At 73.3% G+C, this 55,729-nt stretch carries 51 protein-coding genes and 4 pseudogenes (1 of these 55 cut by a window edge); 33 read left to right on the top strand and 22 right to left on the bottom strand.

Annotation, left to right across the window (positions count from 1 at the left end):
* Positions 1–256: 256 nt before the first annotated feature.
* From ftsE to CR938_RS01095, 7 genes and pseudogenes are all read left to right on the top strand, one after another.
* Entirely contained in the window at positions 257–943 is a 687-nt protein-coding gene (gene ftsE, locus CR938_RS01065) for a cell division ATP-binding protein FtsE (protein ID WP_162123235.1), read from the top strand.
* Positions 940–1,884 carry a permease-like cell division protein FtsX gene (ftsX, locus tag CR938_RS01070; protein WP_162123236.1) on the top strand — a complete coding sequence of 315 codons (945 nt, stop codon included), beginning with the start codon at positions 940–942 and terminating at the stop codon, positions 1,882–1,884. Before ftsE ends, ftsX begins: the two co-directional genes overlap by 4 nt.
* Positions 1,884–2,723: a response regulator gene (locus tag CR938_RS01075; RefSeq protein ID WP_162123237.1), complete on the top strand. Its 840-nt coding sequence runs from the start codon at positions 1,884–1,886 to the stop codon at positions 2,721–2,723. Before ftsX ends, CR938_RS01075 begins: the two co-directional genes overlap by 1 nt.
* A gap of 9 nt (positions 2,724–2,732) precedes the next feature.
* Positions 2,733–3,458 carry a uracil-DNA glycosylase gene (gene ung / locus CR938_RS01080; RefSeq protein WP_162123238.1) on the top strand — a complete coding sequence of 242 codons (726 nt, stop codon included), beginning with the start codon at positions 2,733–2,735 and terminating at the stop codon, positions 3,456–3,458.
* Positions 3,459–3,641: 183 nt separating this feature from the next.
* Positions 3,642–4,517: an RNA polymerase sigma factor RpoH gene (rpoH, locus tag CR938_RS01085; protein ID WP_162123239.1), complete on the top strand. Its 876-nt coding sequence runs from the start codon at positions 3,642–3,644 to the stop codon at positions 4,515–4,517.
* A gap of 89 nt (positions 4,518–4,606) precedes the next feature.
* Positions 4,607–5,266 carry a trimeric intracellular cation channel family protein gene (locus CR938_RS01090; protein ID WP_425502393.1) on the top strand — a complete coding sequence of 220 codons (660 nt, stop codon included), beginning with the start codon at positions 4,607–4,609 and terminating at the stop codon, positions 5,264–5,266.
* A gap of 57 nt (positions 5,267–5,323) precedes the next feature.
* A pseudogene (locus CR938_RS01095) lies at positions 5,324–6,099 on the top strand (NYN domain-containing protein); the annotation flags it as partial.
* On the opposite strand, the gene CR938_RS01100 reads toward CR938_RS01095, so the two are convergent.
* Positions 6,098–8,305, bottom strand: coding sequence for a primosomal protein N' (locus CR938_RS01100; protein ID WP_162123242.1), 2,208 nt, complete (start codon positions 8,303–8,305; stop codon positions 6,098–6,100). The pseudogene CR938_RS01095 and the gene CR938_RS01100 overlap by 2 nt on opposite strands.
* 470 nt (positions 8,306–8,775) lie before the next feature.
* Here CR938_RS01100 and CR938_RS14510 point away from each other — a divergent pair, with 470 nt between their 5' ends.
* Positions 8,776–10,092 carry a hypothetical protein gene (locus tag CR938_RS14510; RefSeq protein WP_246190930.1) on the top strand — a complete coding sequence of 439 codons (1,317 nt, stop codon included), beginning with the start codon at positions 8,776–8,778 and terminating at the stop codon, positions 10,090–10,092.
* 7 nt (positions 10,093–10,099) lie between these two features.
* On the opposite strand, the pseudogene CR938_RS14900 reads toward CR938_RS14510, so the two are convergent.
* Positions 10,100–11,176: pseudogene (locus CR938_RS14900) on the bottom strand (DUF3667 domain-containing protein).
* A gap of 97 nt (positions 11,177–11,273) precedes the next feature.
* Between CR938_RS14900 and CR938_RS01115 the strand changes: the two are divergent.
* On the top strand, positions 11,274–12,641 hold the full coding sequence (locus CR938_RS01115) for an MATE family efflux transporter (protein WP_162123243.1): 1,368 nt from the start codon (positions 11,274–11,276) through the stop codon (positions 12,639–12,641).
* A gap of 78 nt (positions 12,642–12,719) precedes the next feature.
* Complete coding sequence (gene sppA / locus CR938_RS01120) at positions 12,720–14,624, top strand: signal peptide peptidase SppA (protein WP_162123244.1); 1,905 nt, start codon at positions 12,720–12,722, stop codon at positions 14,622–14,624.
* A 19-nt stretch (positions 14,625–14,643) separates the two neighbouring features.
* Here the strand turns inward: sppA and CR938_RS01125 are convergent, their stop codons facing one another.
* Positions 14,644–14,868: a hypothetical protein gene (locus CR938_RS01125; protein ID WP_162123245.1), complete on the bottom strand. Its 225-nt coding sequence runs from the start codon at positions 14,866–14,868 to the stop codon at positions 14,644–14,646.
* A 45-nt stretch (positions 14,869–14,913) separates the two neighbouring features.
* Here CR938_RS01125 and CR938_RS01130 point away from each other — a divergent pair, with 45 nt between their 5' ends.
* A complete protein-coding gene (locus tag CR938_RS01130; protein ID WP_162123246.1) occupies positions 14,914–15,690 on the top strand; it encodes an SDR family oxidoreductase in 777 nt (258 codons plus the stop codon).
* A gap of 29 nt (positions 15,691–15,719) precedes the next feature.
* On the opposite strand, the gene CR938_RS01135 is transcribed toward CR938_RS01130, so the two are convergent.
* The 4 genes from CR938_RS01135 to CR938_RS01150 form a co-directional block, all read right to left on the bottom strand.
* Positions 15,720–16,460 (bottom strand): endonuclease/exonuclease/phosphatase family protein, encoded by a 741-nt coding sequence (locus CR938_RS01135; protein WP_246190933.1) that lies wholly within the window; start codon positions 16,458–16,460, stop codon positions 15,720–15,722.
* A 98-nt stretch (positions 16,461–16,558) separates the two neighbouring features.
* Positions 16,559–17,374 (bottom strand): thiol:disulfide interchange protein DsbA/DsbL, encoded by an 816-nt coding sequence (locus CR938_RS01140; RefSeq protein WP_162123248.1) that lies wholly within the window; start codon positions 17,372–17,374, stop codon positions 16,559–16,561.
* A gap of 41 nt (positions 17,375–17,415) precedes the next feature.
* A complete protein-coding gene (locus CR938_RS01145) occupies positions 17,416–18,072 on the bottom strand; it encodes a thiol:disulfide interchange protein DsbA/DsbL (RefSeq protein ID WP_162123249.1) in 657 nt (218 codons plus the stop codon).
* Between the two features lie 125 nt (positions 18,073–18,197).
* Positions 18,198–18,983 carry a c-type cytochrome gene (locus tag CR938_RS01150; RefSeq protein ID WP_162123250.1) on the bottom strand — a complete coding sequence of 262 codons (786 nt, stop codon included), beginning with the start codon at positions 18,981–18,983 and terminating at the stop codon, positions 18,198–18,200.
* A 141-nt stretch (positions 18,984–19,124) separates the two neighbouring features.
* On the opposite strand from CR938_RS01150, the gene yihA reads away from it, so the two are divergent.
* Entirely contained in the window at positions 19,125–19,727 is a 603-nt protein-coding gene (yihA, locus tag CR938_RS01155) for a ribosome biogenesis GTP-binding protein YihA/YsxC (protein WP_162123251.1), read from the top strand.
* A gap of 21 nt (positions 19,728–19,748) precedes the next feature.
* Here yihA and CR938_RS01160 read toward each other — a convergent pair whose 3' ends face one another.
* Positions 19,749–20,462, bottom strand: coding sequence for a VIT1/CCC1 transporter family protein (locus CR938_RS01160; RefSeq protein ID WP_162123252.1), 714 nt, complete (start codon positions 20,460–20,462; stop codon positions 19,749–19,751).
* A gap of 87 nt (positions 20,463–20,549) precedes the next feature.
* On the opposite strand from CR938_RS01160, the gene CR938_RS01165 reads away from it, so the two are divergent.
* The 5 genes from CR938_RS01165 (at position 20,550) to CR938_RS01185 (ending at position 25,407) form a co-directional block, all read left to right on the top strand.
* Positions 20,550–21,998, top strand: coding sequence for a glutamate--cysteine ligase (locus tag CR938_RS01165; RefSeq protein WP_425502394.1), 1,449 nt, complete (start codon positions 20,550–20,552; stop codon positions 21,996–21,998).
* A 500-nt stretch (positions 21,999–22,498) separates the two neighbouring features.
* Complete coding sequence (locus CR938_RS01170) at positions 22,499–22,774, top strand: metal/formaldehyde-sensitive transcriptional repressor (protein WP_162123254.1); 276 nt, start codon at positions 22,499–22,501, stop codon at positions 22,772–22,774.
* 31 nt (positions 22,775–22,805) lie between these two features.
* Entirely contained in the window at positions 22,806–23,915 is a 1,110-nt protein-coding gene (locus CR938_RS01175) for an S-(hydroxymethyl)glutathione dehydrogenase/class III alcohol dehydrogenase (RefSeq protein WP_162123255.1), read from the top strand.
* 8 nt (positions 23,916–23,923) lie between these two features.
* Positions 23,924–24,760: an S-formylglutathione hydrolase gene (fghA, locus tag CR938_RS01180; protein ID WP_162123256.1), complete on the top strand. Its 837-nt coding sequence runs from the start codon at positions 23,924–23,926 to the stop codon at positions 24,758–24,760.
* An 80-nt stretch (positions 24,761–24,840) separates the two neighbouring features.
* Positions 24,841–25,407, top strand: a complete 567-nt coding sequence (locus CR938_RS01185; RefSeq protein WP_162123257.1) for a hypothetical protein — start codon at positions 24,841–24,843, stop codon at positions 25,405–25,407.
* A gap of 181 nt (positions 25,408–25,588) precedes the next feature.
* On the opposite strand, the gene CR938_RS01190 is transcribed toward CR938_RS01185, so the two are convergent.
* The 5 genes from CR938_RS01190 to CR938_RS01210 form a co-directional block, all read right to left on the bottom strand.
* The gene (locus CR938_RS01190; RefSeq protein ID WP_162123258.1) at positions 25,589–26,290 is read right to left on the bottom strand and encodes a Dph6-related ATP pyrophosphatase; all 702 of its coding nucleotides are present in this window, start codon (positions 26,288–26,290) and stop codon (positions 25,589–25,591) included.
* Complete coding sequence (locus tag CR938_RS01195; protein WP_162123307.1) at positions 26,290–26,631, bottom strand: hypothetical protein; 342 nt, start codon at positions 26,629–26,631, stop codon at positions 26,290–26,292. The genes CR938_RS01190 and CR938_RS01195 overlap by 1 nt, the downstream gene beginning before the upstream one ends.
* Before the next feature lie 56 nt (positions 26,632–26,687).
* Positions 26,688–27,629 (bottom strand): DegV family protein, encoded by a 942-nt coding sequence (locus CR938_RS01200; RefSeq protein WP_162123259.1) that lies wholly within the window; start codon positions 27,627–27,629, stop codon positions 26,688–26,690.
* Positions 27,630–27,741: 112 nt separating this feature from the next.
* Positions 27,742–29,028, bottom strand: a complete 1,287-nt coding sequence (locus CR938_RS01205; RefSeq protein ID WP_162123260.1) for an amidohydrolase family protein — start codon at positions 29,026–29,028, stop codon at positions 27,742–27,744.
* Positions 29,028–30,443, bottom strand: coding sequence for an amidohydrolase (locus CR938_RS01210; RefSeq protein WP_162123261.1), 1,416 nt, complete (start codon positions 30,441–30,443; stop codon positions 29,028–29,030). Before CR938_RS01210 ends, CR938_RS01205 begins: the two co-directional genes overlap by 1 nt.
* Before the next feature lie 157 nt (positions 30,444–30,600).
* On the opposite strand from CR938_RS01210, the gene CR938_RS01215 reads away from it, so the two are divergent.
* A complete protein-coding gene (locus tag CR938_RS01215) occupies positions 30,601–31,143 on the top strand; it encodes a DUF924 family protein (protein ID WP_162123262.1) in 543 nt (180 codons plus the stop codon).
* Between the two features lie 211 nt (positions 31,144–31,354).
* Here the strand turns inward: CR938_RS01215 and grxD are convergent, their stop codons facing one another.
* On the bottom strand, positions 31,355–32,284 hold the full coding sequence (gene grxD, locus CR938_RS01220; protein WP_162123263.1) for a Grx4 family monothiol glutaredoxin: 930 nt from the start codon (positions 32,282–32,284) through the stop codon (positions 31,355–31,357).
* Between the two features lie 62 nt (positions 32,285–32,346).
* On the opposite strand from grxD, the gene CR938_RS01225 reads away from it, so the two are divergent.
* On the top strand, positions 32,347–33,123 hold the full coding sequence (locus CR938_RS01225; RefSeq protein ID WP_162123264.1) for a polysaccharide deacetylase family protein: 777 nt from the start codon (positions 32,347–32,349) through the stop codon (positions 33,121–33,123).
* A 12-nt stretch (positions 33,124–33,135) separates the two neighbouring features.
* On the opposite strand, the gene CR938_RS01230 is transcribed toward CR938_RS01225, so the two are convergent.
* The 4 genes from CR938_RS01230 to CR938_RS01245 all read right to left on the bottom strand — a co-directional run bounded on the left by CR938_RS01230 (position 33,136) and on the right by CR938_RS01245 (position 36,087).
* A complete protein-coding gene (locus tag CR938_RS01230) occupies positions 33,136–33,366 on the bottom strand; it encodes a hypothetical protein (RefSeq protein WP_162123265.1) in 231 nt (76 codons plus the stop codon).
* Between the two features lie 84 nt (positions 33,367–33,450).
* Complete coding sequence (locus tag CR938_RS01235) at positions 33,451–34,140, bottom strand: methyltransferase domain-containing protein (protein WP_162123266.1); 690 nt, start codon at positions 34,138–34,140, stop codon at positions 33,451–33,453.
* A gap of 11 nt (positions 34,141–34,151) precedes the next feature.
* Positions 34,152–34,778, bottom strand: coding sequence for an SGNH/GDSL hydrolase family protein (locus CR938_RS01240; protein ID WP_211365148.1), 627 nt, complete (start codon positions 34,776–34,778; stop codon positions 34,152–34,154).
* Between the two features lie 34 nt (positions 34,779–34,812).
* Positions 34,813–36,087, bottom strand: a complete 1,275-nt coding sequence (locus CR938_RS01245; RefSeq protein WP_162123268.1) for a pyridoxal phosphate-dependent aminotransferase — start codon at positions 36,085–36,087, stop codon at positions 34,813–34,815.
* Positions 36,088–36,228: 141 nt separating this feature from the next.
* Between CR938_RS01245 and rsgA the strand changes: the two are divergent.
* Positions 36,229–37,344: pseudogene (gene rsgA, locus CR938_RS01250) on the top strand (ribosome small subunit-dependent GTPase A); the annotation flags it as partial.
* 67 nt (positions 37,345–37,411) lie between these two features.
* Here the strand turns inward: rsgA and CR938_RS01255 are convergent.
* Positions 37,412–38,647, bottom strand: coding sequence for an FAD-dependent oxidoreductase (locus tag CR938_RS01255; protein ID WP_162123269.1), 1,236 nt, complete (start codon positions 38,645–38,647; stop codon positions 37,412–37,414).
* A 24-nt stretch (positions 38,648–38,671) separates the two neighbouring features.
* A complete protein-coding gene (gene gltS / locus CR938_RS01260; RefSeq protein WP_162123270.1) occupies positions 38,672–39,883 on the bottom strand; it encodes a sodium/glutamate symporter in 1,212 nt (403 codons plus the stop codon).
* 360 nt (positions 39,884–40,243) lie between these two features.
* Here gltS and CR938_RS01265 point away from each other — a divergent pair, with 360 nt between their 5' ends.
* The 7 genes from CR938_RS01265 (at position 40,244) to CR938_RS14905 (ending at position 49,492) form a co-directional block, all read left to right on the top strand.
* Complete coding sequence (locus CR938_RS01265) at positions 40,244–42,541, top strand: NADP-dependent malic enzyme (protein ID WP_162123271.1); 2,298 nt, start codon at positions 40,244–40,246, stop codon at positions 42,539–42,541.
* Between the two features lie 1,119 nt (positions 42,542–43,660).
* Complete coding sequence (gene aceE, locus CR938_RS01270) at positions 43,661–46,351, top strand: pyruvate dehydrogenase (acetyl-transferring), homodimeric type (RefSeq protein WP_162123272.1); 2,691 nt, start codon at positions 43,661–43,663, stop codon at positions 46,349–46,351.
* 341 nt (positions 46,352–46,692) lie between these two features.
* The gene (gene map / locus CR938_RS01275; RefSeq protein WP_162123273.1) at positions 46,693–47,439 is read left to right on the top strand and encodes a type I methionyl aminopeptidase; all 747 of its coding nucleotides are present in this window, start codon (positions 46,693–46,695) and stop codon (positions 47,437–47,439) included.
* 141 nt (positions 47,440–47,580) lie between these two features.
* Entirely contained in the window at positions 47,581–48,057 is a 477-nt protein-coding gene (locus CR938_RS01280; RefSeq protein WP_162123274.1) for a DUF3592 domain-containing protein, read from the top strand.
* Positions 48,054–48,551: a DUF3592 domain-containing protein gene (locus CR938_RS01285; protein WP_162123275.1), complete on the top strand. Its 498-nt coding sequence runs from the start codon at positions 48,054–48,056 to the stop codon at positions 48,549–48,551. Before CR938_RS01280 ends, CR938_RS01285 begins: the two co-directional genes overlap by 4 nt.
* A gap of 75 nt (positions 48,552–48,626) precedes the next feature.
* The gene (locus CR938_RS01290) at positions 48,627–48,848 is read left to right on the top strand and encodes a DUF4287 domain-containing protein (RefSeq protein ID WP_019399062.1); all 222 of its coding nucleotides are present in this window, start codon (positions 48,627–48,629) and stop codon (positions 48,846–48,848) included.
* Between the two features lie 311 nt (positions 48,849–49,159).
* Positions 49,160–49,492, top strand: a complete 333-nt coding sequence (locus CR938_RS14905; RefSeq protein WP_425502397.1) for a glutathione S-transferase family protein — start codon at positions 49,160–49,162, stop codon at positions 49,490–49,492.
* Positions 49,493–49,605: 113 nt separating this feature from the next.
* Here CR938_RS14905 and CR938_RS01300 read toward each other — a convergent pair whose 3' ends face one another.
* A complete protein-coding gene (locus CR938_RS01300) occupies positions 49,606–50,016 on the bottom strand; it encodes a hemerythrin domain-containing protein (protein ID WP_019399064.1) in 411 nt (136 codons plus the stop codon).
* Between the two features lie 338 nt (positions 50,017–50,354).
* Here CR938_RS01300 and CR938_RS14910 point away from each other — a divergent pair.
* From CR938_RS14910 to chaB, 4 genes and pseudogenes are all read left to right on the top strand, one after another.
* Positions 50,355–50,492, top strand: a pseudogene (locus CR938_RS14910) (YHYH domain-containing protein); the annotation flags it as partial.
* 131 nt (positions 50,493–50,623) lie between these two features.
* On the top strand, positions 50,624–50,692 hold the full coding sequence (locus CR938_RS14915) for an excalibur calcium-binding domain-containing protein (RefSeq protein WP_425502398.1): 69 nt from the start codon (positions 50,624–50,626) through the stop codon (positions 50,690–50,692).
* Between the two features lie 84 nt (positions 50,693–50,776).
* The gene (locus tag CR938_RS01310) at positions 50,777–51,448 is read left to right on the top strand and encodes an SDR family oxidoreductase (RefSeq protein ID WP_162123277.1); all 672 of its coding nucleotides are present in this window, start codon (positions 50,777–50,779) and stop codon (positions 51,446–51,448) included.
* 327 nt (positions 51,449–51,775) lie between these two features.
* The gene (gene chaB / locus CR938_RS01315) at positions 51,776–52,006 is read left to right on the top strand and encodes a putative cation transport regulator ChaB (RefSeq protein WP_162123278.1); all 231 of its coding nucleotides are present in this window, start codon (positions 51,776–51,778) and stop codon (positions 52,004–52,006) included.
* Between the two features lie 167 nt (positions 52,007–52,173).
* On the opposite strand, the gene CR938_RS01320 is transcribed toward chaB, so the two are convergent.
* On the bottom strand, positions 52,174–53,070 hold the full coding sequence (locus CR938_RS01320; RefSeq protein WP_211365150.1) for a class I SAM-dependent methyltransferase: 897 nt from the start codon (positions 53,068–53,070) through the stop codon (positions 52,174–52,176).
* An 85-nt stretch (positions 53,071–53,155) separates the two neighbouring features.
* Here CR938_RS01320 and CR938_RS01325 point away from each other — a divergent pair, with 85 nt between their 5' ends.
* Positions 53,156–54,088 (top strand): oxygenase MpaB family protein, encoded by a 933-nt coding sequence (locus CR938_RS01325; RefSeq protein WP_162123280.1) that lies wholly within the window; start codon positions 53,156–53,158, stop codon positions 54,086–54,088.
* A gap of 160 nt (positions 54,089–54,248) precedes the next feature.
* Positions 54,249–55,729, top strand: partial view of a bifunctional diguanylate cyclase/phosphodiesterase gene (locus tag CR938_RS01330; protein WP_162123281.1) — the 5' portion only. 1,165 nt of this gene lie beyond the right edge of the window; the window shows 1,481 of its 2,646 coding nt (coding positions 1–1,481); the start codon lies at positions 54,249–54,251; its stop codon lies off the right edge, out of view.

Genomic DNA, 55,729 nt, shown 5'->3' on the forward strand with positions numbered 1-55,729 from the left:
CCCCGCCGCGGCCGCCGTGCCAGGCCGCGTCACCCCGCCGCACAGGCGGCCTGACCCGGCCACCCCACCCCCCAGCCCGGCGCCCCGGCGCGCGAGCGCCAGGCCGCGCCGGCGCCGAAGCCGGAGCAGGGTCGCGGCGATTCGTTCCTGACCCGCCTGGGCCGCAAGCTGCGCGCGCTGGTCACCGGCGGCTGAGCGCCGTCCCGGCCGCCCGCGCCGCGGGCACGGGCGGCCGGAGTCCGACATAATCGCGGGCATGAGCGTCCTGCGGTTCGAGAACGTCAGCAAGCAGTACCCCGGCGGCCACAGGGCGCTGGTGGACGTCAGCTTCGAGGTCGCCGAGGGCGAGATGCTGTTCGTCACCGGCCACTCCGGCGCGGGCAAGAGCACGCTGCTGAAGCTGATCCACCTGGCCGAGCGCCCGACCTCGGGCGCGGTGCTGTTCGGCGAGCGCAACCTGCAGCGGGTGCGCGGCCGCCAGGTGCCGCTGCACCGCCGCGAGGTGGGCGTCGTCTTCCAGGACCACCGCCTGCTGACCGACCGCACCGTGGGCGAGAACGTGGCCCTGCCGCTGATCCTGCGCGGCACCCCGCGCGCGGAGATCGGCAAGCGCGTGCGCTCGGTGCTCGAGCGCATGGGGCTGGGCCACCGCGAGAAGGCCCTGCCGACCCAGCTGTCGGCCGGCGAGCAGCAGCGTGTGGGCATCGCCCGCGCGATCGTCGCCGAGCCGCGCCTGCTGGTGGCCGACGAGCCGACCGGCAACCTCGACCCGACCCTGTCGGCCGAGATCATGGCCCTGTTCGCCTCCCTTCCCGAGCGCGGCACCAGCGTGCTGGTGGTCAGCCACGACCTGCCGCTGCTCAAGCGCATGCGCAAGCGCGTGCTGGTGCTCGACCACGGGCGCCTGGTCGACGACATTTCGCCGCAGGACCTGGCCGAATGAGCAGCAAGCCCTCCGTCCCCCGCCCGCGCTCGCGGTTGCGGGTCTGGTTCGAGCAGCACCTGCACGGCCTGGCCTTCAGCCTGGGCCGGGCGGTGCGCAAGCCCTGGGCCACCGCGCTGACCGTGGCGGTGATGGGCGTGGCCCTGGCCCTGCCGCTGGGCCTGTCCATCGTCATGGACAACCTGCGCCACTTCGCCGGCAGCGTGCAGCAGTCGCGCGAGATCAACCTGTTCCTCAAGCTGCAGGTGGATACGGCCGCGGCCGAACGCCTGGCCGCGACCCTGCGCGGGCGCGGCGACGTGGCCGGCGTGGAGGTGCGCACGCCGGCGCAGGCCCTGGAGCAGTTCCGCCAGGACAGCGGCCTGGGCGAGGCGCTGGACGCGCTCGGCGAGAACCCGCTGCCGACCCTGCTGATCGTCACCCCGGCCGGCGACGACGACGCGCGCCTGGTGGCCGCGCTGCGGGCGCTGCCGGAGGCCGACCTGGTCCAGCACGACGCGCTGTGGCGGCAGCGCCTGGACAACTGGCTGCGCTTCGGCCAGCGCGTGGTGCAGGTGCTGGCGGTGCTGCTGGGCCTGGGCGCGCTGCTGGTGGTGGGCAACACCGTGCGCCTGGACATCCAGTCGCGGCGCGAGGAGATCGGCGTGCTGCAGCTGTTGGGCGCCAGCGACGGCTTCATCCGCCGGCCGTTCCTGTACCTGGGCATCTGGTACGGGCTGGGCGCCGGGCTGGTGGCCCTGGGCCTGCTCGGCGCGGCCGGCCTGGCCCTGGCCGGGCCGCTGGCCGAGCTCAGCGCCAGCTACGGCAGCCGGTTCGCGCTCAAGGGGCTGGATGCGCTGCACTCGGGGATGGTATTGGTGGGCACCGTGCTCCTGGGGTGGCTGGGGGCGTGGCTGGTGACAGGACACTTCCTGCGCCAGACCCGGCCGACGGAAACCTGATGTCGCAGCAAGAACTCAAGCACCTGATCAGCGACGCGCCGCGGGTGATGGTCACCGACGGCTCGAAGCTGGTGCGCAAGCTCATCGCCGACGTGCTGGTGCGCGAGCTGCCTGCCGTGCAGGTGGTCGGCTGCGCCGGCATCGAGGAGGCGCGCCAGGCCCTGGAGCAGGGGCCGGTGGACCTGGTGACCACCGCCCTGGCACTGCCCGACGGCGACGGCCTGGAGCTGGCGCGGCACGTGCGCGCGGCCAACGGCCAGGCCTACGTGCCGGTGATCGTGGTCTCCGGCGACGCCCAGCAGCACCTGGTCGAGCGCCGCTTCAACGAATACGTCACCGACTACTTCGACAAGTCGCTGGGCCACGAGGCGCTGGCCGAGTTCATCCGCGGCTACGTGCAGCCGCAGCCGATCCCCGGCGCCACCGTGCTTTACATCGAGGACAGCCGGGTGGTGGCCGAGGCGACCAAGCGCATGCTCGAGCGGCACGAGCTGAACGTGCTGCACGTGCTCACCGCCGAGGAGGCCTTCGCCCTGCTCACCGCCGAGTCGCTGGGCCGCACCCCGCACAGCATCGACCTGGTGCTGACCGACGTGACCCTCAAGGGCGAGCTGAGCGGGCGCGACGTGGTCCAGCGCATCCGCGTGGACTTCGGCTACGGCAAGCGGCGCCTGCCGGTGCTGGTGATGACCGGCGACACCAACCGCCACAACCAGTCCGAGCTGCTGCGCGCCGGCGCCAACGACCTGGTGCAGAAGCCGATCGAGGAGCGCCTGCTGGTGACCAAGGTGCTGTTCCAGCTGCGCCTGGCGCGGCTGGGCGGCCGGGACGGCGGCTGAGCGGGAACGATGGCCGGGGACGCGGACCGCATCCGCCTGGAACCCTCGTGGAAGGCGCGCATCGGCGACTGGCTGCTGCGCCCGGAGATGCGCGAGCTGGCCGCGTTCCTGCGCCAGCGCAAGGCCGCCGGGGTGCCGGTGTACCCGCCCGGGCCGCGCATCTTCGCCGCCTTCGACGCCACCCCCTTCGACCAGGTCAAGGTGGTGATCCTCGGCCAGGACCCGTACCACGGTCCCGGCCAGGCCCACGGCCTCTGCTTCTCGGTGCTGCCCGGCGTGGCCGTGCCGCCCTCGCTGGAGAACATCTTCAAGGAGATCGAGGACGAGCTGGGCATCCCGCGCCCGGACCACGGCTGCCTGCTGCCGTGGGCGCGGCGCGGCGTGCTGCTGCTCAACGCGGTGCTGACCGTGGAGCAGGGCCGGGCCGGTTCCCATCAGGGGCGCGGCTGGGAGGGCTTCACCGACCACGCCATCGAGACCCTGGCGCACGAGCGCGAGGGCCTGGTGTTCATGCTCTGGGGCAGCTACGCCCAGGCCAAGGGCAAGGTCATCGACCCGCGCCGGCACCGGGTGCTGAAGGCCCCGCACCCCTCGCCGCTGTCGGCCTACCGCGGCTTCTTCGGCTGCGGCCACTTCGCCGCCGCCAACCGGTACCTGGTCCAGCGCGGCCAGGCGCCGATCGACTGGTCGCTGCCGCCGCGGGCCGAAGTCGAGGCCATGCTGGCCGCCGGCTGAAGGCCGCCCCGCCCCCGCGGGCCCCGGCCGGCCAACCGCGGCTGAACGGCGGCCGAGGTAAACCATTGAATCGAAAGGGGAGTGCCCCAAGGTGGGCCGGGCGCAGCCGTGTTCCACCGGCGCAATGCTGGGAACCATCCAGCGTGTTAGCAGTCAAAGACCCCGATTGCTAAGATGCCTGCCATGACCCAGAACCGTTCCACCAGCCTCGTCGCCAACAACCTGCCGATCCCCAGCCCGCTGGGGTCGCTGGAGGCCTACATCGCCGCGGTGCACCAGATCCCGGTGCTCAGCGCCGAGGAGGAGCAGGCGCTGGCCCGCCGCTACCGCGACCACAACGACCTGGACGCGGCGCGCGAACTGGTGCACTCGCACCTGCGGTTCGTGGTGCACGTGGCCCGCGGCTACAGCGGCTACGGCCTGCAGCTGGGCGACCTGATCCAGGAAGGCAACATCGGCCTGATGAAGGCGGTCAAGCGTTTCGACCCGGACCTGGGCGTGCGCCTGGTCAGCTTCGCCGTGCACTGGATCCGTGCCGAGATCCACGAGTTCATCCTCAAGAACTGGCGCATCGTCAAGGTGGCCACCACCAAGGCCCAGCGCAAGCTGTTCTTCAACCTGCGCAAGGCCAAGACCCGCCTGGGCTGGATGAATGCCGAGGAGGTCAGCGCCGTGGCCCGCGACCTCAACGTGCCCGAGCGCGAAGTGCTGGAGATGGAGGCGCGCCTGTCCGGCCGCGACATCGGCTTCGACGCCCCGGCCGACGAGGACGACGACCACGCCACGCCGTCGCCGGCCGCCTACCTGATCGCCCACGAGGCCGATCCGTCCGAGGCCTACGAGCGTGCCGACAGCGAGGAGAACCAGCTGCAGCTGCTGCGCGAGGGCCTGGCCAACCTGGACCCGCGCTCGCGCGACATCATCTCCCGCCGCTGGCTGGACCCGGACAGCAAGGTCACGCTGCAGGAGCTGGCCGACGAGTACGGCGTCTCGGCCGAGCGCATCCGCCAGATCGAGGCCAACGCCATGAAGAAGATGCGCGCGCTGCTGGCGGCCTGACCTCCCGCAGGCGACGTCTGCTCCGGAAGGCCCGCGCGAGCGGGCCTTCGCTTTTCCCGGGGCGGCTGACAGCGTGCCGGTCCGCTGCGATGCTTGCCCGGTCCTCCTGCCACCATGCCCGCGCCGTGAGCTTCCTGCTGCTGCCGTTCGACCTCCTTGGCACGTTCGTCTTCGCCCTGAGCGGCGGCACCCTGGCGGTGCGCTACCGCCTGGACCTGTTCGGGGTGCTGGTGCTGTCCTGCGCCGCGGCGGTGGCCGGGGGCATGGCCCGCGACGTGCTGATCGGCGCCACGCCGCCGGCGGCGCTGGCCGACTGGCGCTACCTGGTCGCGGCGATGCTGGCCGGCATCCTCACCTTCCACCGCCACCAGACCATCGAGCGCCTGCGCAACCCGGTGCAGCTGTTCGACGCCGCCGGCCTGGCCCTGTTCGCGGTGCTGGGCACCGGCAAGGCGCTGGACTACGGCCTGTCGCCCTTCGCCGCCACCCTGCTGGGCGTGCTCAGTGGCATCGGCGGTGGCGTGGCCCGCGACGTGCTGGTGGCGCGCACGCCGGTGGTGCTGCAGGCCGAGCTGTACGCGGTGGCGGCGCTGGCCGGCGGCGGCGTGGTGGCGCTGGCCGAGGTGTTCGCCCTGCCGCGCGAGCCAGCCATGGCGGTGGGTGCCGCGGCCTGCTTCGGCCTGCGCTACATGGCCATCCGCCACGGCTGGCACCTGCCCTCGGCGCACCTGCCCGAGGACCGCGGCTGACGCCGGTCCGGCCGGGGCTGTGCCAGACTGCCGGCAGTCCCCGCCCGAGGTGCCGCCATGGCCGAACCGGAAAAACGCATCGCCCTGCTGATCGACGCCGACAACGCCCCGGCCTCGAAGATCGACCTGGTGCTGGCCGAGGTGGCACGCCACGGCGTGGCCAACGTGCGCCGCGCCTACGGCAACTGGAAGAGCCCCAACCTCAAGGGCTGGGAGGCGGTGCTGCACGAGTACGCGATCCGCCCGATCCAGCAGTTCGCCTATTCCAGCGGCAAGAACGCCTCGGACATGGCCTTGGTGATCGACGCCATGGACCTGCTGTACGCGCGCAACCTCGACGGCTTCGCCATCGTCTCCAGCGACGCCGACTTCACCCCGCTGGTGATGCGTCTGCTCACCGACGGCATGAAAGTGTACGGCTTCGGCGAGAAGAAGACGCCCATGCCCTTCGTCAACGCCTGCTCCAAGTTCACCTATCTGGAGGCGCTGGGCGGTGGCGCCGACAACGACCAGGCCTCGGCCACCGCGCCCAGGGACGCCCGGGAGCTGCGCAGCGACGCGCGCCTGGTGCAGATGCTGCGCAACGCGGTGGATGCCGGCAGCGGCGAGGACGGCTGGACCCGGCTGGACGTGGTCGGCAGCCAGATCGGCAACCAAGCCTCGTTCGACCCGCGCAACTACGGTTACCGCAAGCTCTCGGACCTGGTGAAGGCGATCGGCCTGTTCGAGCTGAAGGAGGAGGGCAAGACCCTCTGGGTGCGCGACAAACCGCGCCGGCGCACGGCGGCGAAGAAGAAGGCGGGCTGAGGCCGGCGCTTCCGGCCGGCGGCGTCAGTACAGGTCCTGCGGATCCACGTCCAGCGACCAGCGCGTGCGCCGCGCCTCCGGCAGCGCGTACAGCGCCGGCAGCGCTGCGTCCAGGCAGGCGTGCAGGGCGCGCCGCTGCGTCGCCGACAGCAGCAGCTGCATGCGGTAGTGGCCGGCGCGGCGCGCCATCGGCGCGGTCACCGGGCCGTGCAGCTCCACCGCATGGCCGCCGGCCTGCGCGGCCTGCTCCAGCCGCTGGCGTGCGGCGCGCAGGAACGCGCCGGCGGCCTCGGCCCGGGCGGCCTCGGCGCGCATCAGGGCCAGGTGCGCGAACGGCGGGAACGCCGCGGCCCGGCGCAGCTCCAGCTCGGCGGTGGCGAAGCTGTCGTAGCCGCCGCTGATCAGTGCGTGCAGCAGCGGGTGGTCCGGATGGTGGGTCTGCCACCACACCTCGCCGGGCTTGCGCGCGCGCCCCGCGCGGCCGGCGACCTGCACCAGCAGCTGGGCCAGCTTCTCGCCGCCGCGGAAGTCGGAGGAGAACAGGCCCTCGTCCACGCCCACCACGACCACGCGGGTGAGGTTGGGCAGGTCGTGGCCCTTGGCCAGGATCTGGGTGCCGACCAGGATGCCGGGCGCATCGCCCAGCTCGGCCAGCAGCTTCTGCAGGCCGTCGCGGCGCGCGGTGGTGCCGCGGTCGATGCGCAGCACCGGCCAGGCGGAAAAGCGCTCGGCCAGCAGCTCCTCCAGGCGCTCGGTGCCCACGCCCTGCGGCTGCAGGGCCAGGCTGGCGCAGGCCGGGCAGGCCTGCGGCCGCGGCTGGCGGTGGCCGCAGTGGTGGCAGACCAGGCGCCCGCCGCCGGCGTGCACGGTCATCGGCGTGGCCTGCACCTGGGTGCTGCAGCGCGGGCAGTGCGCGCTCCAGCCGCAGTCGTGGCACAGCAGCACCGGGGCATAGCCGCGGCGGTTCTTGAACACCAGCACCTGGCCGCCGTCGCGCAGCGCGGCCTCCATCATCTGCAGCGTCTCCGGGGCCAGGCCGGCCTGCAGCGGGCGCTTACGCACGTCCACGATGCGCACCGCCGGCGGCCGTGCCTCGCCGGCGCGGCGGCGCAGGCGCAGGTGCCGGTAGCGGCCGGCGCGGGCGTTGTGCAGGGTCTCCAGCGAGGGCGTGGCGCTGCCCAGCAGCACCGGCCCGTCCAGCGCCTTGCCGCGGGCCAGGGCGAGGTCGCGGGCGGGGTAGCGGATTCCGTCCTGCTGCTTGTAGCTGCCGTCGTGCTCCTCGTCGACCACGATCAGGCCGGCCTCCGGCAGCGGGGTGAACCCCGCCGAGCGGGTGCCGACGATCACCCGCGCCTCGCCGCGCCAGGCCGCGGTCCATACCCGCGCGCGCTCGCCGTCGGCCAGGCCGGAGTGCAGGGCGTGCACCGGCACGCCCAGGCGGGCGCGGAAGCGCTCCAGGGTCTGCGGGGTCAGGCCGATCTCCGGGACCAGCACCAGCGCCTGGCGGCCGCGCGCCAGGCACTGGGCGATGGCGTGCAGATAGACCTCGGTCTTGCCGCTGCCGGTCACGCCCTCCAGCAGCAGCGGGGTGAAGCCCCGGGCGGTGGTGATGGCGGCGATGGCCTCCTGCTGCTCGGGATTGGGCTCCGGGCCCGGGCGGGGGGCCGGCGCGGCGGCCCGGGCCGGTACCGCCACCCGCTCGGCGTAGCCGCGTCTGGCCAGGGCGCGGGCGGCCTCGCGCCAGTCCTCCAGCTCCAGGTCCAGCTGGTCCTCGCCGCAGGGGCCGGCGGCCAGGCGCTCGGCCAGGGCGCGCGGCCGGCCGCCGCGGCGCAGGCCACCCAGACCGGTGGCGCCGGCCTTGGTCAGGTGCCAGGCCCAGGCGTGGGTGTCCGGCAGCGGCTCGCCGTTGCGCAGCGGCGCCGGCAGGGCGGTGGCCAGCACCTCGCCCAGCGGGGCGTGGGTGTAGCGGGCCAGCCAGCGCAGCGAGTCCAGCAGCTCGCCGGAGAACAGCGGCTCCGGGTCGGGGAAGCCCAGGGCCGGGCGTGGCTCCACGCCCGGCTCGGGCTCGCCGGGGGCGGCGCCCCCCCCGACCAGCTCGCGCGGGCCGAACGGGACCCGCACCCGCCGGCCGACGTCCCCCGGGCCGGCCCCGGTCCCGGCGGGCGGCAGGTAGTCGAACAGCCGCGGCAGAGGCACGGGCAGGGCGACGCGGAGGCAGGTCGGCGGAGGCATCGGCGCAAGTCTACGGCCCGGGAGGGCCCGGACGCGCCGCCGGTTGCGCGCGGTTGCTGCCGCGCGGCTGATAAATGGCACGTAAACAGCCGCCCCGTCTGGGGGATTCCGGCTTATCCCCAAAAGCTGTGGATAAGCTTGTGCATGAACGCATTGCTTCACGCCGTAATCGCGGCGCCACGGGCACTTGGCTTGGGTTGGTCAAAAAAGTGTCAGGCAAAAAAGTATAATGAAATCAACGATATGCACGTGAAACATATGTGCATGCCGTCAAGGCCCGGGTTGGCCCGGGACAAGGCGCCGGCGACCTTTTGCGCTGTGCACAACCGGATCGCGGCCAAGCCCTTGTGGCGTCTGGCTGGAACAGTGGCGGCCCCGTCCGTCAAGCCGGCGCGGCCGGCTATGATCCCGCCCATGACGCCTGGCCACAGCAAGAAGCCCCGTTGAACCGCGGTGACGCACCTGCCGCCGTGGACGCCTTCCTCCGCGGCATCGAGCGCCGGGCTTGGCTGTTCCTGTGGCTGCAGGGCGGACGGCCGGAGGCGGCCGAACCGGCCCTGGCCGCGGCCCTGCGCGCCTTCGCCGGCGACGCCACCGGGCGGCCGATGGCCGAGTGGCCGGACCGCTTCTGGCGCCTGGTGGCGACCCTGCCGGTGCGCGAGGACGGCCACTGGCCGGAGCCGCTGGCCTGGCTGGCCACCCTGGGCTCGGAACCGCGCCGGGCGCTGCTGCTGCGCATGGCCGCCGGCCTGGACGAGCGGGCCGCGGCCGCGGCGCTGGACGTGACCCTGGCCACCTACCGCGAGCGCCTGTCCATCGCCTGCCCGCGCGATGCCGCCGGGGAGGCCGACGTGCGGGCCTGGCACCGCCTGGCCGAGGCGGTGCAGCAGGCCGGGCGCGAGCTGCCACCGGAGCGGCTGCGGCGGCTGGCGGAGTTGCGCGCGGCGGCCCTGCAGGGACGGCCGCTGCCGCCGGCCGCGCGGCCGGCGGCGCCGGCCCCGCGGCGGGCCACGGCCGTATCCGGACGCCGGCGCTGGATCTGGATGGCGCTGGTGGCGGCGCTGTGCGCCGCGGCCCTGGCGGCCACCTGGTGGCTGGAGCCGCCCGCCGCGGACGGCGCGCCTGCCGACGGGGGCGCGGACGGGGGCGAACTGCGGGTGACCGACCATGGCCCGATCCTGGTGGAGGAACTGCCCGCGCCGCCGGCGCCGGCGGTCGAGCCGGTGCCGGTGCCGCTGCCCGAGCCGCCGGCCGATCCCGTGGTGGCGGCGCTGGACCTGTACGCCTGGTACGCGGCCGGCGCGCCGGCTTCGGCCCTGGAGCGGGAGGCCGGTGGTGGCGCTGCCGCGGACGGTGAGGAAACGGACGCCACGCCGCGGGCACCGCCGCCGGAGGAACCGGCCGCGGCCTGGCAGCGCCTGGATCCGGTCGAGCAGCGCCGGGTGCGCGAGGCCGCCAGTGCCTTCCAGGCCCTGCCGCCGGCGCGCCAGGTGGAGCTGCGGGCGCAGTTCGCCGCGCTGGACGCGATGGAGCGGCGCGGCTGGCTGCTGGGGCCGGCGCTGGGCGCGGACTGGGTGGCGTTGCAGCCGCTGTTCGGCTTCGTCGGCGCGGACGAGCGCGAGGCGCTGCTGGCCGCGCTGCGCGGGCTGGGACCGGAGGCGCGTGCGCAGCGGGCCCGCCGGGCGCACCGCACCCCGCCGCAGGCGCGCGCCGCGCTGCGGCGCGAGCTGCTGGCCCAGCCGCCGGAGCGGCGCGCGGCATGGCTGGAGGCGGCGGCGCAGCGCTAGCGGCCGCTCAGATGCGGACCAGGCTCACCAGCAGCAGGGCCACCGCGGCCAGGCCCAGGACGGTGGCGTAGACGCCGCCGAGCACGGTGAACCGGGCCAGGGTGGCGAGCCAGCCTTCGGCGTAGACGCGCTTCTGCATCAGCAGCAGGTAGGCCGGCATCCACAGCCACAGGGCCAGCATCAGCAGGTCAAGGGTCCAGTCCAGCACCGCCAGGCGCCCGCCCCGCCAGTCGGACAGGGCCGCCAGCAGCATCTGCCCCAGCAGGGCCAGGCACAGGAAGGCGTGACTGTAGAGGGCCACCACCAGGTGCTCCAGGTACAGGCGGCCGCTGCCCAGGTAGACCAGCTTCAGCAGCAGGGCGAACAGCGGCACCAGCAGGAACAGCGCGGTGGGCACGCTGCCCAGGAAGGCGTTCTTGAGCAGCTCCGGATCCTGCTCCAGGCGTGCGGCGTTGCGCTCGATGCGCCGGCCCAGGCGCGCGCCCCAGTCCTCCGCGGGAGGCGCGGCGGGGGCGGCGTCCGCGTCGGTGGCCGTGGCCTGCGGGCGTGGCGGCGGCGTGCCGCCCAGGTCGCGGATCCGCGCATCGGCCTGGGCATGCACCGCCTCGAGGGTCTGTTCCAGTCCCTCGGTGGCCTACTCCAGCGGTGCCGGCAGCGCCGCCCTCGCCTGGCGCAGGCTGGCGACCTGCCCGCCGCGCAGGCGCTCGACCTCCTCCACCGTGCGTGCCTGCGCGATCGGGCGGCCCCCGGCGCGGACATCGACCGCGTCGCTGCCGAAGTGGACCACCAGACGGCCGACGAAGAAGGTCAGCACGCACAGCACCACGAACAGGCGCATCGGCTGCACGTAGGGCACGCGCCGGCCGGCCAGGTAGTCCTGGGCCAGGCGGCCGGGGGCCAGCAGGCGGCGCAGGGTGCGGAAGATGCGCCCGTCCAGGTGCCAGAACGACTCGAACACCTCTTCCACGGCGTGGCCGAAGCTGCGCACCGGGTTGTGCACGTGCTGGCCGCAATGGTGGCAGTACTCCCCCTGCAGCGGGGTGGCACAGTTCTCGCAGGCGTGCGGATGGCCTTCTGGGTGCATGCGTGGTGGGGCGGCCGGCGGGCGGGTAACATTAGCGGCCCGGCGGAGCCCGGTGCCAGTGCCTCCGGCACGGCCGTTGCCCGCGACCGCATCCCCCATGTCCGAACCCTTCCTGCCGACGCGCCGCTTCGGCCAGGAGTTGCGCGCCCCGTTCACGCTCGCCCTGCCGCTGGTGCTGGGGCACGTGTCCACCGGCCTGATCAACTTCGTCGACAACGTCATCGCCGGCCACCACGGCACGCGCACGCTGGCCTCGGTGACGGTCGGCACCGCGCTGCTGTGGCTGCCGATGATGGTGCCGATCGGCACCCTGATCGCGCTGACCGCCTCGATCTCGCAGCTGGACGGCGCCGGCCGCCGCGAGGCCATCGGCCCGCTGTTCCGCCAGGCGCTGTGGCTGGGCCTGGGTCTGGGGCTGGCGATGTTCGCCTTCCTGAGCCTGGTGCCGCTGGCGCTGCCGGGCTTCGGGATCGCCCCGGACATCGTGCCCGGGGCCACCGCCTTCGCCCACGCGGTGCGCTGGGGCGTGCCGGCGCTGGTGCTGTTCTTCTGCATGCGCTACCTGAGCGAAGGCATGCACTGGACACTGCCGACGATGGTGCTGGGCTTCGCCGGGCTGGCGGTGCTGGCGCCGCTGGGCTGGGCGCTGACCTTCGGCATCGGCCCGCTGCCGGAGCTGGGCGCGGCCGGCCTGGGCGCGGCCTCGGCCACGGTGATGTGGCTGCAGGCGCTGGCCTTCGCCCTGTACCTGGCGCGCAGCCGCCGCTTCGCTCCGCTGGGCCTGTTCGCGCGCCTGGAGCCGCCCGACCGCAGGGAGATCGGCCGCCTGCTGGCCACCGGCCTGCCGATCGGCGTGACGGTGCTGATGGAGGGCGGGCTGTTCATCGCCACCGCGCTGCTGATCGCGCGCCTGGGCGAGGTGCCGGCGGCCGCGCACCAGATCGCCATCAACGTCTCGGCGCTGTGCTTCATGCTGCCGATGGGCCTGGCCGAGGCCACCACCGTGCGCGTGGGCCACGCCCTGGGTGCGGGCGACGGCGACGGCGTACGCCGGGCCGCGCGCGCCGGCTACGCCATCGTCCTGGGCACCCAGGCCGCCTCGGCGACGCTGCTGTTGGCCGGGCACGAGGCCATCGTCGCGGTCTACACCTCCGACGCGGCGGTGGCGGCGCTGGCCTCCTCGCTGCTGCTGTACGCGGCCGCCTTCCAGTTCCCCGACGGCATCCAGGTCATGTCCGCCGGCGCCCTGCGCGGGTTGAAGGACACCCGCGTGCCGATGTTCCTGGCGGTGCTGGCGTACTGGGGCCTGGGCATGCCGCTGGGCGCCGGCCTCGGCCTGGGCCTGGGCTGGGGCCCGCCGGGCATGTGGGCCGGACTGATCGCCGGCCTGTCCGTGGCCGCCCTGCTGCTGGGCCTGCGCCTGGCCCACAGCCTGCGCCGCCTGCCGTCCGGCCCGGTGACCTGAGACCCATGCCACGCAGCGCGGCTGCCTGTATGCTGCGCCGCACATCCCCGACCAGAATTCCGCCCCGCCGGAGTCCCCATGAGCATCCCGCCGCCCCTGCCCCCGCGTCGCAACCCCGTGGCCCGCTTCTTCGTCGGGCTGTGGGACGTGATGAACTTCACCCGGCGGCTGGTCCTCAACCTGCTGTTCTTCGGCCTGCTGTTCCTGCTGCTGGTCGGCTTCATGGCGGCGGTGGCCGGCGGCGGCACCAAGCCGCTGCAGGACCGCACCACCCTGGTCCTGGCGCCGCAGGGCCGGCTGGTCGAGCAGTACACCGCCGACCCGTTCACCCGCGCCCTGGGCAAGGCGCTGGGCGACGACTCCACCGAGGAGGTGCAGCTGCGCGACCTGCTGCGCGCCATCGACGCCGCGCGCGAGGACAAGCGCATCGAGCGCGTGCTGCTGCAGCTGGACCGCCTGCAGCCTTCCGGCTACGCCTCGCTGCGCGAGGTGGCGCGCGCGCTGGCGCGCCTGCGCGAGTCCGGCAAGCAGGTGGTGGCCTTCGGCGAGAACATCGGCCAGGCGCAGTACCTGCTGCTGGCCGAGGCCGACGAGATCTACCTGGATCCGATGGGTGGCCTGCTGCTGGAGGGCTTGGCGCGCTACCGCCTGTACTTCCGCCAGGGCCTGCAGGAGAAGCTGGGCGTGGACGTGCACCTGTTCCGCGTCGGCGAGTACAAGTCGGCGGCCGAGCCCTACATCCTCGACGCGGCCTCGCCCGAGTCGAAGGAGGCCGACCTGTACTGGATGAACGACGTCTGGCAGCGCTACCTGGCCGACGTGGCCCGCGCGCGCGGGCTGGACCCGCAGGCGCTGGCCGCGGCCATCGACAACCTGCCCGACGGCATCACCGCCGCCGGCGGCGACCTGGCGCGCCACGCGCTGGAGCTGGGCCTGGTGGACGGGCTGAAGACCCGCGAGGAGGTGCTGGACCTGCTGGCCGAGCGCGGCGTGGCCGACGAGGACAGCGATCTGGGCTTCCGCAGCGTCGGACTGTCCGGCTACCTGCAGCAGCTGGACGCGCGCCGCAACCCGATCGACAAGCGTCCGCAGGTGGCGGTGGTGGTGGCCGAGGGCGAGATCGTCGGCGGCGAGCAGCCGGCCGGCCGCATCGGCGGCGACTCCACCGCCGCGCTGCTGCGCCAGGCGCGCGAGGACAAGGACGTGCGCGCGGTGGTGCTGCGCGTGGACTCGCCCGGCGGCGAGGTGTTCGCTTCGGAGAAGATCCGCCGCGAGGTGGAGCTGCTGAAGGACGCCGGCAAGCCGGTGGTGGTGTCCATGGGCGACCTGGCCGCCTCCGGCGGCTACTGGATCAGCATGGACGCCGACCGCATCTACGCCGATCCGTCCACCATCACCGGTTCGATCGGCATCTTCGGCCTGGTGCCGAACTTCACCCGCACCCTCGACAGGATCGGCGTGCACACCGACGGCGTGGGCACCACCCGCTATGCCGGCGCCTTCGACGTCACCCGCCCGCTGGACCCGGAGGTGGGCCGCGTCATCCAGGCGGTGATCGACAAGGGCTACGCCGAGTTCACCGGCAAGGTCGCGCAGGCGCGCGGCCGCACGGTGGAGGAGATCGACGCGGTGGCGCGCGGCCGCGTGTGGAGCGGCGCCCAGGCCCTGGAACGCGGCCTGGTGGACGAGCTGGGCGGCCTGGCCGAGGCCATCGCCGACGCCGCCAACCGCGCCGAGCTGGAGGAGGGCAAGTACCGGGTGCGCTACGTCGAGAAGCCCGCCTCGCCGTTCGCCCAGTTCATGGCCGGCATGGCCGGCAGCCACCTGGGCGCGCGCCTGCTGCGCGAATCCGGGCTGGCGCGGCTGGCCCTGGCCCGGGCCAGGCCCGAGGCCGAGGCACAGCTGCGCTTCGTCGAGCGCGCCCTGCAGGACCGCCACGGCACGCCGGTGAAGGCGCTGGCCTACTGCTTCTGCGGGCTGTGAGCCCGCCGGCGGCGCCGGCTCAGCGGCCGGCGTCGTCCGCGGCGTCGCGCCGGGCCGTGCCGTCCTGCACCGCCTGCTCTACCGCCCGCGCCTTCTGCTGCGGCGCCTGGATGGCGTCGCGCAGCGCGGTGGCCTTCGGCTCCGGTGGCCGCTCGGTCGGCGGCGGCTCGGGCCGGCACGCGGCCAGCACCGGCAGCACGGCGGCCGCGGCGGCCGCGGCCAGGCGGATCGGGATCCTCCACATGCGCTTGCGCTCCCGGGGTGAGGGCCTGCGGGCTATGCTACGCCCATGAACGGAAACCGTTGGCGACTGGACGGGCAACTGGCGCTGCTGACCGGCGCCTCGGCCGGCATCGGCCTGGCGATCGCGCGCGAGCTGGCGGCGCTGGGCGCGGACCTGCTGCTGGTGGCACGCGAGGAGGACCCGCTGCTGGAGGTGCGCGACGAGCTGGCCGACCGCTACCCGGCGCAGGACTTCCAGGCCATGTCCGCCGACGTGGCCGACGACGAGGACCGCCAGGCGCTGCTGGACTGGGCCGAGGACCAGGGCGACGGCCTGCACATCCTGGTCAACAACGTCGGCGGCAACATCACCAAGCCCGCGGTCGAGTACACCGAGGGCGAGTGGCGCGGCATCTTCGAGACCAACCTGTTCTCGGCCTTCGAGCTGTCGCGCTACGCCCACCCGCTGCTGGCCCGGCACCCGGCCTCGTGCATCGTCAACGTCGGCAGCGTCTCGGGCATCACCCACGTGCGCAGCGGCGCGCCCTACGGCATGACCAAGGCGGCGCTGCACCAGATGACCCGCAACCTGGCCTGCGAATGGGCCGCCGACGGCATCCGGGTCAACGCGGTGGCACCGTGGTACATCCGCACCCGCCGCACCGCCGGCCCGCTCTCGGACCCGGCCTACCACGACGAGGTGGTCGCGCGCACGCCGATGGGCCGCATCGGCGAGCCGGAGGAGGTGGCTGCGGCGGTGGCGTTCCTGTGCCTGCCGGCGGCCAGCTACATCACCGGCGAGTGCATCGCCGTGGACGGCGGCTTCCTGCGCTACGGTTTCTGACCGTCCGCGCGCCCGCGGGCGCGCGCGCCTTACGTGCGCAGCGCGTACTCGGGCACCTGGATGTCCATAGCCAGGGCCAGGTGGTCGGAATGGGCCGCCGGCAGTGCGCGCGCGCCGGCGCAGCGGATCTGGCCCCCGACCAGGATGTGGTCGATCGCGCGCTGCGGGCGCCAGCTTGGAAAGGTCGGCACCGGGCACTCGGGCGGGCGCAGGCCGGCGCGCCGGTACAGCACCTCCATCTCCGGCTGGTCGGGCTGGCAGTTGAAGTCGCCCATCAGCACCGCGTTGGGGTGGTCCTGCAGCAGCTCGGCGATGAAGGCCAGCTGCGAGTGGCGCGAGCGTGCGCCCAGCGACAGGTGGGCCACGGCCACGGTCAGGCCCTCGCGGTCGTCGCCGAAGTGGGCCAGCAGCACGCCGCGGCCCTTGATCCGGCCCGGCAGCGGGTAGTCGGCGGTGCGCACCGGCTCGATCCGGCTGAGCAGGCCGTTGGCGCTGGAGGCCACGCCGCCGACGCTGCGGTTGGGCTGATGGGTCCAGTAGTGGAAGCCGGCGCGCTGGGCCAGGTAGTGGGTCTGGTTGGTGAAGCCCGAACGCAGGCTGCCGGGGTCGGCCTCCTGCAGGCCGACGATGTCGTGCTCGGCGGCCAGGCGGGCGATGGCGTCCAGGCTGCTGCGCTTGCGCCCGGCCGGCAGTGCGTGCGACCAGCTGCGGGTGAAGTAGTCGCTGTAGCGGCGCGTGCTCGAGCCGGCCTGGATGTTGGCGCTGAGCACGCGCAGCGTACGCAGGCCCTCGGCCCCCGCCGCCTCGGCGGCGGGGGCGGTCGCATGCGGGGCGGCGGACAGGGCCTGGCTCATCGCGGGACCGGCGCTCAGTTGGCGCCGCCGCGCTCCCGCGCCACCAGCCACTCGGCGGTGCGCAGCATCTTCTCGAAGCCCTGCTGGTCCACCGCGATGGTGTACTTGCCGGCCACGACCAGCGATGGGGTGCCGTCCACCTTGGCCCGGGTGACGAACTGGCGGGCGCGGTTGACCTTGGCGTCCACGCCGAAGCTGTTGTAGGTGTCGGTGAAGCGCTTGGCGTCCACGCCGAACTTCGCGTAGAACGGCGCCAGATCCTCGGCCTTCACGTTCGGACCCACCGGCAGCTTGCGCTCCAGGTGGATGGCGGCGAAGGTGGCGTCGTGGGTGCGCTCGAGCACGCCCAGGGTCTCGGCCGCGTAGTAGGCGCGGGCGTACGGGGTCCAGTAGCCGCCGAACGGGGCCGGCACCGAGATCACGTTCACGTCGGCCGGCTGGCGGCGCTTCCAGGCCTGGAACAGCGGCTCGAACTGGGCACAGTGCGGGCAGGTGTAGCCGAACACCTCGGCCACCTCGATCTTGCCGGCCACCGGCTGCAGCGGCTGGCCGCCCTGGATCTCGATGTAGTCCACGCCGGCGACCGGAGCCGGACCGGCGGGCGGCTGCGGCGCGGGCGCCGGGGCGGTCGGCTCGCCCGCGGTGGTCTCCCCGGCGGCCGGGGTCCCGGCCGGGGCGTCGGCGGCCGGGGCCGCCTCGCTGGCGGCCGGAGCCGTGTCCGCCGCCTCCCCGGCGGCTCCGGGCTGGGCCGGGGCCGGGGCTTCGCCCTGGCCGGAGCAGGCGGCCAGGCACAGCAGCAGCGGCAGGAGCAGGCTCGGGCGCATTTTCATCGTTCGGTCTCCAAAGACGGGTCAGGGTCGGCCAGCGGCCGTCAACGGGAAGTCTGGGATGCCGCGGCGCGCGCGGCGGCGCGTTCCCGGGCGATCAGCCATTCGGTCGTGCGCAGCGTGTCCTCGAAGCTGCGGCCGGCCACGCGCCAGCGGCCGTTGACCACCAGGGTCGGCGTGCCTTCCAGGCCGGTCTGGCGCAGCCAGGTCCGGGCCTTGTCGATATGGGACTGCACCTCCGGGTCCGCAAGGGTGGCGCGGAACCGCTCCGGCTCGATGCCGAAGCCGGCGAAGAAGTCGGACAGCTCCTGCGGGGTGGGGTTGCGCGGCAGGCTGCCGCGCTCGTGCAGGGCCTCGAACACGGCCGGGTGGGTGCGCCCGGCCACGCCCAGCCTGACCGAGGCGAAGTACACCCGCGCCCAGGCGTCGCTGGTCCCGCCGAAGGCCACCGGCACCGGCACCAGGTCCACGTCCTTGCCCTGGCGGCGGTGCCACTGGCGCAGCCGCGGCTCGAAGTGGGCGCAGTGCGGGCAGGTGTAGCCGAAGATCTCCACCACCTCGATGCGGCCCGGGCGCGGGTCCCAGGCGCCGGCCTCGATGCGCACGTAGTCCACGCCCTCGACCGGCTCGGGGCCGGCCGGGCGGGCGGCGGGCAGCGCCAGGGAAGTCAGCAGCAGGAGGACGGTCAGCAGCGGCTTCATCGGCAGCTTCGGAGGTCTGGCGGCCCCGTCTCCGCCCGGGCCGGAAAAAAGGACGCCGGCCCGCGGGCCGGCGTGAACGGGAGAGAGAGACCGCGATCGCTCAGACCGCGGTCCGCTCCGCAAGTTCACGAGCCCGGTGCTTCCGCGACCGCGACGTCGTCGGCGCGGTTGTGCAGGCCTTCCAGGTAGCTGGCCAGGGCGCTGATCTCCTGGTCGGTCAGCTTGCCGGCGACCTGGGCCATGATCTGGAACAGCTTCGGGTCGCGCTCGCTGGTCACGCCGGCCTTGTACTCGGTCAGGCGGCGGGCGGTGTAGTCGGCCACCTGGCCGCCCACGCGCGGGTAGGCCGGGCCCGGGTTGCCGGCGCCGGACGGGCCGTGGCAGGCCATGCAGGCCGGGATGCCGCGCTCCGGGTCGCCGCCGCGGTACAGCTTCTGGCCGATCTCGTAGAACTTCATGCCGGCGTACGGGCCGTCGGTGACCTCGGCGTCGTCGGCCACGCCCGCGGGCGCCGGCAGCTGGGCGAAGTAGGCACCCACGTCGCGCATGTCCTGCGGGCTCAGCGCCTGGGCGAAGGGCACCATCACCGCGGCCATGCCGGTGTGGCGCTCGCCGCTGGCGAACAGGGCCAGCTGGCGGGCGATGTAGCGCTCGCTCTGCCCGGCCAGGTGCGGGTACATGGTCGGATCGATCGACTTGCCGTCCGGGCCGTGGCAGGCGGCGCAGGTCGCGGCCTTCGCCTGGCCGGCCTCGGCGTCGCCCCAGTGGGTCTTGCCCAGGTCCACCTCCAGCGGCGCGGTTTCCACCGGCTCGCTGTCCGGGATCGGCACGACCGTGGTCTGGGCGGCGTAGGCGGCGGTGACGACCGCGACGGCCAGGCCGGCAAGGACGAAAACGCGAGCGTGGCGCATGCTTGGGCTCCGGAAACTCGATCGGCGCGGCCGGCGCGATGCCCGGTCGCAAACACCCGGATTATCCTCGCGCCGGGGCAGTACGGTCAACGAAACGCCGGTCCGTGCCGCGGCCCGCCCCGGCCGTGCCATCCTATGCCGATGGCCAACCCCCTCGAGAAAGCCCGCTACCTGGGCGCCGCCCACACGCCCGCCCAGCTGCCGGCCGACGGCGGCCACGAAGTGGCCTTCGCCGGCCGCTCCAATGCCGGCAAGTCCAGCGCGCTCAATGCCCTGACCCGGCAGAACACCCTGGCGCGGGTGTCCAAGACCCCCGGCCGCACCCAGCAGCTGGTGTTCTTCGAGGTCGCGCCGCAGCGCTACCTGGTGGACCTGCCCGGCTACGGCTACGCCAAGGTGCCGATGGAGATGAAGGCGCACTGGCAGAAGTTCCTGGACGGCTACTTCCGCCAGCGCCAGGCCCTGCGCGGCCTGGTGGTGGTGATGGACATCCGCCACCCGCTCAAGGACTACGACCGGCAGATGCTCGACTACGCCGTCGCCCGCGGCCTGCCGGCGCACGTGCTGCTGACCAAGGCCGACAAGCTCGGCCGCGGCCAGCAGGCGCAGGCGGTGCAGGCCGGGCGCCGCGAGCTGGCCGCCGCCGGCGCCGGCGGGGGGGGGGGGCAGGCCTTCTCCAGCCAGACCCGCCAGGGCGTGGACGAGGCCTGCGCGGGGNTGGCCGGCTGGCTGGAGCTGGCGTAGGCCCCGTCCGGCCCGGCCGGGTCAGACGGAAATCCCGACCAGGCTGCCGACCGCCTGCGCGGCGGCCATCGCCGCCACGCCCCAGAAGCCCACGCGCAGCGCCCCGCGCAGCGGCGAGGCGCCGCCGGCCCAGGCCGCCAGCGCGCCGGACAGCGGCAGCCCGGCCACGGTGGCGGCGATCACCACCGTGCCGATCGCCCCGGCCGGCGCCAGCACCGCGGCCAGCATCGGCAGCAGCGCACCGGCGAAGAATGCCGACGCCGAGGCCAGCGCCGCCTGCACCGGCCGGGCGCGCAGCTCCTCGCTGATGCCCAGCTCGTCGCGCGCGTGCGCGGCCAGGGCGTCGTGCGCGGTCAGCTGTTCGGCCACCTGGCGGGCCAGCGCAGGGTCCAGGCCGCGGCGTTCGTAGATGGCGGCCAGTTCCTGCAGCTCGGCCTCGGGGAACTCGCGCAGCTCGCGCTGCTCGATGGCGATGTCGGCCTGCTCGGTGTCGGCCTGCGACTTGACCGAGACGTACTCGCCGGCGGCCATGGACATGGCCCCGGCCACGGTGGCGGCCACGCCCGCGGCGAGGATGGCCCCGGCCCCGGCGCCGGTGGCGGCCACGCCGACCACCGTGCCGGCCACCGAGACGATGCCGTCGTTGGCGCCCAGCACCGCGGCGCGCAGCCAGCCGACGCGGGCGGTACGGTGCACTTCCGGGGAGGGGCCGGGGAGATCCTGCTTGCGGCTCATGGTGGTCCTCTCGAGGGCTTTCCTGCACCACGACCGGGGGGGCCGTGGAGCCGGTCTGGCGGAACTCTGTGACGCCGGGCGCGCAACATGGCCGGCGGGCCGGCACGATATAGTGCCGCAGCGCGGGCCGCCCGCGCCCATTCCCGCCACCCTGATCCAGCGAGCCCGCCTTTGTCGAGCCCCAGCCACGTCGCCGATACGCCCATCACCCAGCGCAGCCAGCTGGTGGAGACACTCGCATCCGGTGAAAAGCCGGAGGCGGCCTGGCGCATCGGCACCGAGCACGAGAAGTTCGGCTTCCGCCTGGACGACCTGCGCCCGCCGGCGTTCGATGGCGAGCGCGGCATCGAGGCCCTGCTCAAGGGCCTGACCCGCTTCGGCTGGACCCCGGTGGAGGAGGGCGGCCACGTCATCGCCCTGACCCGCGGCGGCGCGTCGGTGACCCTGGAGCCGGCCGGCCAGCTGGAGCTGTCCGGCGCGCCGCTGGAGGACATCCACCAGACCTGCATCGAGCTGGGCAGCCACCTGCGCGAGGTGCGCGAGGTGGCCGACACGCTGGGCATCGGCTTCCTCGGCATGGGCTTCCAGCCCAAGTGGCGGCGCGAGGACATGCCGTGGATGCCCAAGGGCCGCTACCGGATCATGCGCGCCTACATGCCGAAGGTCGGCAACCTCGGCCTGGACATGATGACCCGCACCTGCACCGTGCAGGTCAACCTGGACTTCGCCTCCGAGGCGGACATGGTGAAGAAGTTCCGGGTCTCGCTGGCGCTGCAGCCGGTGGCCACGGCGCTGTTCGCCGATTCGCCCTTCACCGAGGGTCGGCCCAACGGCTTCCTCAGCTACCGCTCGCACATCTGGACCGACACCGACCCGGACCGCACCGGCATGCTCGACTTCGTGTTCGAGGACGGATTCGGCTACGAGCGCTACGTGGACTACCTGCTCGACGTGCCGATGTACTTCGTCTACCGCGACGGCGTGTACCACGACGTGGCCGGGCAGAGCTTCCGCGACTTCCTCGAGGGCCGGCTGCCGGGCCTGCCCGGCGCACTGCCGACCCTGCGCGACTGGGCCGACCACATGACCACCGCCTTCCCCGAGGTGCGCCTGAAGAAGTACCTGGAGATGCGCGGCGCCGACGGCGGCCCGTGGAACCGGCTGTGTGCGCTGCCGGCGTTCTGGGTCGGCCTGCTGTACGACGACGCGGCCCTGGACGCGGCCTGGGACCTGGTGAAGGACTTCAGCATGGAGGAGCGCCACGCCCTGCGTGATGGCGTGCCCAGGCACGCGCTCAAGCTGCCGTTCCGCGGCGCCACCGTGCGCGAGCTGGCCATCGAGGCGCTGAAGATCTCCGCCGCCGGCCTGCGCCGCCGCGCCCGCTGCAACGCCGACGGCATCGACGAGAGCCGCTTCCTGGAGCCGCTGGTCGAGTTCGCCGAGGCCAACGAGACCCCGGCCGAGCGCAAGCTCGCCCTGTTCCACGGCCCCTGGAACGGCGACATCGACCGCGTCTTCCGCGAGTTCGCCTACTGACCCGCCCGCCGGCCGGGCCTGCCTCCGGTGCCCGACCCGCGTGGGCCGCACGCGGCGGCGTTGGCCGGGTGGTGCGCCTGGCGCAGGCGCGTGTGCCACGACCGGCCGGCCCCGTCGCGTCGCCGCTGACACGGCGGCTGCAGGAGCATGCGCCGCCCGCCTGTAGGAGCCGCGTCCGCGGCGACCCGACCGGCGGATCCAGACCCGCGTTCAACCGCCCCGCCGGAACGGAGATCCCCCGTGGCGGCCCGCCATGCCGATGCCTCCGCCCCGCCGGAACGAATCCCGCGGGCGCCCACCGATGCCCTTGTCGCGCCGAACGGCGGGGCATGCACGCGTCCCCGGCACGGGTGCCCGCGCCACGACCGGCCGGCCCCGTCGCGTCGCCGCTGACACGGCGGCTGCGGAGCAGGGCGCGGCGTTCCCTCGTCAGCAAGGTGAAGCCACCACCGCGCCGGCCTGGCCTATACTCCCCCCGAGTATCCGCCGGAGCCTGTGCCATGCCGCATTCTCCCGAGGAGAAGAAGAAGGCCCTGGCGCGCGTGCGCCGCATCCGTGGCCAGCTGGACGCGCTGGAGCGCGCGCTGGAGGCCGGCGCCGACTGCGCGCCGGTGCTGCAGCAGCTGGCGGCGGTGCGCGGCGCGGTCAATGGCCTGATGTCCGAAGTGCTGGAAAGCCATCTGCGCGGGGTGCTGGCCCGGCCGGCCGGGCCGCCGCAGCGGCGCCGCGCCGCGCTGGACGCCACCCTGGCGCTGGTGCGCCGCTACCTCAAGTGATCCGCCGTCCCACCGTCCCAGGAGCCCGACCATGAAATCCCGAGCCGCCGTCGCCTTCGCCCCCGGCCAGCCGCTGCAGATCGTCGAGATCGACGTCGCCCCGCCCAGGGCCGGCGAGGTGCTGGTGAAGATCAGCCACACCGGCGTGTGCCATACCGACGCCTTCACCCTGTCCGGCGAGGACCCGGAGGGCGTGTTCCCGTGCGTGCTGGGCCACGAGGGCGCCGGTGTGGTGGTGGAGGTGGGCGAGGGCGTGACCAGCGTCAAGCCGGGCGACCACGTCATCCCGCTGTACACCGCCGAATGTGGCCAGTGCCTGTTCTGCAAGAGCGGCAAGACCAACCTGTGCGTGGCGGTGCGCGCCACCCAGGGCAAGGGCGTGATGCCCGACGGCACCACCCGTTTCTCCTACAACGGCCAGCCGGTCTACCACTACATGGGCTGCTCCACCTTCAGCGAGTACACCGTGGTGGCGGAGGTCTCGCTGGCCAGGATCAATCCGCACGCCAACCACGAGCACGTGTGCCTGCTCGGCTGCGGCGTGACCACCGGCATCGGCGCGGTGCACAACACCGCCAAGGTGCAGCCCGGCGACAGCGTGGCCGTGTTCGGCCTGGGCGGCATCGGCCTGGCGGTGATCCAGGGTGCCCGCCAGGCCAGGGCCGGCCGCATCATCGCCATCGACACCAACCCGGCCAAGTTCGAGCTCGCGCGCCACTTCGGCGCCACCGACTGCGTCAACCCGAAGGACCACGACAAGCCGATCCAGCAGGTGATCATCGAGATGACTGGCTGGGGCGTGGACCACAGCTTCGAGTGCATCGGCAACGTCGAGGTGATGCGCGCGGCGCTGGAGTGCGCGCACCGCGGCTGGGGCCAGAGCGTGATCATCGGCGTGGCCGGCGCCGGCCAGGAGATCCGCACGCGCCCGTTCCAGCTGGTCACCGGCCGCAAGTGGATGGGCACCGCCTTCGGCGGGGTGAAGGGCCGCAGCCAGCTGCCGGGCATGGTCGAGCAGGCCATGCGCGGGGAGATCGAGCTGGCCCCGTTCGTGACCCACACCCTGCCGCTGGAGCGCATCAACGAGGCCTTCGACCTGATGCACGAGGGCAAGTCCATCCGTACCGTGATCCACTACTGAGACAGGCCATGGAACGCATCGAACACCGCGCCTGCTTCGGCGGCTGGCAGGACGTCTACCGGCACCGCTCGCAGGTGCTGGGCTGCGACATGAACTTCGCCGTGTACCTGCCGCCGCAGGCGGCGCAGCCCGGCGCGCGCCTGCCGGTGCTGTACTGGCTCTCCGGCCTGACCTGCACCGAGCAGAACTTCATCACCAAGGCCGGCGCGCAGCGCTACGCGGCCGAGCACGGCATCGTCGTCGTCGCCCCGGACACCAGCCCGCGCGGCGAGGACGTGGCCGACGACCCGGGCTACGACCTGGGCCAGGGCGCCGGCTTCTACCTTAACGCCACCTGCGAGCCGTGGGCGCGCCACTACCGCATGCACGACTACGTGGCGCAGGAGCTGCCCGCGTTGGTGGAGACGCACTTCCCGGTCTCGGACGCACGCGGCATCAGCGGCCATTCCATGGGCGGGCACGGCGCCCTGGTGCTGGCCCTGCGCAATCCCGGCCGCTACCGCAGCGTGTCGGCGTTCGCGCCGATCGTGGCCCCGTCGCAGGTGCCGTGGGGACAGAAGGCTTTCACCGCCTACCTGGGCGGGGACCACGAGGCGTGGCGCGAATGGGACGCCTGCGAACTGCTGCGGCAGGCGCAGGAGCGGCTGCCGCTGCTGGTGGACCAGGGCGGGGACGACGAGTTCCTGGAGGGCCAGCTGCGGCCGCAGCTGCTGCAGGCCGCCGCCGAGGACGCCGGCCATCCACTGCGCCTGCGCATCCACCCGGGCTACGACCACAGCTACTACTTCGTGGCCAGCTTCATCGGCCAGCACATCGCCCACCACGCCGCGGCCCTGCGCGGCTGAAGCCCGCCCACACGGCCCCGGTGAAGCCGCGCCGGGGCTGTGGCATCGTGTCCCCCGGAACCAGGCACAGGGGGACGGACATGCGAGGGGGAAGGGGCTGGAAGCTGCCGGCCGCGGTGCTGCTCGGCACGCTGGCAGGCCATGCCGCGGCCGGGGAGGCGGTGGGCACGGCGCAGCGCACGGTGGCCGGCGCGCAGGAGTTCCTGCGCCAGGTGCTGCCGGGCAACCGCTACGTGTCCTCGATGATGTCCGAGATCCAGGCCAAGGCCACGCGCGAGGGGCTGCGCAGCCGCTTCGAGCCGCTGCCGGTGATCGTGGACGCCGATCCGGTCGAGGGGTGCCGCTCCTATCTGGTGGCCGACATCCGCCCCACCCGGCTGATCGTCGTCGACCCGGCCGGGTCCGGCAGCAGCGAGGCCTGGCTGTCGGAACTGGCCGGCGACGACTACGTGGGCCGGCCGGATGGCATGCACTTCGGCTCGATCCGTGCGCTGCGCCAGGACGGACCGCGCGTGCACCTGCGCTTCGCCGGCGAGCAGGTGGACGCGGTGCTGCACCTGGAGGGCGAGGAGATCGCCGGCCGCGTGCGCACGGCGCTCGACTTCCTGCGCCAGGCCTGCGACGCCACCGCCGCCACCGGCTTCTGATCCTCCGCTTGCCCTGGCACCGCGTGCCGCGACGGAAACCTCCGTCGCGTCGCCGGACAGGGACCCTGCAGGCGCCGCGTGCACGGCGACCCGGCCGGAGGCCCGGGTCCGCGTTCAACCGCCACGGTGGAACGTTCGCCGCACGGTGGGTCGACGTGGCCGGCGGGGCCGGGCCGCGCTGTCAACCGCCATGCCCGGAGCCGGCGGCCGTGGCCAGCCGGTAGTCGGTGAACAGGAAACGGCCGTCGCACAGCACCGTTTCGCCGCGTTCCAGGGACAGCGGCGCGGAGAACATCGGCCCGGCCCACACGCAGGTGTGGAACTCGCCGTTCTCGCCGCACGGGTCCACCGCCGCCGGCAACGCGTCCAGCAGCGCCGCGTCGAATGGCCGCCCGGCGAAGCCGGCATCCAGCTGCATGGTGTCCACGCAGCACAGTTCCGCGCGCAGGCCTTCGGCCTGCATCCGCCGCGCCAGGGCGGCGGTGTCCTGACCGAACAGCGGGGTCAGCAGCTCCCAGCCGGCGCGGGCCAGCTGCTGCGCCCGCCACTGGCGGATGTCCTCCAGGAGCAGGTCGCCGAAGGCGGCCGTGCGCAGGCCCGGCCAGCGCACGGCCGCGCGCGCCAGGGCATCGGCCATGACCGTGGCATAGGTGGCGTTGTCGCAGGCGGCTGGGATCGCGACCTCCAGCAGGGGCAGGCCGGCCGCCGCGGCCTGCGCCTGCAGCACCTCGCGGCGCACCCCCTGCAGCGAGGCGCGGCCGTGCTCGGCGGTGACGGTGGACAGCAGGCCCACCACCGCCACGTCCCCGCGCCGGCGCAGGACGTGCAGCGCCCAGGCCGCGTCCTTGCCGCCGCTCCAGGCCAGCAGGACCGGGCGGGCCATCAGGTGCTGACGTCGCGCATTTCCCAGCGGTTGCCGGCCAGCAGGCGCAGGCGGTGGCGCAGCACGTCGCCGGGAATGGAGGTGCGCACGACCAGGTCGATGTACAGGTCGTGCTGGGTGCCGACCACGGTGGCCGCCGGATCGGTCACGCCCAGCGCGGGATCCACCTCGTCCGGCTCCGGTTGCGTCGCGCGCCAGCGCTCGAACAGGCCCTGCGTACGCAGGGCCTCCTGCAGCTGTTCGGCGAAGGTCTCCGCGCCCTGCGCGGTGAACGAGAGCGCAGGATCGCTGCCGCGCGCCTGCGCGGGATCGGGCAGGCGGATCAGGTAACGGATCGGCATGGCGTGCTCCGTGTGGGGAACCATGCGGCCAATCTAGCAGGCCGCGCCGCCGCCGATCAGCCGAAGCGGTGCGGCCCGGCGGCGAAGCCCACCACGACCGCGCCCTTGCCGACGTTGACCATGCCGGTCAGGCTCATCAGGCTCTCGTACAGCTCCACGCCGTGGGCCTGGCAGGCCTCGCGCAGGCGCGCGTAGCCGGGCAGGGCGTGCAGCTCGGACAGCTCGCCGCCGTAGCTGACGCACACGGTCGGGGTCATCAGGCCCTCCTGGATGCGCTGCACGGTGACGTCGAACAGCTTCTGGGTGGCCGTCTCGAAGCCCTTGAGCTTGGCCACCGGCGCGGTCTGGCCCCGGTGGCCGTGCAGGACCGGCTTGATGTCCAGGGCGGTGCCCAGCGCGGCGCTGAGCAGGCCGACGCTGCGGTCGCCCTTGGCGCGCGCCCGCGCGCGCAGGTAGTACAGGTCGCGCGGCACCATGTAGCCGTGGGTGTGCAGGGCCAGCTGCTCCAGGCGCTCGCGGATCTGCTGCACGCTGGCGCCTGCCTGGCGCATGCGCACCGCCTCCACCACCGCCACGCCCTGGGCGGCGAACAGGTTCTGGGTGTCGATCACGCGCAGCGCGAAGGGCGAGTTGTGCCCGGCCGCCTGGCGGATCGGCTTGTAGTCGTTGAGGATGGCGAAGCTGGCCTGGACGGCGTGCTCGTGGATCGGGCTGCGGGTGCTGGTGATGGTCAGGCAGAACACGTGGTCGTAGTCCACCACCAGCTTGCCCAGGAACAGGTCGCGGATCTGCTCGACCGAGTACGGGATGGTCTCGGCCTCGTGGCCGCGTTCGGCCACGTGGGCGTGCAGGAAGCCCAGCGTGGCCTCCTCGTCGCGGTGGTCGGCGAGGATTGCCTCGCCGATGCGGACGGTGATCGGCAGCAGCACGATGTTGTGCTGCCGGATGAAGTCGTTGGGCAGGTCGCAGGCCGAGTCGACCACGATTCCGATACGCATGGCTCCCCCTCCAGGCCAGTGGCGTGGAGGCGAACCCTAGCGCAAAACCCGGGGCCCGGCGACTGCGGAAAAGCCGGGCCGGCGCGGGCCGGCCCGGTGGAGGGGCAACGGTTCAGCGGATGTAGGCCGGCGGCAGCCCGCCCTCGCCGCGGCGCAGGTAGCGGTCGCGCAGCTCGGTCTGGCGCGAGCGCATCGGCATGGCCCGGCCGCCCAGCCAGACCTGCTCGGCGGTGTTGATCACGTCCAGCGGGTCGCCGGTCCACAGCACCAGGTCGGCGGTGCGGCCGGGAGCGATGGTGCCCAGCCTGTCGTCCACGCCGGCCGCCTGTGCCGGCACCCGGGTCAGGCCGGCCAGCGCCGCCTCCCAGGGCAGGCCGTGGGCCACCGCGTTGCCGGCCAGCTGGCGCACCTTGCGGGCGTTGTGCGAGGCATCGCCGCCCTGGGTGAAACCGACCTCGACGCCGGCGGCATGCAGCAGCGCGGCGTTGCGCGCGGTGGCGCCGATCTGGTCGAAGTTGGCCGGCAGGTTGGCCAGCGGGTCGACGAACACCGGCACCCTGGCCCGGGCCAGCTCGGAGGCCAGCTGCCAGGCCTCGGCGCCGCCGGCGATGGCGATGCGCACCTGCTCGCGCTGCGCCCAGCGCAGCAGCTGGCGGATGTCGGCGGCGCGGTCCACCTTGACCATGATCCGGCCCTGGCCGGCCAGGTAGCGGGCCAGCACCGCGCGCCCGGCCGGAGTCAGCAGGGCGTGCGGCGAGTCGGCCGGCACCTTGCCGCGGGCCTCGGCCACCAGCTGGTCCAGCAGCATCCATTGCGCCGCGCGCGACTTGCCGCTCAGGTCGGAGGCGCCGGCGCCCAGGCGCACGAACAGCATGCGCGGGCCGACCGGATCGGCGCTGCCGTCCAGGCGCACCACGCCGCCCTGGCCGGCGACGAAGGCGCCGCCGGCGTCGGCCGCCAGCAGGGTGAAGCCGATGCCTTCCATGCGCGCCACCGGCACCAGCACCGAGGCCGGGTTGTAGGCCAGGGTGACGTCGAACTCCGGGCGCACAGGCTGGTCCTTGAGCGAGACCGCCATGTCCACGGTCGGCGCCTCGCCGGAGACCTCCTCCAGGCCGATGCCGCTGATGCCGCCGAACAGGGCCGGGGTCAGCGGCTTGCCCTGGGCCTCGACCACCGGCACGCCGGCCGGCGCGGCCAGGCCGGAGCCGACGGCGCGGATCACTCCGCCCTGCACCAGCACGTCGGCGCCGCGCAGGGTGCCCTGCGGGCCGGCGGTGTGGACGGTGGCGTTGCGGATCAGCAGGTCCTGCGCGGCGGCGCCGGCGGCGCAGCCCAGGCCGGCGGCCAGCAGGCCGGCGCGCGCCAGGGCGGAAAGACGGTTGCGGAACGTGCGCATCAGCGGACACCTCCCTGCGGGGCGACGGTCTGGCCGAGCATGAAGTCCGGCACGGGCTGCCGGGCCGGGTCGTGGCGGTCGTACACGCGGGCACCGTCGATGTAGACCTGTTCGGCCAGCGCGTAGGAGCTGAACGGGCTGCCGTTCCACACCACCACGTCGGCCAGCTTGCCCGGCTCCAGCGTGCCGGTGCGGTCGGCGATGCCCAGGGCGCGGGCCGGGTTGGCGGTCAGCCAGGCGATGGCGCGCTCGGGCGGGATCTCGATGCCGGCGCGCCGCGCCGCGGCGATCACCTTGGTCGCCTCCTGGTTGAGGCGCTGGATGCCTTCCTCCGAATCGGAGTGGACGATGGCGCAGCCGTTGGGCTGGCGGTCCACCAGGGCGATGTTCTCCTGGATGCCGTCGAAGGCCTCCATCTTGAAGCCCCACCAGTCGGCCCACAGCGCCGCGCAGATGCCTTCCTGGGCAAGGCGGTCGGCCACCTTGTACGCCTCCACGCCGTGGTGGAAGGCGGCGATCTGGAAGCCGAACTCCTTGGACAGGTCGATCATGGTGTTGATCTCGTCCGCGCGGTAGCAGTGGATGTGCACGCGGATGTCGCCGGCGATGGCGCCGGCGAGGGTCTCCAGCTTCAGGTCGCGCTTGCCGCCGTTGCCGTTGCCCTTGTCCTCGCCGGAGCGGCCCCAGCGGCGGCGCGGCTGCTCCTCCTTCTTGCCGTGCTTGGCCAGGTAGTCGGCGGCCTCGATGAAGGCGGCGCGGTAGCCGGCCACGTTGCCCATGCGGGTGGACGGGGCGGTGCCCTTGCCGCCGTACACGCGCTTGGGGTTCTCGCCGCAGGCCATCTTCAGGCCCCACGGCGCGTCCGGGAATTTCATGGCCTGGTAGGTGGTGGCCGGGACGTTGCGCAGGGTCACGCCGCGGCCGCCGACCAGGTTGGCCGAGCCGGGCAGGATCTGCAGCGTGGTCACGCCGGCGGCCAGCGCCGCGGCGAAGCCCGGGTCCTGCGGCCAGACCGAGTGCTCGGCCCAGACGTTGGCGGTGACCGGGCTGGTCATCTCGTTGCCGTCACTGTGCGCACGCACCCCGGGGCTGGGGTACACGCCCAGGTGCGAGTGCACGTCGATCACGCCCGGGGTGACCCACTTGCCGGTGGCGTCCACCACGCGCGCATCGGCCGGCGCCTGCAGGCCCGGGCCGACCGCCTCGATGCGGCCGTCACGCATCAGCACGTCGGCGTTGTCCAGGCGCTGGCCCGTGCCGGTGAGCACGGTGGCGTTGCGCAGCAGCACCGGTTCGGACGGCAGCGGCTTGTAGGGGCCCGGGGACGGGTCCGGGCCGAGGGACTTGGCCGCGGAGGCGGCCGGTGGGACGCAGCAGGCAAGGGCGCCTGCCGCCATGAGCAACAGGTGTCGCATCGATCGAATCCCCTGGGTCGGTGGATTCCCGAACCTAGCCGCCCGCCCGCGCCGGGCGCAATGTGCCGATGGTTGGCGTTTGCGCCCAATCACGCTTCGGCACGCCGCGGCCACGGGACGGCGGTTAGGCTGGCAGCAGGCAACCGGAGGAGCGGCGATGGCGCAGGTCACGGCGGCGGAGGTGGTGCGGTTCGGGACCGGGGCGGGCCCGCAGGCCTGGGTCGGCGGCGGGGGGGCGTTCGACCGGGAATGCGAGCGGCGCTTCCCGGCCGCGCACCCGGCCGCGGCCCGGCGCGGGCTGGACGGCTGGCTGGACACGGCCGAGGGTGCCCTGGCCCTGCTGCTGCTGCTGGACCAGATCCCGCGCAACGTGTTCCGCGGCAGCGCCCACGCCTCCGCCACCGACGGCCTGGCCCGGCACCTGGCCGACCGCGCCCTGGCCGCCGGCCACGACCAGGCCTTCGCCCCGGCCCTGCGCGCGTTCTTCTACCTGCCGTTCGAACATTCCGAGGACCCGGCCGACCAGGCGCGCTCGGTGGCGCTGTTCACGGCGCTGGGCGAGCAGACCTACCTGGACTACGCCATCGCCCACCAGGACGTGATCGCCCGCTTCGGCCGCTTCCCCCACCGCAACCGCGCCCTGGGCCGGGAGACCACCCCCGCGGAACAAGCCTGGCTGGACGCAGGCGGCGGTTTCTGACGCCGCGCGGCCCCGGGTGCCGCGCCCGGGGCCCGGGCGTGCGCACCGCCGGCACGGGCACAGCCGAAACCGCACACCCGCCGCACCGGAACGAGGGCTCGGGGGAGCCCGGCCAGCGCAAGCACCCACGTCCGCAAGCCGGATGCGGCCACGCAAAAGAAAACCGCCGCGGCGGGGCGCGGCGGTTCCGGGCCGGCGGCGGTCGCGCGGCTCAGTAGCGCGGCACGCTGCCGTCCACTTCCTGCGACCAGCGGTCGATGCCGCCCTCGACGTTGTACACGCGGGTGAAGCCCAGCGCGCGGAAGGCCTCGGCGGCCTGGGCGCTGCGCCCGCCACGGTGGCACAGGAAGGCCAGTGGGGTGTCCTTGGGCAGGGCCTCCAGCTCGGAGCGGCCGTTGCCGTCGAAGGTGCGGAACGGCGCGGCCACCGCGGCGATGGCGCGCTCCTCCGGCGGCCGCACGTCCACCAGCACCAGCTGGCCGGCGCGCGCCTGGCGGTCGGCCTCGGCCGGGCTGAGGGCCTGCACCGGCTTGGGCGCGTTGGGGTTGTCGATGGTCAGGCCCTGGCCGCGGAAATCGTCCACCCAGTCGATGGTGATGCCGTTGGCGCGGCGCGCGCTGCCCAGGTCGAACTGCAGGCGCAGGCCCTGGGTCTCCACGGCGATGGCGTTGTCGTTGCGCGGCACGATCTGGAAACGCGGCTGGAAGCGCGCGTCGATGGCCAGCGCCAGGGCCATGCCCGGGCCGGCCTCGGCCATGGCGCCGCGCAGCTTCTCGGCGGCCGCGTCGGTGATGGTGACCTGCGGCGGGGTGCGGTCCGGCACCGGCAGGCCCAGCAGCTGCGACAGCTCGCCGCTGGCGGCCAGCTGCTCCATGATGTCGCTGCCGCCGACCAGCTCGCCGTCCACGTACAGCTGCGGGATGGTGGGCCAGTTGCCGTAGACCTTGATGCCCTCGCGGATCTCCGGGTCGGCCAGCACGTTCACGTGGGCGAACTCCGCGCCCAGGTCCTCGAGGATGCCGCAGGCCTTGGCGGAGAAGCCGCACTGCGGCATGCCGGGCTGGCCCTTCATGAACAGCACGACACGGTTGGCTTGCAGCAGCGATTCGATGCGCGAACGCAGGGCGGGATCCAGGGACATGGCTACTCGCGGGGGATTTTTCCGGAAACCCGGCATTCTACGCCCCGTGGCATGATGCGGCGATGAGCGCGGCCGCGACACTGCATCGCATCCCCCGGCATCCCCACGCCTGGCTGGCGTGGGCGGCCGCCTCGCAGTTGCTGGTGCTGCTGCTGTGGTGGCGCCTGGGCTGGACCTGGGGCCTGCCGGCGCTGCTGCTGACCCACGCCGCCTTCATCGTGCCGGTGTTCCTGCCGCGCGTGCGGCTGTATGCGCCTGTGGTGACGCGCCTGCCCGCCGCCGGGCGCCAGGTCTGGCTGACCATCGACGATGGTCCCTCCGACGACACGCCGGCCATCCTCGAGGCGCTGGCGCGCCACGGCGCCCGGGCCACGTTCTTCCTGGTCGGCGAGCGCGCGCTGGCGCGCCCGGAGCTGGTCACGGCGATCCTCGAGGCCGGGCATGAGGTCGCCAACCACACCCACACCCACCCGCAGTTCCGCTTCTGGGCGCTGGGTCCGCGGGCGATGGCGGAGGAGGTCGGCCAGGCGCAGCGCACCCTGGCGGCGCTGGCCGGCTCGGCGCCGCGCTGGTTCCGTGCCGTGGCCGGCCACACCAATCCCTTCGTGGCCGCGCCGCTGCGCGCGCACCGGCTCACCCGTGTGGCCTGGACCACGCGTGGCTACGACGCGGTGGACGGCGACCCGGTGCGGGTGCTGCAGCGGCTCCGCCGCGGCCTGCGGCCGGGCGCGATCGTGCTGCTGCACGAGGGCGCCCGCCACGGCCGCAGCGTGGAATTGGTCGAGGCGGCCCTGTGCCTGCTGCGCGAGCAGGGCTATGCCACGGTGATCCCGGACTGAGGCGTGGCCGTCTCAGCCGCCGGCCGCCGGCCCGGGCCGGGCCGCGGGCGCCTCCCCGCCCGGGTGGTAGCCGAAGCTCTGGCGCACTCCGGCGCCGAAGCCGTCCGCCAGGTCCGGCGCGATGCCGGCCAGGAACAGGACGAGCGCGCCACCGAGCATGCGGTTGCGCAGGTTGTGCCGGTAACCCCAGGCCAGCAGGGCGATACCGGCGGCCAGCAGGAGGTACTGCAGGATGACCATCATCGCGGCGTGCTCCGGGAGGAAACCCGGTGCCGAAGCTAGCGGGGGCCGCCGCGACCTGCCTATCGGAAAAATCCGGCCGCGGCCTCAGTCGCGGCTGGCGACCACCAGCCAGTTGTTGAACGGGGTGCGGCCGGCCAGGGGCGAGAACTCCGCGCGCAGCCCCGCCGCGGCCAGGTGTGCACGCAGCATCTCCGGTTCCGGGTAGTGCACCGGGGCGGCGTTCATCCAGCCGACCAGGCGCGCGAACACGTCGATGGTGCGGGTGATGCGCGCGCGCCGGCTGCCGTCGTCCAGGCCGGTGCGGATCACCAGCCGGCCGCCCGCCACGATCATGCCGGCCACCTGGTCCACCAGCGCGGCCTGCCGGTCCGGCTGCAGGAACTGCAGCACGTCGAGGATGGCCACGCTGCCGCGGTGCGGCGGCAGCCCGGCGGCCAGGTCCAGGGTCTCGAAGCCGGCGTCGCGCAGGCCGGCGCGCTGCGCGGCGCGGCGCGCGGCCTGGATCTTGCGCGCGTCGTTGTCCACGCCGAAGTAGCGCAGGCCCAGGCCCGCCGCCTGCAGCACGTGCGCCAGCAGGCCCAGGCCGCAGCCCAGGTCCAGCAGCGGCACGGCGGTGCCGTGCAGGGCGGCGCACACACCCGGGTACAGCGGATCGCTGCGCAGCTTGGCGCGCGCGTAGAAGTAGTGGTAGCGGTTGCCCAGGACGGTGCCGGGCAGGAACGCGGAGGCGATGCGCCGCGCGCTGCCGGCATCCAGCGGTGTGCGTGCATCCATGGCCCGTGCGTTCATCGCGCCAGCGCCTCGCGCGCCGCCGGCAGGGCCAGCGCCGCCCACAGCGCGTACATCGCCGCCGAGGGGTGCAGGCCGTCGGCGGCCAGCATCGCCGCCTCGCCGCCGCGCGCGCGGCCGACCGGCGCAATGTCCACCCAGTGCGCGCCGGCGCGCAGTGCCTGGGCCTGGCACACCGCGTTGAAGGCGTCGATCTGCGCGGCCACCTGTGCCGGGTCGCGGCCCTCGGCGGGGGCGAACGGGGTCACGCCCCAGTCCGGGATGGCCAGCACCAGCACCCGCCCCGGATCGCCGCCGGCGTAGCCGGCCGCGCGCTCCAGCAGGGCGGCGAACTCGCGTTCGAACGCCTCCAGTGGCAGGCCGCGGTACTGGTTGTTCACGCCGGCCAGCAGGCTGACCAGGGCCTGGTCGCCCAGCGGGCCCTCGGCTTCGGCGTGGTCCAGGCCCGCGGCCAGCTCGGCGGTGGTCCAGCCGGTGGTGGCCACGATGCGCGGCTGGCCCACGTCCAGGCCCTCGGCACGCAGCGCCACGGCCAGCTGCACCGGCCAGCGGCCGTCCGGGGCCACGCCCTCGCCGATGGTGTAGGAATCACCCAGGGCCAGGAAGCCGCGCGCCGCGGGCATGGAACCGGAAACGCCGCCCGCCGCCATCGCCGGATCAGGCCGCCGCGTGCCGGGCCCGCGCCTGCAGCGATACCACCTTGGTCACGGCCTCGGCGCGCCGCGCAAGGGCGCGGTCGATGCGCACGAAGACCTCGCGCATGACCTCCGGCTGCGGCAGCAGGGTCACCCGGAAGTGGTCGCGGTAGGGCACGTTGAAGCTGGAGCCGGGCACGATCAGCACGTCCTCCTGCTCCAGCAGGTCCAGGGCGAACTGGTGGTCGTCGAAGCCGCGCGCGGCCGGGCCGACCACGCGCGGGAACGCGTACAGCGCCCCGTGCGGCGCCACCAGTTCCAGGTGCTCGCTGGCCGCGCAGGCCTCGACCACCGCGCGGCGGGTCTCGTACAGGCGCCCGCCCGGCGCGCACAGCGCGCTGATGGTGTCCGGACCGGTGGTGGCCGCGGCCACCGCGTACTGGCCGGCGACGTTGGCGCACAGGCGCAGGCCGGACAGCAGGTCCATGGCGTTGCGGTATCCGGCGGTGCGCGACGGCGCGCCGGTGAGGATGGCCCAGCCCACGCGCCAGCCGCAGGCGCGGTGCACCTTGCTCAGCCCGGAGAAGGTGATGCACGGGTGGTCGCCGGCGATCGGCGCCACCGGCTCGAACACCGCCCCGTCGTACAGCACCTGGTCGTAGATCTCGTCCACCAGCAGCAGCAGGTCGTGGCGGGCGGCGATGGCGACGATGCGCTCCAGCAGTCCGCGCGGGTACACCGCGCCGGTGGGATTGTTCGGGTTGATCAGGACGATGGCGCGGGTGCGCGAGGACACCAGCGCCTCGATCTCCGCCGGGTCGGGCAGGAAGGCGTTGTCCGGCGCGCAGCGGTAGTACACCGGGCGGCCGTCGTTGAGGATGGTGGCCGCCGACCACAACGGGTAGTCGGGCGAGGGCACCAGCACCTCGTCGCCGGGGTTGAGCAGGGCGCGCAGCGACATGTCGATCAGCTCGGACACGCCGTTGCCGATGAACACGCCCTCCTCGTCCACGTGCGGCGCGTTGCGCGCGCGGTAGGTCGCCGCCAGCGCCTCGCGCGCGGCCGGCAGGCCCAGCTGGTGGGTGTACGGGTCGGTGAGGTCGATGTTGTCGACGATGGCCCGCTGCAGGTGCGCCGGGGCGCGGAAGCCGAACGCGCCGGGGTTGCCGATGTTGAGCTTGATCAGTGTCCGCCCCGCCGCCTCCAGGGCGTGGGCGCGCCGTGCCAGTTCGCCGCGGATCTCGTAGCGGACCTCGGACAGGCGTTCGCGCACGCGCAGCGGGTGTTCGGTGGACATGGGATGCACGCCCGGCGGGGATGGACGGGCCATGGTAACGGAAAAGTCACGCCCTCAACGGCGCCGTACCGACCGGCCGCGGCGGGCGCAAGCGTTGCACCGGAAACGGTCGCCCGGCCGGCCGCCTATACAATGCCGGGCATGACCGATGCCGCCCCCGACTACGCCACCCTCCGCCGGATCGGCTGGCCGTGGGAAGGGCCGGCCGAGGACCCGGAATGGCAGGCCCTGGCCGCCGCCCATCCCGGGTCGCGCCCGGCCCGGGTGATCGAGCAGCACCGCACCGGCTATGTGCTGGCCGAGGCACCGGAGGTGGGTTTCCGCGCCGAGTCCCCGCCCGAGTGGATGCGCCGCCCGGTGTTCCGTCCCGACGGCGTGCCCGCCCATGAGCGCGCGGCGGTCGGCGACTGGGTACTGCACGACGGCCGCCGCATCCTCGCCCTGCTGCCGCGGCGCACCGCGATCAAGCGCGCCGCCGCCGGCGAGCACTACCAGCAGCAGGTGATCGCCGCCAACGTGGACACCGCCTTCGTGGTCTGCGGTCTGGACCTGGACTTCAACCCGCGCCGCATCGAGCGCTACCTGCTGCTGGTCGGCGGCGGCGGGGTGCAGCCGGTGGTGGTGCTGACCAAGGCCGACCTGGACGGGGCCAACGCCGAGGCCGCGCGCTCGGCGCTGGCCTCGGTGGCCGCACTGGGCGTGGCGGTGGGGGCGCTGGTCGCGCGCGATCCGCGCGCGGCCGGGGGGCTGGCGCCGTGGCTGGCGCCCGGCCGCACCGGGGTGCTGGTCGGCTCCTCCGGCGCCGGCAAGTCCACCCCCACCAACACCCTGCCGGGCCAGGCGCGGATGAAGCCCGGCCAGGTGCGCGCGCGCGCCGCGCGCGGCCGCCACACCACCACCTACCGCGCGCTGCTGGCCCTGCCTTCGGGCGCTTGCCTGATCGACACCCCGGGCATGCGCGAGCTCAAGCCCACCGGCGAGGAGGAGCTGGCCGACGGCGGCTTCGCCGACATCGAGGCGCTGGCGGCGCGGTGCCGCTTCAACGACTGCGCCCATCGCAGCGAGCCCGGCTGCGCGGTGCGTGCCGCGGTCGAGGCCGGCACTTTGGACGCCAGCCGCCTGGCCAACTACCTCAAGCTGCGCGAGGAGGTGGCCGGCGCCGCCCACCGCCTGGCTTCGCGCCTGGCGCAGAAGGCCGACGCGCGCGGGCCGGCGCGCAAGGGGCCGCCGCGCCCGCCCGGCCGCTCCCGCCGCCGCTGGGCGGGCTGGAGGCCGGCGCTGCGATCGGCCAGCGTGGACCTGCCGCCACCGCGCCCGGTGCGGCTCAGCCGCGCCGGTCCAGCAGCAGCGCCGCGGCGCGCTCGCCGCTGCCCATGGCCAGGGTCCAGCCGAGCATGCCGTGGCCCACGTTCAGCACCAGGCCCTCGCGCGCGGTGCGGATGATCGGGCTGGAGAACGGCGTGACCGGACGCAGCCCGGCCCAGTGGCTCTCGATGCGGTCGTAGTCGGCCGCCTCCGGCAGCGAGGCGCGGGCCATGGCCACCAGCTCGCGCACCCGCTCCGGCACCGGGGTCGGATCCCAGTGGTTGAGGTCGGCCAGGCCGGCCACGCGGATGCGGTCGCCCAGCCGGCAGAACACCAGCTTGCGCGAGGTGTCGGTGATGCTCGCCGAGGGCGGGTTGGGACCGCAGGGCGCGGTGAAGGAATGGCCCTTGATCGCCATCAGCGGCACGTGGATGCCCAGCGGCCGCAGCAGGCGCGCGCTGTCGATGCCGGCGCAGACCACCACCGCGGCGGCGGCCAGGTCGCGGCCGTCGCGCGCGCGCAGGCGCCATTGCCGGCCCTCGCGGCGCAGGTCGGCCAGCTCGAAGCCGAACTGCGCCTGCACCCCGTACTGCCCGCGCAGCACCTCCAGCAGGCCGGTGCTGAAGCGGTACGGATCGCCGGCTTCCTCGTCGGGCGAATGGACCACGCCGAGCACCCCGCGCGCGCCGGCCAGGGCCGGCTCGATCGCGGTGGCCCGGGCCGGGTCCAGCAGCTCCTGGCGCACGCCGTGCCCGCGCTTGAGCGCCATCATCCGCCCGGCCGCCTGCAGCGGCTGCGGCTTGAAGTACAGGTGCATCTTGCCGGCCACCCGGTGGTGGAATTCCAGCGGATGCCGCTGCAGCAGCGCGTGCAGCGCCGCCTGCGACTCCAGCGCCAGCTCCAGCGTGTTGAGGGTGTTGCGTTCCAGCCGCCCCTGGGTGGCGTTGCGCAGGAAGGCCAGGCCCCAGCGCAGGAAGTCCGGATCGGCCGCCAGCCGGGTGCGGAAGGCCGCGTCGCGCCCGCCGAGGATGTCCGGCAGCTGCTTCCAAAGTGCGGGACCGGCCATCGCGTCGGTGTAGGCGTAGCTGAGCTGGGCGCCGTTGGCGAAGGAGGCGCCCTGCGCGGGGCCGTCAGCGCGGTCCACCAGGACCACGCGGGCGCCGCGGCGGGCCAGGGCGTAGGCCGTGGCCACGCCGACCACGCCGGCACCGACGACCGCGATGGCGGCTTCGCCGCCGGGGAGGGAGGAGGACATGGCAGGGATCCGGAAGGGTGGGCGCTACATCGGCCAGAAGTTCATGAAGCCGGTGATGATCAGCGCGTTGGTGAAGTCGATGAAGAAGGCGCCCACCAGAGGCGCCACCAGGAATGCGCGCGGGGCCACGCCGTAGCGCTGCACCAGGGTGCGCATCACCGCCATGGCGTTGGCGGTGGTGCCGAGCATGAAGCCGATGAAGCCGCCGCCCATCACCGCCGCGTCGTAGTCCCGGCCCATCACCCAGAACACCGGCACCGCGAACAGCGCCACCAGCGCCACCTGGATCACCAGGTTGACCACCAGCGGCAGGCCCATGCCGGCCAGCTCCCACAGGCGCAGGTTCATCAGCGCCACGGCCAGGAACAGGGCCAGGCAGACGTTGCCGATCAGTTCGATGGTGTGCACCGACATGCGCAGCCAGCCGGTGAAGTCGTCGATGTTGCGCAGCAGCGCGCCGACCAGCATGGCGCCGATGTAGGCCGGCAGGGTCAGGCCGAGGGCGTCGAAGCCCTTGCCCAGCCAGGAGCCGGCCCACATCGCCACCAGGATCAGGATGATGCTCTTGAGCGCCTGGAACTCGCGCTGGGCGTCGGACTCCACGTGCACGGCCTGGCCGGTGGCCAGGTCCGCCACCGGGGTCGGCGCCTGCCAGCCGGCGTTGGGGTTGACCACGTGGAAGCGCCGCAGCAGCACCGTGATCACCGGGCCGCCGGCCACGCCGCCCATGACGATGCCGGCCATGGCCGCGGTCACCGCCAGCGACTCGGCGCCCTGCAGGCCCGCGGCCTCGAACAGCGGGGCGAAGGCCAGGCCGGTGGCCGGGCCGCCGGTGAGGGTGGCCGAGCCGGCCAGCACGCCGAACATCGGATGCAGCCCGAACACCTTGGCCACGGCGATGCCCACCAGGTTCTGCAGCACCGCAAAGCCGCTGGCCAGCAGCAGGAACACCAGCACCTGGCGGCCGCTGACCTTCAGCAGCGACAGGCTGGCGTTGACGCCGATGGTGGTGAAGAAGGCGATCATCAGCGGCGACTGCAGCGAGGTGTCCAGCTGGTACAGCGTGACGTCGTTGCGGAACGCCCACCAGGACGCCAGCGCCACCAGCAGGCCGCCGACCACCGGCTCGGGCAGGTTGTAGCGGCGCAGGACGGGGATCGCCCGGCACAGACCGTAGCCCAGGAACAGGGCCAGCCCGCCAAAGGCCACGGTTTGCACGGCATCAAGCTGGATCATCGGGGGGACACCTCGGTGGGGGGAGAACGGGCGACGGGAACGCCCGGGCCGCCGGCCCGCGCGAGGACGCGGCCTCCCGTCCGCACGGGGCGTCCGTGCGGCGCCGCGGCTGCCTGGGAGTTTCCGTCAGGACCGCCAATGATCCGGGGCCGGGCGGTCCCGCGTCCACAGGTGGCGGCCCGGCCCGCCGACGCCGTCCCGCATGTGAGTGCCAACACGCCTGCTCCGGGACCGGCGGCACTTGCATCCTGCAGCCGGATTGCTGCAGCCGCACACGCACCGCGGCGGCGGCCGGGCGCCGCGGCCGCCGTGGAAAGCCTTAGAATCGATGCCCCTCCCGCGCCGTCGAATCCTGTCTCGATGTCCGAACAAGAAGATTTCAAACAGGCCGCCCTCGACTACCACCGCTCGCCGCGTCCGGGCAAGATCAAGGTGACCGCGACCAAGGCGATGCTGACCCAGCGCGACCTGTCGCTGGCCTACTCCCCGGGCGTGGCCTACGCCTGCGAGGAGATCGCCCGTGACCCGCGCCTGGCCTCCGACTACACCGCGCGCGGCAACCTGGTGGCGGTGGTCTCCAACGGCACCGCCGTGCTGGGCCTGGGCAACATCGGCCCGCTGGCCGGCAAGCCGGTGATGGAAGGCAAGGGCGTCCTGTTCCAGAAGTTCGCCGGCATCGACGTCTTCGACATCGAGATCGACGAGACCGACCCGGACAAGCTGGTCGACATCATCGCCTCGCTGGAGCCGACCTTCGGCGGCATCAACCTCGAGGACATCAAGGCCCCCGAGTGCTTCATCGTCGAGCGCAAGCTGCGCGAGCGGATGAAGATCCCGGTGTTCCACGACGACCAGCACGGCACCGCCATCATCGTCGGCGCCGCGGTGGTCAACGCCCTGCAGGTGGTCGGCAAGAAGATCGAGGAGGTCAGGCTGGCCACCACCGGCATGGGCGCGGCCGGCATCTCCTGCGTGGACATGCTGGTTTCGCTGGGCCTGAAGCCGGAGAACATCCTGGCCTACGACCGCGGCGGCGTGATCCACACCGGCCGCGAGGACCTGGACCCGGAGAAGCGCCGCTACGCGCGCGACACCGACAAGCGCACCCTGGCCGAAATCGTCGAGGGCGCCGACATCTTCCTGGGCCTGTCGGCCGGCGGCATCCTCACGCCGGAGATGGTCGCCACCATGGCCGAGCGCCCGATCATCCTGGCGCTGGCCAACCCGTACCCGGAGATCATGCCGGAGGAGGCCAGGCGCGTCCGTCCGGACTGCATCATCGCCACCGGCCGCTCCGACTACCCGAACCAGGTCAACAACGCGCTCTGCTTCCCGTACCTGTTCCGCGGCGCACTGGACGTGGGCGCGACCACCATCAACGAGGCGATGAAGATCGCCTGCGTGCACGCCATCGCCGCGCTGGCGCGCAAGGAGGCCACCGACCTGGGCAGCGCCTACGGCGACGACGTGCCCAGCTTCGGTCCCGACTACCTGATCCCGCGCCCGTTCGACCCGCGCCTGCTGGTGGAGCTGTCCTCGGCGGTGGCGCAGGCGGCGATGGACTCCGGTGTGGCGCAGCGTCCGATCGAGGACATGCGCGCCTACCGCGAGAAGCTGAGCCAGTTCGTCTACCGCACCAGCCTGATGATGAAGCCGGTGTACGACCGCGCGCGCGCCGACCGCAAGCGCGTGGCCTACGCCGAGGGCGAGGAGGAGGTGGTGCTGCGCGCGGTGCAGACCGTGGTGGACGAGGGCCTGGCCTTCCCGATCCTGATCGGCCGCCCCGAGGTGATCGAGAACCGCATCAAGCGCCTGGGCCTGCGCATCCGCCCGGGCGTGGACGTGGAGATCACCAACCAGGACAACGACCCGCGCTTCAACGAGTACTGGCAGTACTACCACTCGCTGACCGAGCGCCGCGGCGTGACCGTGGCCGCGGCCAAGACCCTGATGCGCTCGCGCACCACCCTGATCGGCGCGGTGATGGTGGCGCGCGGCGAGGCCGACGCCCTGCTGACCGGCATGGTCGGCCGCTTCCACAAGAAGCTGGGCTACGTGCGCAGCGTGATCCCGCTGGATCCGGGCGTGCAGTCCACCTCGGCAATGACCGGCGTCATCAACAACCAGGGCGTGTGGTTCTTCCTGGACACCCACGTGCAGGACGATCCCACCGCCGAGCAGATCGCCGAGGCCACCCTGCAGGCGGCCTACCGCCTGAAGCTGTTCGGCATCGAGCCGCGGGTGGCGCTGCTGTCGCACTCCAACTTCGGCAGCCACGACACCCCGGGCGCGCAGAAGATGCAGCGCGTGCGCGAGCTGCTGCGCAAGCGCGCTCCGCGCCTGAACATGGACGGCGAGATGCAGGGCGACACCGCCTGGGACGAGGTGCTGCGCGGCAAGATCATGCCCAACAGCACCCTCAAGGGCCGGGCCAACCTGTTCGTGCTGCCGAACCTGGACGCGGCCAACATCGCCTACAACCTGGTGCGCGTGTTCACCGAGGGCGTGGCCATCGGCCCGATCCTGATGGGCATCAGCAAGCCGGTGCACATCCTCACCAACAGCGCCACCCCGCGCCGCATCGTCAACATGACGGCCATTGCCGCGGTGGACGCGCAGATCCGCCAGCAGCTGGAGGAAGGCCGCAACAACGGCTGACCGGTCCGGCGCCGGTGGCCTCGGAATACGGCCCCGCTTCGGCGGGGCCTTTTCCTGTGCGAGTTGGAAAAAGGACTACAACGGGGTCGGTACAAACCGCCCGGTGGTGGTGACGGGGCCCGAGCCCGGGCTGGTGGCCGCCTGCTCCGGTGGCCACCGCTTCCAGGCCCTCGGCGACGCCATCGATGGCATGTACCGGGACGTGGCGGCGGGGAAGGCGGTCGACTGCGCCGCCCCGGCACGCGCCCGTGCAGGCCTCGATGCCGGCGCGCGTACCTCCACCACAAGGCCTTCCGGGGCGTGGCCGGCGGAGTTCTGCGCCCGTTCGGCAACCTTCCGCGGCCGCCTGGACAGGTGCGGGCGTTTCCGCGCCGCCCTGTTCCCGGACGATACCGGAGTCCGCCTGTTCACCGCGGGTGTCGAGGTCGCCACCGTGATCGGGGCCCGGATGCCACGGGCCGAGTGGCATCCGGGCCTGGCCGCGGGCCGATCCACGCTGTCGCTGTTCCCGGAGATTCACCGCTGCGGCTTCGGGCGAGGCCGGCACCGTGACCACCCGCAGGCTGGAGAGCCCGGCCGTCCCGTCCGCGCCCGAAGGGCCGACCGACCCTCCGGCCGTGCAGATGCGGCCCTGATGCCGGCGCGTGTGCGCCTGCGGGCATTGCCGGTGAAACCATGAGCGCCCATCCGGCGCTCCGTGCACGGGCGCAGAAGGTGCACGGGCGGGCGCGCGCCGGAGCCGTCACGTCCGCGACGGCCGGAGCGCGCACCCGCTCCGTCGTCACGGGTGCCGCAACGGTTCGTTCCGCGCCGGTGGCGACGGCCGGTACGTGGCCCCGGGGAGCGCGTCATGACGCGTTTCCATGCTGCGGTGCAGTGTCCCGTGGACAATCCCGCGCCATCGCAGGCGGCGCCTGCATCGGCGCGGTTGCGGCCTGGCCGGACCGGAGCATCCGGTTGCCCGGTCCACCCGCGTCACGGTTGCGCGGCCGCCTGCTTGCACGTGCCCACATACGCCTGCGTAGCGAGATGGGCGCACCCCGCCATGCGCTAAACTCCCAAGTCCACGAATTTGTGTCGGTTTTGCAGCCGCGGCCCCCCGCGCGGTATGGGAGTGATATGAACTGGTTGAACGAGGTTCTCGAGGACGATCCGAACCCGACCGAAACCCGGGAATGGATCGAGTCGCTCAAGGCGGTCATCGACCGTGATGGCCCCGAGCGCGCGCACCGGCTGCTGGAGGGCATGGTCGAGCTGACCCGCCGCTCCGGTGCGTTCCTGCCGTTCTCGCCGACCACCGAGTACATCAACACCATTCCGCCGCACCTGGAGGCCAAGTCCCCGGGCGATGCGGACCTGGAGTGGCGCATCCGCTCGATCATCCGCTGGAACGCGATGGCGATGGTCGTGCGCGCCAACCGCAAGCCGGGCGACCTGGGTGGCCACATCGCCTCCTTCGCCTCGGCCGCGACCCTGTACGACGTCGGCTTCAACCACTTCTGGCGTGCCCCGGGCAACGGGCACCCGGGCGACCTGCTGTTCATCCAGGGCCACAGCGCGCCGGGCATCTACGCCCGTGCCTTCCTGGAAGGCCGCATCAGCGAGAGCCAGCTGGACAACTTCCGCATGGAGGTGGACGGCCGCGGCATCTCGTCCTACCCGCACCCGTGGCTGATGCCGGACTTCTGGCAGACCCCGACCGTGTCCATGGGCCTGGGCCCGCTGGCGGCGATCTACCAGGCGCAGTTCATGCGCTACCTGGAGCACCGCGGCCTGATCGAGCCGTCCGACCGCAAGGTCTGGTGCTTCCTGGGCGACGGCGAGACCGACGAGCCGGAGAGCCTGGGCGCCATCTCGCTGGCCGGCCGCGAGGGCCTGGACAACCTGATCTTCGTGGTCAACTGCAACCTGCAGCGCCTGGACGGCCCGGTGCGCGGCAACGGCAAGATCATCCAGGAGCTGGAAGGCGTCTTCCGCGGCGCCGGCTGGAACGTCATCAAGCTGCTGTGGGGTTCGTACTGGGATCCGCTGCTGGCGCGCGACACCAACGGCGTGCTGCGCAAGCTGATGATGGAGACCGTCGACGGCGAGTACCAGAACTGCAAGGCCTTCGGCGGCGCCTATACCCGCGAGCATTTCTTCGGCAAGTATCCGGAGACCCGCGCCATGGTCGCCAACCTGTCCGACGAGGACATCTGGCGCCTGAACCGCGGCGGCCATGACCCGCACAAGGTCTACGCCGCCTACCACGCCGCGGTGAACACCAAGGGCATGCCCACCGTGATCCTGGCCAAGACGGTCAAGGGCTACGGCATGGGCTCGGCCGGCGAGTCGCTCAATCCGACCCACCAGACCAAGAAGCTGGACGACGAGGCCATCCGCGCCTTCCGCGACCGCTTCAACATCCCGATCAGCGACAAGCAGCTGGCCGAGGCGCCGCAGGTGCCGTTCTACCACCCGGGCGAGGATTCGCCGGAGGTGCAGTACCTGAAGGAGCGCCGCGCCGCGCTGGGTGGCTACCTGCCGCAGCGCCGCCGCAAGGCCAGCAAGAGCTTCGTGGTCCCGGCCCTGGACAAGTTCGAGCGCCTGCTCAAGGAGAGCGGCGAGCGCGCCTACTCCACCACTATGGCCTTCGTGCAGACGCTCAACATCGCCCTGCGCGACAAGGAGATCGGTCCGCGCATCGTGCCGATCGTGGCCGACGAGGCCCGAACCTTCGGCATGGAGGGCCTGTTCCGCCAGATCGGCATCTACGCGCCGTTCGGCCAGAAGTACAAGCCGGTGGACGCCGACCAGCTGATGTACTACCGCGAGGACCAGGCCGGCCAGGTGCTGCAGCAGGGCATCAGCGAGGCCGGCGCCATGGCCTCGTGGATGGCCGCAGGCACCAGCTACTCGGTGTCCGACGTGCCGATGCTGCCGTTCTACATCTACTACTCGATGTTCGGCTTCCAGCGCGTCGGCGACATCGCCTGGCAGGCGGCGGACATGCGCACCCGCGGCTTCCTGCTGGGCGGCACTTCCGGCCGCACCACGCTCAACGGCGAGGGCCTGCAGCACGAGGACGGCCACAGCCACCTGCTGGCCGGCGCCATCCCCAACTGCCGCGCCTACGACCCGACCTTCGGCTACGAGGTCACCGTCATCGTCCAGCACGGCATGAAGCGCATGCTGGAGGAGCAGGTCGACGAGTACTACTACATCACCCTGATGAACGAGAACTACCCGCACCCGGCCATGCCGGAGGGCGCGGAGGAGGGCATCGTCAAGGGCATGTACCTGCTCAGGGACGCCGGCAAGCCCAAGAAGGGCGAGCTGCGCGTGCAGCTGCTGGGCAGCGGCACCATCCTGCGCGAGGCCATCGCTGCCGCCGAGCTGCTGGACAAGGACTTCGGTGTGACCGCCGACATCTGGTCCTGCACCAGCTTCACCGAGCTGCGCCGCGACGGCTTCGCCGCCGAGCGCTGGAACCGCCTGCACCCGGAGGAGCCGCAGCGCAAGCCGTACGTCACCCAGCTGCTGGAAGGCCGCCAGGGCCCGGCCATCGCCGCCACCGACTACGTGCGCGGCTTCGCCGACCAGATCCGCGCCTTCGTGCCGATGCACTACACCGTGCTGGGCACCGACGGCTTCGGCCGCTCCGACACCCGCGCCAACCTGCGCCGCTTCTTCGAGGTGGACCGCTACTACATCGCCCACGCCGCGATCGCGGCCTTGGCGAAGGAGGGCAAGATGACCGGCAAGGACGTGGCCAGGGCGATCAAGCTGTACAAGATCGATCCGGAGAAGGCGAACCCTGTGGGGGTTTGATCGCGGCTTCCTGTTGGATCAAAGGAAAGGCGGCTTCGGGCCGCCTTTCTTCTTTTTGGCGAGGACTATCTGTTCCGCTTCAAGGTCGAAGCCGAGCGCTGAGTAGGCGGCTGGCGGTCGCGCCCCAGTGCATGCGGGTGATCGCTGCAGCTGTGGGCGCGGATCGTAAGGATCCCGCCACCATGGGGATGGTGGGGCGGCATGCGTCAGGCGTTGGGCATCTCCGGGACAGTGGGCTTCCCACCTCGTCTCGCCGTCTTCGCTTGTCTCAGGCCGCGCTGGCCAAAGCATGCCCGTTCGCCGCTAGGAGGGAGCGATTCTTCTCGTTGTAGACTCCGCGCATGACCATCGAATCCCCTTCCGACCTGGCGGCCCTGCAGCGCATTGGCGGCATCGTCGGGCGCGTGCGCGAGGCCATGCTGGCGGCGGCCGTGCCGGGCATGACCACGGCCGAGCTGGACGCCATCGGCGAGCGCATGCTGGCCGAGGCAGGCGCCACGCCTGCACCGCGTGCGGTGTACCAGTTCCCGGGCGCGACCTGCATCAGCGTCAACGAGGAGGCCGCGCATGGCGTGCCGGGCGACCGCGTGCTGCGCGCCGGCGATGTGCTCAACGTGGACGTGTCGGCCGAGCTGGACGGCTTCTATGCCGACACCGGCGGCACCCGCGTGCTGCCCAAGGCCTCGGCGCGCGATACCAGGCTGTGCCACGCCTCGCGCACTGCGTTGGCGGAGGCGCTGAAGGTCGCCCGCGCCGGGCAGCCGCTGAACCTGATCGGCAAGGCCATCGAGGCCACTGCGCGCCGGTTCGGCTTCCGGGTGATCGAGAACCTGGGCAGCCACGGCGTGGGCCGCAGCCTGCACGAGGAGCCGGACCATATCCCCGGCTACTACGACCCGACCGACGCGCGCGTGCTGGAGGAGGGCATGGTGATCACCATCGAGCCCTTCATCTCCACCCGTACCCGCGTGGTCGAGGAAGCCGGCGATGGCTGGACCCTGCTGGGCGCGCCGGGCAACCGCTCGGCCCAGTACGAGCACACCCTGGTCATCACCCGCGACGCGCCCATCGTCCTGACCCTGCACTGAGCATCCCCGGCCGTTGCCAGCGGCCGCCGTGGTGCCGGATGATCCGACGCCGACAGGGCAGACGCGGGGCGGGGGGAGTTGCCCCGCCACGGGATTGGTGGTCGCCTGCCCGGGGCCACAAGGGGACGGGCAACACAGGTGTTGAAGCAGCTGTTCTGCGCGCTGTTCGTGCTGCTGGGCGCGGCCTTGCTGGCCGCGGGCCTGCACGGGCTGTCCCACGCCGCGGCCTCGCGCGACTGGCCGGCCGTGGAAGGCGTGGTGCTGGATGCCGGGCTGGACGTCCGCCGCTCCCACACCTTCCTCCCGCGCGTGCACTACCGCTACCAGGTGCGCGGGCAGTCCTACGAGTCCCCCCGCCTGTACTTCTCCGGCCTGCCGGTTTCCAGCGACCGCAAGGACGCCGAAGCCATGCTTGCCGGCCTGGCACCGGGGCGGAAGGTGGCCGTGTTCCACCACCCCGCCCGGCCGGAGCTTGCGGTGCTGCAGCCGGGGATTACCGCGGCCGCCCGCCTGCCCCTGTTCGGCGGGCTGGTGTTCATGGGCTTTGGCCTGCTGTGCCTGTACCTGGAACGGCGCGCGTGGCGCAGGGGGCGCCCGGCCGCGGAGGCCGGCACGTGAGCGTGGCGGAGTACCTGGTGCGCATGTGGCACGGCGCGGCCGCCGGCGACAGGCAGGCGCTGCTGTTCTGGATGTGGATGTACGCCTCGCTGTGCTGCGGCTACGGCGCGTGGTACCTGCTGCGCATCCGCCGCTGGCCCGCGGTGGCCGGCACCCTGCGCATGCTGGAACAGCGCCAGATCGGCGTGGCCCTGCTCCGGGCGGAGCGTACCTACCGCATGAAGGCCGACTATGAGTACGAAGTGGACGGCCGTCGCTACCGTGGCTCGCGGGTGACGGCCTGGCCGCTGGCTGCCTCCGGCGCCCTCCGCGGCCTGCTCGAGCTGCAGCGCCTGGGCGTGCACGCGGACGGCGACCGGGTGCGGGTGCTGCACCACCCGACCCGCCACCACCGCGCCTTCCTGGTGCGTCCGGGGTGGTTCGGGATCGGTTTCCTGCTGGTCCTGCCCCTGCTGCCACCGCTGCGGTACTTCGCCCACTACGGACTGCGCTAGGCGGCGCGCCCGCAATGTCGATCGGGGCGCGCCCGGGACGTCGTACCGGCGACATCCCCGCGCACGGAGCACGCCATGGGCAATCCAGCAGGGGCCACCGGGCCCGCGTCCTACTTCCCCTCGATCGAACGAACCTACGGCAAGCCCATCGCCCACTGGCTGGCGGTGCTGGACCAGACCGCCGGACTGGCGCACATGGACCAGGTGGCCCTGCTCAGGCAGACCCACGGCCTGGGCCACGGCCATGCCAATGCCCTCGTCGCCTGGCACCGCAGCCGGCAGGGGAGGGGCGCATGAAGCTGCTGTACAGCCGCAACCCCAACCCGCGCCTGGCCGTGGCCACCGCGCGCTACCTGCAGGCGCCGGTGCAGTTCGAGTTTGCCGCGCCGCTGGCGCCGGGCCAGGCCGAGCGCTACCGCCCGCTCACCCCGGCGCTGCGCGTCCCGATCCTGGTGTACGACGACGGCAGCAGCCTGTGGGAAACCGACGCCATCGCCTGCCGGCTGGCGCGCGAGGTGCGTTCGCCGTTCTGGCGCACCGGCATGGACGAGCCGGCAATGCTGCAATGGCTCAGCTGGGGCAAGCAGAACTTCGTGCGCGCCTGCGACATGGTCCAGTTCGAGTACGTGACCAAGCAGTGCTACGGCCTGGGACCGGTGGACCGGGGCGAGGTGGCCAAGGGCCTGGCGCTGTTCGCCGAAAGCGCCGCGCTGCTGGAGGAACAGCTGGCCGCGCGGCCCTGGCTGTTGCGCGACGGGATCTCCTATGCGGACTTCCGCCTGGCCAGCTTCCTGCCGCACCACGAGATCGCCGGCCTGCCGCTGCATGACTATCCGGCGATCCGCGCCTNGTACGCGCGGATCGAGGCGCTTCCGGCCTGGTCCGATCCCTTCGCCGGACTGGACGCACCGGAGCTGCCGCCGGTACCGCAGGCGGCCTAGCTGCCCGCGGCCACGAGGTGCCGGCGATGGCGGACATGCCGTTCCTGGGGCCTGGCCTGGGCTCGCTGGCGTTCTTCGCCGCCGCCTTCGTCGCGCCGGTGGCGGCGCCGCGCTCAGAGCCGGCCGGCGGCCGGATACAGCTCCCGGTCCTCGCGGCGCAGGCGTTCGTACAGCGCCCGCAGCACGGTGTTGGCGTCGCTGCGGAACGCTTCCGGGTCGGCCTGCAGCCGCGCCGGCACCCGCCAGCGCTCGACGAAACGGCCGAAGGCCTCGGCCAGGCCCTGCATCTCGGCCTGGTAGCGGGAGCTGAGCGCGGCCAGGTCGGCGCGGCCGCTGCGCGCCAGGCGCGGGTACAGCACCTGGTCCTCGGCCGCCAGGTGGAACTTGATCAGGCTGGCGGTGCCGACGATGGCCTGGCTGATGGCACCGGCGTTGCCGGCGATCCCGGCCCGTGACAGCGAGCGCAGGGTCTCGATCTGCTCCAGGATCGTCGCGTGGTCGCGGTGGTAGCGATCCATGTCCATGGCGTGTTGCAGTCCTCGCGTGCATGGGCGGATGCCCACGCGCGCACTGTGGCGGTCGCCGCTTCGTGGTGCCCTGACCTGGGTCAAGCGCGGGCCATGCCGGCCGCAATCCGCAGGGCCTGGGCCACGCATGCACGCCGCGGCGCGTGCGGGCAAATGCAGCAGGACGGAGGCGGAGCAGGCGTTGCAGGATGCGGGGTTCCCGTCGGCGCAGGCATGCGCCTGCGTCGACGACCGGTCCGCCCCGGCCCCAGTCCCGGAGGGGTGAACCAGTGTCCGATTGCATGCCAGGGCATTTGGCGGTACCTGTGTGCGGACACCGGGAGGGAGGGGGATCCATGCGCAACAGGCGCAAGTCCAGGTCTTGGTGGTTGCTGCTGGTCGTGCTGCTCGCGCCGCTGGCCCCGCTGGCGCAGGCCCACCCCGGCGGGCTCAACGCCGAGGGCTGCCACCACGACCGCCGCAACGGCGGCTACCACTGCCATCGCGCGCCCGCCGGCAATACCGCCAGCCAGGCGCAGTCGCTGCAGGCGCCCGCGCGCGCGGCCCCGGCCAATGGCCGTGCCTTCCGCAACTGCGCCGAGGCCCGCGCCGCCGGTGCCGCCCGGTGCGCCGCGGCGATCCCGGCTACGGCCTGCACCTGGACCGCGACAACGACGGCATCGGCTGCGAGTAGCGCCGGCCACGGCGGGATGCGGCGGCCGGTCCGCGGACGGCGCTGGCCTAGAATGTCCGTCCCCCACACGTTGAAGGAGTCGTCATGGCCACCTATTTGATCACCGGTGCCAACCGCGGCATCGGCCTGTCCCTGACCAAGCAGCTGCGTGCCCGCGGCGACACGGTCATCGCCGTCTGCCGTCAGGGCAGCCCGGCGCTGCAGGCCACCGGCGCGGAGGTGATCGAGGGCGTCGACGTGTCCGACGCGCAGGCGGTGGCGGCGCTGCCGCAGAAGTTGGCCGGCCGCCGCATCGACGTGCTGGTGCTCAACGCCGGCATCTTCACCAACGAGACGCTGGAGGCGCTGGATGCCGACGCCTTCGCCCGCATCCAGCGCCAGTTCGAGGTCAATACCCTCGGCCCGCTGCGCGTGGCCGCGGCGGTGCAGGGACTGCTGGCCGACGGCGGCAAGATCGGCATCATCACCAGCCGCATGGGCTCGATCGCAGACAACGGTTCGGGCGCCTACTACGGCTACCGCGCCTCCAAGGCCGCGGTGAACGCGATCGGCAAGTCGCTGGCGGTGGACCTGGCCCCGCGCAGCATCGCCGTATTCCTGCTGCACCCGGGCCGCGTGGCCACCGACATGCTCGGCGGCCAGGGCGACATCACCCCGGACGAGGCCGCCACCAATCTGATTGCGCGCCTGGACGGTCTGACGCTCGCCGACAGCGGCACTTTCTGGCACGCCAACGGCACCCCGCTGCCCTGGTGAGGCGCGGCAGCCCGGCAACCGCGACGGCGCCCGGATCACCCCGCATCCGGGCGCCGTCGCATTCGTACACCGGAAATCCGCAGGAGCCGCGTCAGCGGCGATCCGACGGACGCATCCGGCCGCGTCCCAGGCTCCCGTGCCGGTTCCGGGTGGGCATGGCGCCGGTTTTGCATGGCGATCGAACGCGGGGCCCGGCCGCGCCTGCCGGGTCGCCGCGTACGCGGCTCCCGCAGGGGCTGCGGCGTTGACGCGGGCCACATGGTTCCTTGCCGCGTGCCTGACCGGGCCGGTGGGAGGCTGGGCATCCGTTGCAGCGGAGGCCAACCCATGCCTTACCGGAGCATCCAGGACCTGCCTGAATCGGTGCTCGACCACGTGCCCAAGCACGCGCAGGAGATCTACAAGGAGGCGTTCAACAGCGCCTGGGACCAGTACGCCGATCCGGACGACCGCCGCGGCGACGCCTCGCGCGAGGAGGTGGCCCACCGCGTGGCCTGGGCCGCGGTCAAGGAGAAGTACGAGAAGGGCGAGGACGGCGACTGGCACGCGCGCCGCTGACAGGCCGCGTCCACCCGGCGAGAGGATGTGGGGCGTGCCTGCGCCGGTGGCGTGTGCACGTCGTCCCCGCCCCCCTTATGGACGTCGGGTCGTTCCGATGTGGCGGTTGAACGCGGACCGTGGCCACGCCGTCGGGTCGCCGCGTTCGCGGCGGCTGCAGCCGGGGATCACCGCTTGCAGGCCAGCACGCCGTCCAGGGCCAGGCGGGTGCTGAAGCCGGCCTCGTCCAGGCGGCGGGCCACCTCGCGCGGGACGTCGCGGCCGCTGGTCAGGCGGTTGGGGCTGCCGGTGTAGTGGAACAGGTGGCCGCCGCGGCGCAGCACACGTGCCAGCTGGCCGTAGAACGCCCGGGAGTACAGCTCGCCGGCGATGGCGAAGCGCGGCGGGTCGTGCAGGGCCACCTCGTACGCGGCATCGGGCAGGGCGGCGATGGCCGCGGTGATGTCGGCATGGCGCAGCTGCAGTCGGCCACCGTGCTCCGGCGCCTCCGGATCCGGCGACCAGGGGTTGAGTGTGCGCAGCCACAGCACATCGTCGTTCTTCTCGAACGAGTCGATGCGTGCCGCGCCGGCCTCCAGGCAGCAGGCGGCGAAATAGCCCAGCCCGCCGCAGGTGTCCAGCACCGTGCGCCCGCGCGGCTGCACCAGCGCCACCTTGCGCCGCGCGTCCTCCAGCGGCGACGCCTTCGCCGTGGGCAGCATCTTGATGCCGTCGATCTCGAAGGTGGGCACGTCCCACCCGGTCGGCACCAGCTTGATCAGCGCCCCGGAATAGCGCGACACCGGCACCCAGTCCTGTCCGTCGAACCAGTAGAGCGTGCGCTCCTTCAGCGGACCGGGCCAGGGCCAGGCGCGGCCCCGCCACAGCCAGCGGTCGGCGGCCAGGGTCACGCTGTCCACGCTGCGGCCCAGGTCCAGCGAGCCGGTCCAGTGCGGTGCGCCGGCGTCGTGCGCCTGGCGCAGGGCATGCGCCGTGGCGCGGGTGAGCAGGGGGCCGGTGTAGTGCGGCACGGCGTGGCGGGAGGTGGACGGTCCGGCATCGTACCCCGGAACGCCGGCGGGCAGGCGTAGATGGACGCCGCATGAACCGCCATCGCGCCTTGCGCCCGTGGTCAGGTCCGCTTCCGCGGGCGCGGCCTAGCATGGCCGCATGATCGCCCTGGCCCTTCCCGATCCGCTCGCGCGGCAGGTCCGCAGCTGGGTCCTGCACGCGTTCCCGCGCGGGCAGAGCGGGATCGACTACGACGAGCCGATCGGCGATCCCGGCCTGTTTGGACCGGACACCGTCACCTGGCGGGTGCACGCGGATTTCCCGGGCATGCTGGCCGGCGGGCTGTGCGCGCTGATGCTGCAGCTGCTGCACCCGCGCGCGCTGGCCGGCGTGTACGACCACTCCAACTTCCGCCAGGACCTGGTCGGCCGGCTGCGCCGCACCACCGCCTTCGTCGCCGGCACCACCTACGCCGGCGGCGCGCAGGCCCGCGCGATGATCGAGCGGGTGCGGCGCATCCACGCCCAGGTGGCCGGCACCCTCCCGGACGGCCGGCCGTACGCGGCCAGCGAGCCGGAACTGCTGACCTGGGTGCACGTGACCGAGGCCTACGGCTTCCTCGAGGGTTACCGCCGCTACTGCCGGCCGGTGCCGACGGAGATGGCCGACCGCTACTACGACGAGGTGCGCCGCGTGGCCGAGGCGCTGGGCGCGCGCGAGGTGCCGGCCACGGAAGCGGCGGTGCACGCCCATCTGGAGGCGATGCGCCCGCGGCTGCGGCTGGACGCGCGTGCGCGCGAGGTGCTGGCGGGGCTGTGCGCGATGCGCCTGCCGGGGCCCGGGCCGGGCCTGTCGCGCGAGCTGTTCCTGGGGGCGGGCGCGGCCCTGCTGCCGGACTGGGCCGCGCGGACGCTGGGCCTGGACGGCCTGCGCCGGCGCGTGGCCGCGGCGGCGCTGGTGCGCCTGGCGCCGGCCTTCCGCCGCGCCCTGGACGACGGCCCGGCGGTGCGCGCCTGCCGCCGGATCGGCGTGACCCGCGCGGTGCTGGCGCGCTGGCCGCGCCCTGCCGTGGCGGGCCCGAGGCACGGCTGAAGGGCTTCCCGGGCCCCGTACCCGGCGGGGTATGATCCGGCCATTGCAACAGGGCGGGCACGCACTACCAGGGGGAAGGAGCACCACGCCAGTCCGGAGGCGCATGCATGCCGCCCGTCCGCTTCCGTACCCGGTCGTCGCCAGGCCGGAACACCCAGCCATGCAGCAGATTTCCGTGCAGGATGCCACCGAAAGGGCATTGCGGACCTCCGTGGTGCCGCCGTGGGCATGGGCCCTGGCGTTGCTGCTGGCCGGCCTGGTGGTGACCGCCGCCCTGGTCGAGCGCGAGCGCTGGGAGGCGCGCCGTTCGGCCGAGGAGATGTACCGCGCGCTGGCCGACTCGGCGCAGGTCCGCCTGCGCGAGCCGCTGGAGGCCGCGGCGGTGCTGCTGCGGGCGCTGCAGACCGTGTTCCTGTCCAACGACCGGATGGACGCGGACGCGTTCGCCGCCTACCACCACAACCTGCGCCTGGCCTGGCGCGTGCCGGGCCACGTGATGACCGGCTTCGCCTACCGCGAGCCGGACCCGGCCGATCCCGCCCGCACCCGCTACCCGTACTCGTTCGTGACGCCGCTGGCCGGAAACGAGGCCCTGCTGGGCTTCGACATCGCCATGCAGCCGGCCAACCTGGCCGCGCTGGAGCACGCGCGCGACGCCGACGTGCCCACCGTGTCGGCGCCGTTCCAGCTGGTGCAGTTCCGCGATGCCGGCGAGAAGGCGGCCCGTGGCGTCACCGTGCGCCTGCCGGTGTACTCGCGCGGCCCGCAGCCGGTGACCCTGGCCGAGCGGCGCGCGCGCGAGCTGGGCGCGCTGGCGGTGAGCCTGCGCCTGGAACCGATGGTGCGCGAGACCCTGGAAGGCCGCGTCCTGCAGTTCATGCACGTGGAGGTGCGCGACCTGGACGCGCCGGTGGAGGCTTCGCTGGTGTTCGGCACCGGCGGTGCGGCGGCGGAGGCCTACCACGTCGAGGTGCGGGAGATGGAGTTCGGCGGCCGCCGCTGGGAAGTGCGGCTGTGGCCGCGGATGGGACCGGACACCGGCCGCGCCGGCCTGATCGCCGTCGCCGGCACGGTGATCAGCGTGCTGGCGGCGCTGCTGCTGTGGTCCTGGGCCACCACCCATCGTCGCGCGGTGGAGCTGGGCCGGCAGATGAGCGCCCGCTTCGGCGAAAGCGAGGCGCGCTTCCGCGCGCTCAACGAGCTGCTGCCGGCGCTGGTGCTGCTGGCCGAGGGCGGCGGGGGGCGGATCACCTACGCCAACCAGGCCGCGCGCGAACGCCTGGGCGAGGTGGTCGGGGCGCCGCTGGCGCGGCTGTTCATGCACGAGGAGGAGGGCCGCGCCGCCATCCAGGCCGCGCACGAGGGTGGCTGGGACGGCAAGGAGGCAGCGCTGGCGCTGCGCGACGGCGGGGCGTTCTGGGCCAAGGTGTCGCTGACCCGGGTGGAGGTGGACCGCGCCGCACACCTGCTGATGGTGGCCATCGATATCAGCGAGCAGCGCGGCCTGACCGAGCTGCTGCGCCACCAGGCCGCGCACGATGAGCTGACCGGCCTGTGCAACCGCCGCGAGTTCGAGCGACGCGTGCAGCAGGCGCTGGCGGCGCACGCCGCCGGGCCGGCGCGCCCGCCGTTCGCGCTGAT

Origin of the sequence: Pseudoxanthomonas taiwanensis (genome assembly GCF_010093135.1) — a bacterium.
Lineage (GTDB): Bacteria > Pseudomonadota > Gammaproteobacteria > Xanthomonadales > Xanthomonadaceae > Pseudoxanthomonas > Pseudoxanthomonas taiwanensis.

Bases quoted from the DNA above. Each gene is read 5' to 3' on its own strand.
- CR938_RS01210 (WP_162123261.1), bottom strand. From the start codon at position 30,443: ATGCGACACCTGTTGCTCATGGCGGCAGGCGCCCTTGCCTGCTGCGTC.
- CR938_RS01205 (WP_162123260.1), bottom strand. From the start codon at position 29,028: ATGCGCACGTTCCGCAACCGTCTTTCCGCCCTGGCGCGCGCCGGCCTG.
- CR938_RS01165 (WP_425502394.1), top strand. From the start codon at position 20,550: ATGGCCGGCGGGCCGGCACGATATAGTGCCGCAGCGCGGGCCGCCCGC.
- CR938_RS01225 (WP_162123264.1), top strand. From the start codon at position 32,347: ATGAGCGCGGCCGCGACACTGCATCGCATCCCCCGGCATCCCCACGCC.
- CR938_RS01265 (WP_162123271.1), top strand. From the start codon at position 40,244: ATGTCCGAACAAGAAGATTTCAAACAGGCCGCCCTCGACTACCACCGC.
- CR938_RS01140 (WP_162123248.1), bottom strand. From the start codon at position 17,374: ATGAAAATGCGCCCGAGCCTGCTCCTGCCGCTGCTGCTGTGCCTGGCC.
- CR938_RS01195 (WP_162123307.1), bottom strand. From the start codon at position 26,631: ATGCCGATCCGTTACCTGATCCGCCTGCCCGATCCCGCGCAGGCGCGC.
- CR938_RS01190 (WP_162123258.1), bottom strand. From the start codon at position 26,290: ATGGCCCGCCCGGTCCTGCTGGCCTGGAGCGGCGGCAAGGACGCGGCC.
- ftsX (WP_162123236.1), top strand. From the start codon at position 940: ATGAGCAGCAAGCCCTCCGTCCCCCGCCCGCGCTCGCGGTTGCGGGTC.
- CR938_RS01325 (WP_162123280.1), top strand. From the start codon at position 53,156: ATGATCGCCCTGGCCCTTCCCGATCCGCTCGCGCGGCAGGTCCGCAGC.
- aceE (WP_162123272.1), top strand. From the start codon at position 43,661: ATGAACTGGTTGAACGAGGTTCTCGAGGACGATCCGAACCCGACCGAA.
- rpoH (WP_162123239.1), top strand. From the start codon at position 3,642: ATGACCCAGAACCGTTCCACCAGCCTCGTCGCCAACAACCTGCCGATC.
- CR938_RS01215 (WP_162123262.1), top strand. From the start codon at position 30,601: ATGGCGCAGGTCACGGCGGCGGAGGTGGTGCGGTTCGGGACCGGGGCG.
- ftsE (WP_162123235.1), top strand. From the start codon at position 257: ATGAGCGTCCTGCGGTTCGAGAACGTCAGCAAGCAGTACCCCGGCGGC.
- CR938_RS01255 (WP_162123269.1), bottom strand. From the start codon at position 38,647: ATGTCCTCCTCCCTCCCCGGCGGCGAAGCCGCCATCGCGGTCGTCGGT.
- map (WP_162123273.1), top strand. From the start codon at position 46,693: ATGACCATCGAATCCCCTTCCGACCTGGCGGCCCTGCAGCGCATTGGC.
- CR938_RS01245 (WP_162123268.1), bottom strand. From the start codon at position 36,087: ATGTCCACCGAACACCCGCTGCGCGTGCGCGAACGCCTGTCCGAGGTC.
- CR938_RS01175 (WP_162123255.1), top strand. From the start codon at position 22,806: ATGAAATCCCGAGCCGCCGTCGCCTTCGCCCCCGGCCAGCCGCTGCAG.
- CR938_RS01160 (WP_162123252.1), bottom strand. From the start codon at position 20,462: ATGAGCCGCAAGCAGGATCTCCCCGGCCCCTCCCCGGAAGTGCACCGT.
- CR938_RS01170 (WP_162123254.1), top strand. From the start codon at position 22,499: ATGCCGCATTCTCCCGAGGAGAAGAAGAAGGCCCTGGCGCGCGTGCGC.
- CR938_RS01100 (WP_162123242.1), bottom strand. From the start codon at position 8,305: ATGCCTCCGCCGACCTGCCTCCGCGTCGCCCTGCCCGTGCCTCTGCCG.
- CR938_RS01200 (WP_162123259.1), bottom strand. From the start codon at position 27,629: ATGCGTATCGGAATCGTGGTCGACTCGGCCTGCGACCTGCCCAACGAC.
- CR938_RS01075 (WP_162123237.1), top strand. From the start codon at position 1,884: ATGTCGCAGCAAGAACTCAAGCACCTGATCAGCGACGCGCCGCGGGTG.
- CR938_RS01290 (WP_019399062.1), top strand. From the start codon at position 48,627: ATGGGCAATCCAGCAGGGGCCACCGGGCCCGCGTCCTACTTCCCCTCG.
- CR938_RS01300 (WP_019399064.1), bottom strand. From the start codon at position 50,016: ATGGACATGGATCGCTACCACCGCGACCACGCGACGATCCTGGAGCAG.
- CR938_RS01310 (WP_162123277.1), top strand. From the start codon at position 50,777: ATGGCCACCTATTTGATCACCGGTGCCAACCGCGGCATCGGCCTGTCC.
- CR938_RS01125 (WP_162123245.1), bottom strand. From the start codon at position 14,868: ATGTGGAGGATCCCGATCCGCCTGGCCGCGGCCGCCGCGGCCGCCGTG.
- fghA (WP_162123256.1), top strand. From the start codon at position 23,924: ATGGAACGCATCGAACACCGCGCCTGCTTCGGCGGCTGGCAGGACGTC.
- grxD (WP_162123263.1), bottom strand. From the start codon at position 32,284: ATGTCCCTGGATCCCGCCCTGCGTTCGCGCATCGAATCGCTGCTGCAA.
- CR938_RS01185 (WP_162123257.1), top strand. From the start codon at position 24,841: ATGCGAGGGGGAAGGGGCTGGAAGCTGCCGGCCGCGGTGCTGCTCGGC.
- ung (WP_162123238.1), top strand. From the start codon at position 2,733: ATGGCCGGGGACGCGGACCGCATCCGCCTGGAACCCTCGTGGAAGGCG.
- CR938_RS01240 (WP_211365148.1), bottom strand. From the start codon at position 34,778: ATGCCCGCGGCGCGCGGCTTCCTGGCCCTGGGTGATTCCTACACCATC.
- chaB (WP_162123278.1), top strand. From the start codon at position 51,776: ATGCCTTACCGGAGCATCCAGGACCTGCCTGAATCGGTGCTCGACCAC.
- CR938_RS01235 (WP_162123266.1), bottom strand. From the start codon at position 34,140: ATGGATGCACGCACACCGCTGGATGCCGGCAGCGCGCGGCGCATCGCC.
- CR938_RS01130 (WP_162123246.1), top strand. From the start codon at position 14,914: ATGAACGGAAACCGTTGGCGACTGGACGGGCAACTGGCGCTGCTGACC.
- CR938_RS01150 (WP_162123250.1), bottom strand. From the start codon at position 18,983: ATGCGCCACGCTCGCGTTTTCGTCCTTGCCGGCCTGGCCGTCGCGGTC.
- sppA (WP_162123244.1), top strand. From the start codon at position 12,720: ATGAGCATCCCGCCGCCCCTGCCCCCGCGTCGCAACCCCGTGGCCCGC.
- CR938_RS01230 (WP_162123265.1), bottom strand. From the start codon at position 33,366: ATGATGGTCATCCTGCAGTACCTCCTGCTGGCCGCCGGTATCGCCCTG.
- gltS (WP_162123270.1), bottom strand. From the start codon at position 39,883: ATGATCCAGCTTGATGCCGTGCAAACCGTGGCCTTTGGCGGGCTGGCC.
- CR938_RS01090 (WP_425502393.1), top strand. From the start codon at position 4,607: ATGCTTGCCCGGTCCTCCTGCCACCATGCCCGCGCCGTGAGCTTCCTG.
- CR938_RS01115 (WP_162123243.1), top strand. From the start codon at position 11,274: ATGTCCGAACCCTTCCTGCCGACGCGCCGCTTCGGCCAGGAGTTGCGC.
- CR938_RS01145 (WP_162123249.1), bottom strand. From the start codon at position 18,072: ATGAAGCCGCTGCTGACCGTCCTCCTGCTGCTGACTTCCCTGGCGCTG.